Genomic DNA, 57,671 nt, shown 5'->3' on the forward strand with positions numbered 1-57,671 from the left:
GAGATCCCGGAAGGCGAAGCCTGAGGAAGCTCACCACATGCCCACGGAAAGCGATCCGTTTTCTAAAGCCACCATATCCCCATACATAAGTCTCGAAACTGAGCCTTCCACTAAAGGGAGCTTTAGTGGAATAAGACAATGGAACAACAAAAAAACGCTCGATTTTTAAATCCAAGCGTTTTTTTATTAGGTGCTACACAAACTTTGTTTCAGTGTAATAATTCAGCACGTTTTTTATTTCCTTCACAGTACAGGAACTTTCTACTGGGATGGAAAATTCTTTATAGTAGTTACATACATTATTCAGATAGATGGGGGAGTTTCTTTTTCAAATAGTTCATACTGATTTCCAGGCTTTCCAATGGAGTACGTCGACTCTCGTCCTGTTCAACGATCCACCATTGCACCTCTGCTTCTTCACCTTTTGCCAATACGGCATCCACATCGACTCCACCAGTACCCAATTCAGCAAAAAACCTTTCGGAATCTTTTGTCATGTCTTTAAGATGAACAAGGGGGGTGCGCCCTTTATAACGGTCGATCCATTTTAATGGGCTTTCGCCTGCCTTCTTGAGCCAGTAGATGTCGAACTCCGTTTTCAGGGTGTTTTTTTCTGTATCATCAAATATTGTTTCAAGCGCCGTTCTTCCATCAGAAAGTCTTTCTAATTCAAAGTCATGGTTATGATAGCACAATGTTATCCCTTCCAAGCTGCACATCTCCCCGGCTTGTTTTAACAAGGAGATAAGCTCCTTATAATTTTCTTCACTCTCAGGTTCAAAATAGGGACATACAATAAACTTGCTTCCCAGCGTCTTTTGCACCTCTATGACTTGGGTGAGGTTATTTTTGATCTGTTCAAGCGGAACATGACTAGAGGCAGCTTTTAAGTTCAGTTCATCAATCAAATCCTTCATTTCTTTAGCTGTGTAATCGCCAAGCCCGGCAAATTCAACACCTTCAAACCCGAGATCAGCTACTTTCCTTAATGTTCCTTCGAAATCTTTTTCGGTTTCATCTCGTAAAGTATACAATTGCACGGCTACTGGTATTGTTTTCATAGAAACCCTCTTTTCTGAAATATAAGATCATGTGTATTCTTTTTGATCATACAAAACATACTAGTAAAATCCAAATTTTCTGCCAAAATTCTTATTATTCAATAGTTCAATGAAAAAATTAAGCGCAATTTAAAAACGCTATTTGTGAAAACGTTTGCCTTGAATCCCTTGTTACGCTTGAGAAGGGCTTATTTTTCCTTATTATTACAAATGGAATCCACTAATATTTATGAAGAAAATGATGTTGTTTTTTAAAAAAGCACATGGTATAGTTTGTTTAATGAACTTGTGCAAACGTATTCACTAAACCGCTATCAATACTGGCAGTAATAAAGTTGAAGCGCATTCACGCTTCTTGTGCACTTTTGCTACATATCTTGATGCAAACGAGTGCGCATGAAATTTCATTTCTAAAGTGAGTGATGATCAATCTAGTAAACTAGCAGGCGGTAAGACATATTTTTTTAGTGGGTAGTGGAAGCGCATTCATTACAAACGAATTATTGATAGGGGAGTGTAGTACATGCAGAAGAAAAAGTTTTATACAGGAGTTGCTTCAGCGTTATTAGCTTCAACTGTTTTAGCAGGCTGTTCCTTTTCATCAGGCTCAGGTGATTCAGATTCAGGTGGATCAGAGGATCAAGTGACAGTAGATATTTTCCAATTCAAAGTAGAGTTCAAGGATCAATTTGAGGAACTGACGGAAATGTATGAAGAAGAAAATCCAGATGTAAATATCAATGTTAAAACCGTTGGTGGAGGTAATGATTACGGACAGGCCCTGAAAACATCATTTTCATCCGGTGAAGAACCTGACATCTTCAACGTTGGGGGACCAGCTGATGTAGATGAGTACGAAGAATTTTTGACTGACCTTTCTGATACAGAAGCTGCAGACGCAGCACTGGAGGGAACGCTTTCAGCAGTTGATCGCGATGGCGAGATCTTAGGACTTCCTTTTAATCAGGAAGGCTACGGGCTTCTATATAATAAACAAGTTTTTGAAGATGCAGGGATTGACCCTGAATCAATTACAACTATGGACGACTTAGAAGAAGCTGTCCAAACGATCGATGAACAAAAGGATGATCTTGGGATCGAAGCTCCTTTCGCTTTACCAGCTAAAGAGCAGTGGGTACTTGGAAACCACTTAGCCAATACATTCCTTGCTACAGAATTTGATAACAACCTAAATACTGCTTATGAAGCGGACACGGTAGAGTTTGAACAGGGAGATCAAATGAAGCGTTTCTTAGATCTTCAGGCGGATTACTCTGTAGGACCAGTGCTGAGTCTTGATTATTCACAACAAGTGGAAGAGCATTTCTCCCTTGGTAATGTAGCCATGATTCAGCAAGGAAACTGGGTTTATAATACGATTGAATCCATGGACCCTGAATTCGCTGAAAGTAACGTAGGGCTTCTGCCGATTCCGGTTGAAGGACAAGAAGGAAAGCTTCCAGTAGGAGTTTCAAATAACTGGGCTGTAAACAATGAGTCTGAAGAAGAAGTAATCCAAGCTAGTAAAGATTTCTTGGACTGGATGTACACTTCTGAAGATGGTAAGAAATTTGTAACGGAAGAATTCAAGTTTATCCCAGCTTACGAAGGTTATGAAGATCAAAATATAGCTGACCCGATTTCTCAAGAAGTATACGAATATGCATCTGCTGAAGAAACACTTGGATGGGTATTCATGGGAGCACCGACTTCCTGGACTGAGGATTCCCTTGGATCTGCCATGCAGGAATACCTTGGCGGCGATATTGAGTGGGAAGAAGTAGAAGAAAAAGCAATCTCCGGTTGGGAAAGCTCAAGACAGTAATGATTTTATGGTCGCCAAGGGTATGGAGTCATACCCTTGGTGTGACCATTATGAATATCTTTTCTATTAGGGTGTTTAGACATATAGACAGCCTAATAGATGAGATGTTCAACTTCACCATATTTCTGAAATCGTTCTCATAAAATAACTCGCCAAAACTTTTTCATAAAGTTCGCGTGATCCGCATTGGAGGAAAACAATATGAAAAATAAAAGCCTTGCCTTTTGGCTCTTCCTAACTCCGGTAATACTGGGTCTTGGAATTGTCGTCGTTATCCCTTTCATTTATGGGTTTATCTATTCATTTACTGATTGGAATGGTATCCGAGCAACCGCATTTATTGGCTTGGAAAACTACATAAGCTTGTTTCAGGAAGACGAGTTCATGAATTCGATTTGGTTTACTACTAAATTTGCTTTCGTTGCTGTTATTTTATTGAACATCTTCGGCTTAGGATTAGCCTTGATTGTAACAAGAAATCTAAAAAGCAGCAGTCTTCTTAGAACAGTCTTCTTCATGCCAAACTTAATTGGTGGCTTAATCCTAGGTTTCATTTGGCAGTTCATATTCATCAGCGTGTTTGGAGATATCGGTAATTTAACAGGAATTGAAGGGTTTAATGGCTGGTTATCTACAGCTAACACAGGTTTCTGGGGAATCGTCATTCTTACTTGCTGGCAGATGGCTGGTTACATCATGATCATCTATATTGCTTATTTGGAAAACATCCCTAAAGATCTTATCGAAGCGGCAAAAATTGACGGGGCAAGTGCATTCCAGCGTTTTAAAAATATTACGTTCCCTCTTGTTGCACCAGCTTTCACAATTAGTATGTTTTTAACGCTTTCGATGGCTTTCAAGATTTATGATCAGAACTTGTCTCTTACAAATGGCGGACCAGCAAACCAGACTCAAATGGTTGCAATGGAAATCGTAAACACGGCGTTTTCTGATAACGATATGGCTTACGCTCAGGCAAAAGCTGTTATCTTCTTCTTAATTGTATCTGTTGTGGCACTGACTCAAGTGTATTACAACAAGAAGCGGGAGGTTGAGATGTAATGAAAAAGAACAATGAAAAGAGAAATTTAATCTCAATCGAAGTACTAGGTCTCATTCTTGGCCTATTGTGGATCTCTCCTTTTTATTTAATGCTTGTCAATGCTTTCAAAACAAAGCGTGATATTTTCAGCGGGGTACTAGGTCTTCCTGAAGAATGGATTACTGAGAACTTCGTTGAAGCTTTCATCGATCTTGAGTTTTTGAAGTCATTATTCAACTCTACATTGGTTACGGGGTTAAGTGTAGCGATCATCATCCTTTTCTCATCCATGGCGGGATATGCGCTTGCACGAAACAAAAGTAAGCTGAGCGGGTTTATGTTCTTTACATTTGTCGCTGCTATGCTTATTCCATTCCAGTCGGTGATGATTCCGCTTGTCGCATTATTCGGGCAGGTAGATATGCTGAATGCCGGCGGTTTGATCTTTATGTATTTAGGTTTCGGGTGCAGCTTGTCGATCTTCTTGTACCACGGCGCGATGACTGGTGTTTCTAAATCAATGGACGAGGCGGCTATTATCGATGGGGCAAACCGCTTCCAATTATTCTGGTTCATTATCTTCCCATTATTAAAGCCAATTTCCGTTACGGTTGGAATCCTGAATGTCATCTGGATTTGGAATGACTACTTATTACCTTCACTTGTTTTAAGTGAATCAAATGCAACGATTCCATTGAAAATGTTCTTCTTCTTTGGGCAGTATACTAAACAGTGGCATTTGGCCCTGGCTGGTTTGACGATTGCGATCATCCCAGTAATTATTGGATACTTCTTCGCACAGAAACAGATTATACAAGGTGTATCTGAGGGCGCAGTAAAATAAAAAACTTTCAAGGAGTGGATGAACGTGTCTGTCACTATTAAAGATGTCGCTAAAAAAGCTAATGTGGCACCATCCACTGTGTCCCGGGTATTATCTGATAGTCCAAGGATAAGTGAAACTACTAAAAAACGAGTAAGGAAAATAATGGAGGAGATGGGCTACCATTTAAATATAAATGGACGAGTGCTTGTCCGCCAATCGACGCAGACTATTGGAATTGTTATGAAAGACTCTGCTACCCATTCATTTGAGAACCCGTTTTTTTCAGAAATACTTAAGGGGATCAGTGAGGCCTGTCACACGAGGGATTATAATTTGAACCTGACGACAGGTGAATCTGAGGAAACCATATTTCAAGATGTGGTCAAAATGGTCCAGGGAAAACGTGTAGACGGAATTATTGTTCTATACTCTAAAAAAGATGATAAAGTAGTTCCTTATTTAATGGAACATGATTTTCCATTTGTCGTCGTAGGGAAACCTCTATTCGGGGCCAATAAATTCATGTATGTTGATAATGACAATGTTGAAGCTGCCCGAGAAGCCACGAATTATTTAATTGAATATGGTCACAAAGACTTGGGCTTTATCGGAGGGGATCTTAAGTTTGAAGTTGCTAAGGATCGCCTTCAGGGTTTTAAGCTGGCGGCCGAACAACACGGCATTGACATTCAACCTGAATCAGTGCAAAGCATTGACTTAAGTGATTCTGTGGAGAATGGAAAAGAAGTGGTAAAAAAAATGATGAATTCCCCGAGACGACCTACAGGGCTAGTGATCACAGACGATTATAATGGATTGACAGTAATGGCAGCACTTCAAGAAATACAAATTAAGGTGCCGGATGATGTAAGCATTATTGGATTTAATAATACGATGATTGCAAAATTAGCTAATCCACCATTAACTACTGTGGACACAAATCCTTATCAACTTGGGTACGAAGCTTCAGATGGTTTAATTAATATTTTGCATACACCGGAAATGGTCAAGAGAGGTGTAATTATCCCGACGAGCATAGTCGAAAGGGATTCTTGCAAACCTTACAGCCCCGGTATAAAAGAATTGGATGCTAATTAAATGGAGGAGTGATTATTGATGAATATAACAGTATGGAATGAATTCAGACACGAAAAAGAAAATAAGGTAGTTTCCGATATTTACCCAGAAGGAATCCATAGCGCGATTGCTGGCTTTCTTGAAGGTGAAGAAAACGTTGTACGTACGGCAACTTTAGATGAAGAAGAGCATGGTCTTACGGATGAAGTTCTTGAAGATACGGACGTGTTAGTATGGTGGGGCCACAAAGCTCACGAAGAGGTCACAGAGGAAGTGGCTGAAAAAGTAAAACAGCGTGTACTTGATGGAATGGGGCTAGTTGTCCTTCACTCTGCCCATTTTTCTAAAGTTTTCAAAAAATTGATGGGTACGACTTGTGATTTGAAGTGGCGCGAAGCGGATGACAAAGAACGTATTTGGATAGTAGATCCTACACATCCGATCACAGAAGGTCTAGGGGAATACATTGATATTGAAAAAGAAGAAATGTATGGGGAGCATTTTGATATTCCTGCACCGGACGAGCTTGTATTTGTAAGTTGGTTTGAAGGTGGCGAGGTTTTCCGAAGTGGAGCTACATTCAAACGAGGACGCGGAAAGATTTTCTATTTCCGCCCCGGACATGAAACGTACCCGACCTATTATCATGAAGATGTACAAAAAGTGATCCGTAATGGAGTTAAATGGGTGAATAACGGCGGGACACCTAAGAATGTATACGGGAACGCACAACCGCTTGAACACATTTCTGAAAAATAATTTCTGAGGGAGGAACAGGTAATGTCTAACTTAAGAGTTGCCATCATTGGCTGCGGGAGTATAGCGCAAAATCGTCATTTATTGGAGTATGAAGAAAACAAATATGTGGATATCGTTGCGGTGTGTGACATCGTTGAAGAGCGAGCAATGGTAACGGCTGAAGCTTTTGGAGCCAAATCCTATACAGATTATGAAGAGCTTTTCAGTAAGGAAGAAGTAGATGCTGTAAGTGTGTGTCTACCAAATTACTTGCATGCTCCTGTATCCATCGCTGCTTTAGAAGCAGGGGCTCATGTACTTTGTGAGAAACCAATGGCTACGTCACGTGAGGAAGCTGATCAAATGATTGAAACAGCAGAACGAAATGGTAAAAAATTAATGATCGCTCATAATCAGCGTTTTGTAGCTTCTCACGAAAAAGCTCGTAAATTGATTGCTGCCGGTGAGTTAGGGAAAATATACAGCTTCCGTACCACTTTTGGACATGGCGGTCCTGAAGGCTGGAGCGCTGATGGTGAGAATAGCTGGTTTTTCAAGAAAGATCAAGCTTTCATAGGTGCAATGGGGGACCTTGGTGTACATAAGGCTGATCTTCTCCGACATGTACTTGGAGAAGAGTTTGTAGATGTAGCAGGTTTTATTGAAAATAATGCTAAATCTGAAATTACTGTAGATGATAATGCGGTTTGTATCTTGCGTTCAGAAAGTGGAATCGTAGGAACCCTTACCGCAAGCTGGGCGTATAACGCTGGTGAAGACAATTCCACAGTGATCTATGGGGAAAAGGGCATGCTTCGTCTTGAGGATGATCCGTCCTACTCTTTAATCGCTCAGTACACTTCAGGAGAAACAGTTAAATACGAATTAGGTCAAATTCAATCGAATGATGAAGGCGGCCAGACCAACACGGGAGTTATCGATCATTTTGTAGAAGCAATCGTGGAGGATAAAAAGCCTTTGATCGATGGAGAAGAAGGGAAGCGTTCTCTCGAAGTGATTTTAGCAGCTCTAGAATCTGGCGAGACACGTAAAATTACACAGTTAGCGAAGTGATTAGATGTCAAAGTTTAAAATGGGAATCATCGGAGTTGGAGGGATTGCACAGGAACGTCACATTCCGGCATTTGCAGGGATGGTTGACCAGGTTGAACTGACAGCCGTACAGGACGTGAACATGGATCGTGCTCACCTGGTAGCCGAAAACTTCGATATTCCAAAAGTGTTTGAAGATTATAATCAACTATTCTTAGAAGTCGATGCAGTAACCATTTGCACGCCCAATAAGTTTCATTCGGAAATAGCTATTGCCGCACTGGAAGCCGGTGTGCACGTTCTTTGTGAAAAACCAATGGCTATTACCACAGAAGAAGGAGAAGCGATGATAGCAGCGGCTGAAAAAAATGACCGCTTGTTATCCATCGCTTATCACTACCGATATACCCCTGAAGCTAAACTTGCGAAGGAAGCGATTGCCCAGGGCGAGATTGGAGACCCGCTGGTCAGCCGTATTCAAGCGATGCGCAGACGAAAAGTGCCAGGCTGGGGTGTCTTTACTAACAAAGATTTGCAAGGAGGCGGAAGTCTAATCGATTTCGGCTGCCATTTGCTTGATTTAGCTTTATGGCTTCTCGATGATCCTGAACCGGTAGAAGTAATCGGTAAGACGTATGATCGGCTGAGCAAAACTCCTGGTCAGGTAAACGATTGGGGGGCATTTGATCATGAAACCTTCGATGTCGATGACCATGTGACCAGCTATATCACGTTTAAGAATGGGTTGTCCATGCAGTTTGAGTGTTCTTGGGCCGCTAACGTGAAAGAAGACCAGACCACTCTTAGCATTTCAGGGGTGGATGGCGGAATGGACGTTTACCCGTTCCAGCTTTATCAAACGAAGTATGGAGCGGTTTGGAACAGTCAACCTAACATTCCTGAGGACAAACTTGGAGCAGGATTTAACCAAGCGAAAAATTTTGTCGAAGCATGCTTAGGTAATGCAGATCTTGTCGTCAAGCCGGAACAGGCGTTAAAGGTGACAAAGCTGATGGAAGCCATATATAAAAGCAGTGAAACAGGTACAAGTATTAAATTATCATAAACAAGAACGGAGGAATTACTTATGAAATTAGGAGTATTTACGGTATTGTTTTCCGATCTTTCATTCGAAGATATGCTCGATAAAGCAAAGGAATCAGGATTAAAAGCTGTTGAGATTGGAACAGGAGGCTATCCTGGAAATGCACACTGTAACGTGGATGAACTTTTAGAAAGTGAAGAGAAGCGAAAAGAATACTTGGATAAGGTTCATCAAAGAGGGTTGACGATCAGTGCATTCAGCTGTCACGGCAACCCTATCTCTCCTGATGAGAAATTCGCAGAGGAATCCCACGAAGCATTCGTTAAGTCGGTCAAATTAGCCAACCTGCTTGATGTGCCGGTCGTTAATACGTTCTCAGGGACACCCGGAGGTTCAAAAACGGATACGTCGCCTAATTGGCCTGTCACACCATGGCCTGCTGAATACTCCGATATACTTGAATGGCAATGGAATGAAAAATTGATTCCTTATTGGAAAGAACAAGGAGATTTTGCAGCAGAGTACGGAGTAAAAATAGGACTCGAACTTCATGCTGGATTCCTTGTGCATACACCTTACACTATGCTTAAGCTCCGCGAAGCTACAAATGATGCTGTTGGAGCGAACCTTGATCCGAGTCACTTATGGTGGCAGGGCATTGACCCGGTAGCAGCCATTAAAATCCTTGGAAAAGCAGATGCTATCCATCACTTTCATGCTAAAGACACGTACATCGATCAGGAGAACGTCAACATGTATGGCTTAACTGACATGCAGCCTTATTCTGAAGTGAAAACTAGAGCGTGGAGCTTCCGTTCTGTTGGGTATGGACATGGGATCCAGGAATGGTCTAATATTGTAAGTGCCCTTCGAACTTATGGATATGATTATGTCATCAGCATTGAGCACGAAGACCCGATTATGTCGATTAGCGAGGGTTTTAACCAAGCCGTTAAGAACTTGAAAGCAGTTAACATCGAAGAACCGCCTGCAGATATGTGGTGGGCCTAACAGTTGAGAAGAAGGAGTGATTTCTATGGCGAATAGATCAGGCTTTATGGGTGGATTCTATGTAGTTAGTGAGTGGATTACGAGGTTCACCCTCGGGAATATGCAATGGGCCTTGTTCAATTTGCCGGTAGGTCTCCTTCTTCTCAGTTTATTATACATAGAAACCAACGAAATGATCGCTTATTTATTAGTTCCATTAGCATGTATCGCTCCCTTTGTGTTTTTTCCAGCTACAACTGCGTTATTCGCTAAAGCACGGGAGTGGGTGAGAAAAGAAGAAGAGGGGTTAATCGAATATTCATATTTGAAACATTATAAAGATAATTACGTGCAGAGTATGTTTGGGGGAATAATATTTGTAGTCCTCTGGGGCGTTCTTGCTGCAGATGTTTATTATTTCTCAAGCCGTAACACTTTCTTGATGAATGCATTTCTAGTGATGGGAATTTTACTGTTCGTATTTACTATTAATTTCTTTAATGTCCTTGTACATTATGATATAAAGCTGCGTGCCTCATTCAAGCAAGCTTTCTTGATGACTATAGGCAGTCCTTTGCTGTTCTTGACTATAGTTATCAGCTCTGGAATTATTCTGTATATCAGTCTTTATATATTTCCACTATTGATACCATTGTTCACAGGCTCTCTTGTAGCTTTTTTAGCCTTCTCAGCATTTTATCGATTGCATTTGAAAGTAGCTTCGAAAACATAAGGAAAAAACACGACTTCACGACAAGTCGTGTTTTTTTGCTTATTCTAATCCTATTATTTGGTATATTAAAAGGGAGAGGAGGTTGTGAGCTATGAAACCCTATGATCAGCGTCAGCTATTCAGAAAACAAGAAGAAAACGGAACTACTTCAGGTATGTGCGACAATTATTTGCAGGCGAATATGATAACACTACCGAAAGAATTTGCGTTTGATTTTCTATTATTCTGCCAGAGGAATCCAAAGCCTTGTCCGGTAGTAGATGTACTAGAGGCCGGAGTAACAAAGCCAAAAGTCGCTGATGCGGATATTCGCACGGACCTTCCCAAATATCGGATTTATCGCAATGGTGAATTTAAGGAAGAAGTGGATGACATCCAAGATTATTGGCGTGAAGATCTTGTGACTTTTTCGATCGGGTGCAGCTTTACGTTTGAAAAAGCATTGCTTGAAGTTGGGATAGAGCTTCTTCACCAACAGCAAAAGCGTGTCGTCCCTATGTATAAAACGAACATTCCATGCGAGAAAGCAGGAAATTTCGAAGGTAATATGGTGGTCAGTATGAGGGCTTTAAAACAAGATGAAATTGAACGCGCTTCTCAAATTACTGAACACTTTCAAACTTCCCATGGAGGTCCCGTGCACATAGGGCATCCTGAAGAGATTGGAATCTATGATATACACAATCCAGATTATGGAGAAAGTATTTCATTTAATGACGAAGAACGTGTGCCTGTATTTTGGGCCTGTGGTGTGACGCCCCAAAATGTTTGTCTGCATGCAAGACCCGAAATTATGATATCCCATGCCCCTGGACATATGCTCATCACAGACCAGTTAGAAGAAAGAAAAAGGGGATGAACAACAAGAAGTAAATGAAGGTAAATCTTCCTTTATTTCCTTCTTTTTAAAAGGCTATGTTAAAGGTTGTTGTTGGTATTGATAAGTGATTTATTCCACAATATGGAAGGGTAGTTCGAGACATTGGGTGAGTGAGTTCAGGGGCGGCGGGGAAAGGGAGTGATTTCCCGGAGCTCTGCCCGCTGTTAAACATAACGGAAACAGTCCAAACATCTCGAAATACTGAATATATTGATTTAGATGACCTTATAGAGGAAGCCGGCCTTGCTATGTATCAAAATAAAATTAAAAGCAGTGTGTAACCTCCGACAGCATAACTTTATATGTCCAACAACCCTTTTCGTTTTGAGATGGGTTATTTTTTTTGATATGAGCTGATTATGTTATTAATTTTAGTTCTATATAACCATTAATAATACTTATTTTAATTAATTAAAGTAGATGAATTTATTGATAAATCATAAGATAGAACGATAAAAAAGTGGGATTTGACTATGTTTGTACAGATGTCGATTCATATTTTCTTTTATTAGAAATTTAGAGAAACGTAGAATAATCGATTATTCAAGAGTATTATTTGGCTGGAAGTGTTTAATACTTAATTCATGTATAAATATGCGTGTTTTTTACTAAAAATAGATTTATTCAGAATATTTACAAGATTAGTAAACTTTGAGATAATAAATTTTGAACTTAAAAGGGGGAGAAAGTAGATGAAAAGTAACAAATTGATTTGGATTTTATTAAGCGTTCTTCTATCTATTTTATTAGTGGGATGTGGAACAAGTGATAACTCTGAAGATGGTGAATCGGGTGATTCAGGCGATTCAGGTGATTCTGGCGGGGAAACATACACGGTAGCAACAGATAACAATTTCGTGCCGTTTGAATTTCTAGATGAAGAAACAGGAGAAATGACTGGGTTCGATATGGACTTGATCCGTGCGATCGCAGAAGAAGCAGGATTTGAAGTAGAAATCGAGTCTATGAAATTTGATGGTGTGGTTACAGGAATGCAGCAAGGAAAATACGATATCGGTATAGCTGGGATGACTATCACGGACGAACGTGCTGAAACTATCGATTTCTCTGATCCATACTATGATGCAGGTTTGATGCTGGCTGTGCATGCAGATAATACAGATATCGAGTCTGAAGACGACTTAGCAGGTAAAGTGGTAGCTACTCGTTCAGGTACCACTAGTGAAACATACTTACAGGACAACCATCCTGATGCAGAAGTAGAAACATTTCCAGGCATCGTGGAAGCCTACATGGACTTAGAAGCTGGGCGTGTAGATGCTGTAATGTACGATGTACCTAACGTTCAATACTATGTGGCAAATGATGCGGAGAATTTAAAAACCGTAGGTGACGTACTGCAAGGGGAACAGTATGGGATTGCTTTTCCTAAAGATTCTGAACTTGTAGAAGACGTCAACGAAGCACTTGAAACATTAATCGATAACGGCGGATACGATGATATTTACGAAGAGTGGTTTGGTGAGCGTAAGTATGATACTGAATCCTCTGAATAAATCATTATAACCAGGGGCGTAGCAAGTCTAGGCTTGTTGCGCTCTTTTCTTTCTAATTACTAACACATGCAGAATACAAAAGAGTAAGTCATAAGGAGAGTAATTTACATATGGATGCTTTCATGGAAAGTCACTACATGCGAGTTATGCCCTTTTTGCTGGAGGGTGTAGTTTATACGCTCCTTATTACAGGAGTAGGTTTATTGTTTGGATTTATATTAGGGGCGATCTTCGGATTGGGCCGCTTATCAAAAAGTAAAATCATATATGGTATATCTTCTATTTATGTGGAAGTACTCAGGGGAACACCAATTTTAGCACAGATATTATTCATATATTTTGGACTGCCAGACGTTTTAGGATTTAATATTGATAAAGTTACTGCGTCAATTATTGCAATCGCATTGAACGCAGGAGCCTATATAGCAGAAATTGTCCGTGGAGCGGTCTATTCTATTGACAAAGGCCAAAGCGAAGCCGGACGATCGATAGGTCTGACAAAAAACCAAACTATGCGATATATCATTTGGCCGCAGGCTTTTAAACGAATGATTCCGCCGCTAGGGAACCAATTTGTCATCAGCTTGAAGGACACATCTCTTTTCTCAGTTATAGCAGTTGGTGAATTGCTTTATATGGGACAGCAATACTACGGATTGACGTTCGCTGCATTTGAAGCGTTGACTATGGTATGTCTTATGTACTTGGCTATTACTGTACCGACATCGCTTTACTTAAGAAAAGTAGAAAGGAGATTGGATGTCTAATGATTAGTGTAAGAGACTTGCATAAATCCTTTGGAAAGAACGAGGTACTAAAAGGCATCAGCTTAGAAGTCAACCCGCAAGAAGTCGTATGTGTCATAGGACCTTCAGGATCTGGAAAAAGCACATTGCTTCGTTGTTTGAATTTATTAGAAGAAGTGACGGGTGGAGAGGTTTACATCGAAGGAGAGAACTTAACCGATCCCAATGTCAATATTAACGAAGTGCGTTCAAGAGTCGGAATGGTATTTCAGCACTTTAACCTTTTTCCACATATGACTGTATTGGACAATATAACGTTGGGACCGAAGAAAATTAAGGGGATAAGTAAAGAGGAAGCGGAGAAAGCAGCTGGACCGCTCCTTGAGAAGGTAGGTTTATCCGACAAAGCGAACGTATATCCCGAAAGCTTGTCCGGTGGGCAGAAGCAGCGTGTAGCGATTGCAAGGTCACTTGCTATGAACCCGAAAATCATGCTCTTTGACGAGCCGACTTCAGCTCTTGACCCTGAGCTAGTGGGCGATGTATTGGAGGTTATGAAGAATTTAGCTAAAGAAGGTATGACCATGGTGGTGGTTACCCATGAAATGGGATTCGCCCGTGAAATGGGTGATCGAGTCATATTTATGGATGAAGGAGTAATCATGGAAGAGAACGAGCCATCTAAATTATTCGGGGATCCTGATAATCCAAGAACGAAAGAATTTTTAAGTAAAGTACTTTAACCTATTCCTCCAGCGGGTGATACCCGCGGGGGATTTTTAATGACATTAATAGTCAATCTATGACAAAAAATTTAAAATACCTTACAAAACAAGTCTTAAGTATTCTATAATGAACATATATAGAATGAAGGGGTGTACGAATGGAAAGAAGAGTGAGAAAACATAAGAAGAGCAAAAAATGGCTTTGGATTACACTCACAGTTGTTTTGCTCCTGGGGGTAGGAATTACAGCCTACTTATTTTCAATTTATAATAATGTGAAATCAACTGTAGATAATGATATCCACGAAACAGTTACTGGAATAGATCATGAAGCAACGAAGAAAAAAGTAGAATCAAAAGAATCAATCAATGTCCTATTACTAGGGGTAGATGAGCGGGAAAATGATAGAGGGCGATCTGATACGATGATTGTAATGACGCTCGATCCTGAAAATGAACGATCACAAATGGTGAGTATACCACGTGATACTAGAACTAAAATTGTAGGTGAGGGTTTTGATGATAAAATCAACCATGCTTACGCTTTTGGTGGCAGCAATATGGCTGTTGATACAGTAGAGAACTTCCTTGATATCGAATTGGATTATTACTTGCGGATGAATATGGAAGGTTTAGGACAATTAGTAGATGCTGTCGGTGGTATAACAGTGGATAATGATTTTGCCTTCGATTATTCGGGGGAATCATTTTCTGAAGGAGAAATCAATTTGAATGGGGAAGAAGCACTGGCCTGGGTTAGGATGCGGTACGATGACCCTCAGGGAGACGCAGGAAGGAATGAACGCCAGCGCCAAGTGATTCAAGGAGTTTTGGACCAGGGGGCAAACATAAATGCTGTGAATAAGATCGGTGATATTATGGATGTTCTTGGAGGTAACGTCGCTACAAATATGCAGTTTGAGGATATGCGTGATCTTGCGACTAATTATCGCGGTGCCCGTAAAGATATATCTACCTACCAAATCACAGGAAGCGGCACGAGAATTGATGATATTTATTACTTGCAAGTGCCAGAGTCTGAAGTGCAAAAGGCTAATGAAATGATTCAAGACTATAATTCATAAAAGCAAATCTTGAATCTCTATAAAAAACCATCTAATTTTAAAAATTGGATGGTTTTTTGTTGTTTTATCAAATATTGGGGTATAGATTACTATCATTACCTGTAATTCAATATAGTTATTTCCGGGGAAATATTTTGTCTCTTCGTGAAGCCTCCAGTTAAAGACCATGTCACAGATTGTCGCCCAATCTAATTCAAAGGGGAATTGACATGAAGATTTTAGTAGCGTTTCTAATGCTATTGTTAATGAATGGCTGTGGAGTTGAGTATTCGGATATAGATATGGTTCATAAGACTTTAGATGAAGAAATAGAGGATTCGACGATCCGCTTTGTAGACGGGGAATGGATCATGAGTCATGATTTAGAAATTAAAATTGTAGAGGCGTTAGGGGAAAGTCCTCATGAAGCAAATGAAGAGGCACTTTACAATGTGCTGTCAAAAGACGACAGACTCAGAGATCAGTATTTGACTGAATTATACGAAGTATTGGATCACAAGGTGAAAATCGGTGTTATAACGATTGATGAAGCAAATGCTCAAAAAGAAACGATGGAGTTTATATTTGATGAAAAACAGCCGTGACATTCGCCACGGCTGTTTCACTTTTATTATTCAAATAATGAAGGGATTCCATCAATAAGAGTATAGACTCCCATATAAGACATCGAAATGACGACGATAATACCAAATATAGTCATCCAAATCGGGTGTTTATATGTCCCGACAATTTTAGATTTATGAGCTGCGATAAGCATAACTCCAAGAGCGATAGGAAGAATAAGACCGTTTACTGAACCTACGAGAACGAGGATGCTGACCGGCTGGCCGACAAACGCAAATACAAGAGTGGAAATGGCAATAAAGCTGATTGTTAAATATCTGTGGTTTCTCTCTAATGTAGGGCTGAAAGTTCGTATGAAGGAAACCGAAGTATAAGCTGCCCCTACTACAGAGGTTACTGCAGCAGCCCACATGACCACACCGAACATTTTATACCCGATATTTCCTGCTGCTAATTGAAATACTGAAGCTGGAGGGTTCCCTTCATCTAATGCAAAGCCTTGTGACACGACCCCTAGCACGGCTAAGAATAAAAAAACTCTCATTATTGAAGCGACTCCAATGGCATAAACGGAGCTTCTAGTTACTTCTGGTAAGGCTGATTTTCCTTTCAAACCCGCTTCAATTAAACGGTGTCCGCCAGCGAAGGTAATGTATCCACCTACAGTTCCTCCCACTAAAGTAACGATGGCTAGAAAATCAATGGTGTCAGGCACGAATGTTTTAGTGACCGCTTCTCCTACTGGAGGCTGAGCAGTAAACATGACATAGATAGTAAGTCCGATCATGACGAATCCGAGAATCTGTGTGAAACGGTCCATGACACGACCCGCTTCTTTTACTAAAAAGATTCCAATAGCTAAGATACCGCTTAATACTGCTCCGAGTTGAGGAGAAATACCAAACAGTACATTTGTACCAAGTCCTGCCCCGGCGATATTTCCTATATTAAAAGCAAGTCCTCCGGCTACTATAAGAGCAGCCAAAAAGTAGCCCAAGCCTGGCAGGACATCATTTGCAATGTCCTGGGCTCTTTTCTCACTGACAGCGATGATGCGCCAAATGTTTGTTTGCGCTCCGATGTCGATAATGATGGACATGAGGATGACGAATCCAAAACTTGCCAACAGCTGCTCAGTAAATACCGTTGTTTGGGTTAGAAAACCAGGCCCGATAGCTGAGGTCGCCATCAGCATAGCAGCACCTATTAATATACTTCGATTCGATTTTTTCACAGATGTTCTCCTTCCTATGTTGTTATAGTATATCTTTGATTTTTTTCACTTCAATTCCCGCTTCATTTAAAGTGGATGAAATGTTTTTGGCGAAATCAAGGGCATGAACGCCATCACCATGGATACAAATGGTTTCAGCCAAAATGGATAGGTCTTCTCCCTGTACTGTTTTTACTTTATTTTCTTTTATCATTCGTACAACCTGCTGTATCGCTTCATTAGAATCAGTGATGAGAGCATTGGATTCTGTACGTGCCGTCAAAGATCCATCATATTGATAAGTCCTGTCGGAGAAGACTTCATTGGCTGTCTTTAACCCGACTTTCTTGCCGGCGTTCACAAGTTCACTCCCGGAAAGCCCGAATAAAATAAGTTCGGAATCGACATCGTAGACAGCTTCAGCAATTCCTTCTGCTAAAGATGCATCTTTAGCAGCCATATTAAAGAGAGCGCCATGTGGTTTTACATGCTGAAGCTGGCCGCCTTCTGCTTTAACAAAACCACTTAATGCCCCGATTTGGTAAACGACAAGGTCATATGCTTCTTTTGGAGAAATACTCATATTTCTGCGGCCAAAACCGACAAGATCCTGTAAGCCGGGATGGACACCAATTCCGACTCCTTTTTCTATCGCTGATTTTACCGTTTTTCTCATAGTGGCTGGGTCGCCTGCATGAAATCCGCAGGCGATATTAGCTGAAGTGACGAAATCTAGTATTTCTTCATCTCTTCCAATCTCATAAGCACCAAAGCTTTCTCCCATGTCGCAGTTGATATCCACTGAAAAACTCATGAAAATGCCTCCTTTATTTTTAATGAAATAGAACGCTTCAATAATTGAATGGAGTGTTCTTGCTCTAAATAAGCTTGCTGCGCTTCTTCGAGAGAAACTTCTTTAAAAGAAAGCTGCTCTCCTGGTTTGGTTTGACATAGAACAGGCAGGTCTACACTTGCGACTTGTCCTATCTTTGGGTAGCCACCGGTCGTTTGTCGGTCAGCTAATAATATAATTGGATTACCATCCGGTGGAACCTGAATAGACCCGAATGCTACGGCTTCAGAAATCAGTTCCTTTTTGGCTTTCAAGAAAAGCGATGCACCTTCCATTCGATAGCCCATCCGATCGGATTGAGAGGAGATTTTAAAAGATTCAGAATATAGGGCTTTCTGGCTTTCTTCTTTAAACCATTCAAACTGAGGTCCTTTAATCAATGAAATGACTGGACGTGAGGTATAGTTTGGAATCATGTCTGAAGCAATGGTCCAATCTGTTTCTTTAAAAAGTAGATCTTCTCTACGTCCCTGTGAATGTGAATTATCTGCAGAGGATCTCTTTAAAGGAATGACATCATCTGGTTGCAGCGGCCTCCCTTTATATCCTCCGATTTGGGCGCGTATGTAAGTGGAGCGGCTTTCCATTACTTTAGGAATATCCAAACCGCCTGCAATAGCGATATAAGCACGGCAGCCGGTCTTAGGCTTACCGAACTTTAAGACAGCTCCTGACTTTACAAAGATCGTCTTCCACATCCCGACCTTTTCCCCATTGATGTCGGGTGACAAGTCACCTCCGCAAATGGAAATCACCGTATCTTGATTGAATTCGATCACGGGTCCGAGCAGTGTTGCTTCTAGGAGTGCTTCTTCTTCCTCGTTGCCGACTAGCAGGTTAGCCAGACGATGAGCGTACGTGTCCATGCTTCCACTTACAATGACTCCATACTTCTGATAACCTGTCCTGCCAAGATCCTGAATCGTTGTCAACAGTCCGTCTTTCAGAATTTTAATCATCTGAATGCTCCTCCCAGTTTACATACTCTTCTTCACTGATTTGCTTGAATTTTATTTTATCTCCAGCTCGGAGGAGACTAGGGGTGTCCGCTTCGGGTGTGAAGAGCTTCTTAGGCGTTCTACCGATCAGCTGCCAGCCTCCAGGGGTTTCTATCGGATACACTCCTGTTTGCATTCCTGCAATCCCTACTGAACGTTCTGGAATCGTTAATCGAGGGGAATCTCTGCGGGGAGCAGCAATTTTTTTCGACATTCCCCCTATAAAAGGAAATCCTGGTGCGAATCCAATCATATAGACGGAATAATCTCCAGAGCTATGAATGTCTATGACTTCGTCTATACTAAGTGAATTGTGTTCAGCAACAAATTCAAGGTCTGGGCCAAAGTCTCCTCCGTAGCAAACTGGAATTTCGATAGTCCTCGGCTCACCGGCCGTCTCTGTAGTGATGCTGGACATGAGGTTCTCTATTTCCATTTCTGCAGCTTGATGGGGCAGTACGTCTTCTTGGGCTAACATTGTCGGACTGTAGAAAATGGTCACTGTCGTAAAGGCAGGGATATATTCGATCATCCAGTCAGGCTGCTGTTCGTCCAGCTGCTTAGATAGAATTTGCACCTTACGCTGGGCTTCTTCATTGATCTCTTTACTTATTGTCAACACAATGGCCTGGTCACCTAATGGGGATATAGTATAGTCCAACTTTTCACCTCATTTCGTATTTTATTTTTAAAAGTATTCAGAATTATACATTAAATTATAAAGTATCATAATTATAGTAACAAATGCATTATCTTACAAGTTTAGGTCTTAATTTAAGCGTTTTATACGTATTGTATACACGTTGGGGCTGCGGATGATCTTTGAAATCACAATACATTTATGTTAGATATTAATGGTGTATATTTTATTGAATAGTTAATGAAGTAGGAGGTTCTTATGGCTTCAAGACGAATTAATAAAAGAAAAAAGAAGAAAAAGACTTGGTTTCTCGTCATTATTTCTGTTGTTTTATTATTAGCAGGAAGCGGGGCAGCCTATCTCTACTCTGTTTTTAATAATGTAAAAACGACAGTAGACGACGAGATTCATGAAGAAGTAAGTGGTATAGATAATGATGAGACGAAAGAGAAAGTTAAGGAAGAAGAGCCAATTAACGTTTTATTACTAGGTGTGGATGAACGGGAAAATGATTCTGGACGAGCTGACACTATGATTGTATTGTCTCTTGATCCGGCAAATGATCGCATGCAAATGGTCAGTATTCCAAGGGATAGTCGCACGGAGATTGCAGGCGAGGGAATGACGGACAAAATAAACCATTCCTATGCCTACGGCGGCAGTGATATGTCAGTGAATACGGTAGAAGATTTTCTTGAGATCGATTTGGATTATTATGTTCGTATGAATATGGAAGGCCTTTCTCAAATGGTTGATGCTGTTGGGGGGATTGAGGTTACGAACGATCAAGCCTTCTCTCAGGGCGGCGAAAATTTTGACGAAGGAGAACTTAAGCTGAATGGAGAAGAGGCACTTGCTTATGTACGCATGAGAAAGGACGATCCAGAAGGTGATGCCGGACGTAATGATAGACAGCGTGATGTTATCCAGGGCACGATCAATCAAGGCGCAAGTATTAACGTAGCCAATAAAATCGATGACATTATGAATGTCCTTGGTGATAACGCGGCTACTAATATGAATTTTGATGATATGAAAAACTTGGCCACCAATTATCGGAGTGCCCGTCATGATATGGAAACTTATCAGATGAAAGGGGAAGATACGTATATAAATGATATATACTATCTGAATGTTCCTGAAACTGAACTTGAAAATACACGAGAAAAAATCAACGAATATGCTCCCAGCTGATGAATAATAAGCTGCCTCAAATTAAAGGATAATTTCAAATGAGGCAGCTTTCTTCTTGGGTTTAGGAAAGGAATTTTATGTTATATTATGATAAAGAAGTATCCAGGGAGGGATTTGAAAGTGGATAAACAAGATAAGCCAGTGCTAGGTTTTATCGGAACAGGAGTCATGGGGAAGAGTATGGCCCACCGATTACTTAATGCAGGTTACCCCGTACATATTTACACACGAACACGTGAAAAAGCTGAAGAGCTTTTGGAAAATGGCGCGACGTGGAAGTCAAGTGTGGCTGAAATAGCCACAAGCTCTGATGTGATTCTTACTATGGTAGGTTATCCAGAAGACGTAGAGGAAGTCTATTTTGGAGACGGTGGTTTGCTGCATAATGTACGACCTCAATCAATCTTGATCGACATGACGACTTCTTCACCCGATTTAGCAAAGCGTATTGCTGCAGAAGCTCAAACTAACCACTCGTGCGCGATGGATGCACCTGTTTCTGGAGGTGACATCGGGGCAAAAAAGGGAACGCTTTCGATCATGGCCGGGGGAGAAAAGCAGACGTTCGAAAAAATGCTTCCTATCGTTGAAACTCTAGGAAGCAATTATGTGCTGCAAGGTCCTGCGGGTGCAGGCCAATTTACAAAGATGAGTAATCAAATAGCTATTGCATCCACGATGGTCGGGGTTACAGAAGCGCTCGTATATGCTGAAAAGTCCGGCTTGGATCCAGATACCGTACTGAAAAGTATAAGCGGAGGAGCGGCTGGAAGCTGGTCTTTGGATCATTTGATTCCTCGTGTTATCAAGCGCGATTTCTCACCAGGTTTTTTTATTAAGCATTTTATAAAGGATATGAAAATTGCAATAGACTCTGCAGAGAACATGGAACTTGATCTGCCTGGATTGAAACTGGCCAAACATATGTATGACCAAGTTTCAGAAGCTGGTGAAGAGAATAGTGGTACGCATGCGCTGTATAAGTTCTATCAATGAAGCCAATCAAATGAAAAGCTGTCTCCTAAACAGGGACAGCTTTTCGTTTATAGCTTTAAGATTCAGCCGCTATATCATCTTCTCCTACCCATACCTTATAATCGTTCAAGTCTGCACGCACTTGTTTAATCACTAGATTAAGAATATAGACGTCGTCTATAAGACCAGCCACAGGTATGAAATCAGGTATAGCATCGAAAGGCATAATAAGATACAACAAACCTCCGATTATGGCAATAATGGAACCGACAGGAGCATTCCTGTAATCACCGCGAATCCAGTCCCTTACCATATTGAACATCAGTTGAAGTTCATGCCAAACTTCAGAAAGTGGCCCCTTATTATTAGAAGACTTATTCCTAGCCTGATCTATGACTTCTTTTGTTTTCTGTGGGTTTGTAATGATCTTGCCAGCTCTACCCTTCAGCTTTTCGAAGATTCGGCGAGCCTTTCCTTTTTTCGATTTCTTCAATGGTAATGCCTCCTTAGTATAAACAGTGTTTTTCCTCTTTACCTTAATATCGTATATAATAAACTAATAGACTATTATTTGAGAGGAGAGTGGTTATGGCTAAAGTGGGAAGAAATGATCCTTGTCCGTGTGGCAGCGGGAAGAAGTATAAAAAATGTCATGGACAGACAAACGTAATCGAGTTTCCTTCAAAGAGATTAGAAGAAGAATTAGATCAGTACTTCTTGCAATTCCAGGATTTCATGTATGAAGAGTATCCGCATGTATTCCCTCGTTCAAAGCCGACTACTGAGGAAAAAGAAGTAGAGCAGTTCATACGACTGTTATATAAAGGTTTATTCGAAGTTCAAAAGGGCGGGGCTACGATTTTCCAGCAGTTCCTGGACAAAAGAGAAGGAACTATTCTAAGGTCTTTAACAGCAAGAACCCTTAGGTCATGGGAGCAGACAAAAGCCAGTATATTCAAAATGATTAACATAGATGAGAACGGACTGATTGAGGTAGAGGATCTGCTTTTTGGAGGTACTTATAAAGTTGATAGAAAAAGAATTCCATTAAAAGAAGAAGACTTTAATGTTGCTCCATACTATACAGGTATTCTATTGAATTGGGGATCTTTCTATAAATTCGCACCTATGGCTGTCCCTATTGAAGTAACTCAGTACAAAAAGATTCGTGAAACGTTAGAGAATTCTTTCAAAGTACAATCTAGCTATTCAACTTTAAGCTTGTACTTCCATAATACCTTCTTAGAGCATCTGCCCCAGTGGATTTTCAAAGAGGAAGAGGAGATAAACGATTCCTCTGAGAAGGAAGTCCTCACCATACTAGAGACAACTATGGAGTCTTCCCTTACGAATCATGATTCCTATCGGCAGTTGATTGACATGTGGGTGAAGTACTACCAGGACAAGGCTCCGGTTATTAGAAAACCGGCTGTATTTTCAGCTGCTCTGGAGTATTTCTATAAGGATTCTTCTCATTTCAATATAGCAAAAGAAGTTTCTCAAAAACATATCGCCGAAAAATATGGGGTCAGTACTAATAGTATTTCGAAGAGATACAGTGAATTTGAATATTTTTATTCCGAGAATAAAAGTCTATTCCAATAAAACAAAAAAAGGCCGTCCCAGCTATTCTGGAACGGCCTTTTTCATCAGCTTCTAATCAGATGGTGAGGATCTAATACAAATTTCTTAGCAGCTCCTTCGTCAAACTCTTTATATCCCTTAGGCGCGTCCTCGAGGCTGATCACAGTGGCGTTTACTGCTTTCGCAATGTTAGCTTTTCCTTTAAGGATGGAGTGCATTAATCCCCTGTGGTAACGCATAACGGGGGTTTGTCCCGTTACGAAGGTTTGAGCTTTAGCCCAGCCGAGTCCAAAGTCGAGCTTTAACGCGCCTCTTCGGGCATCTTCGTCGGACGCTCCTGGATCTTCAGTCACGTATAATCCCGGAATACCGAGACCACCGCCTGCTTTTGTTACATCCATTATGGAGTTAAGTACGACAGCCGGGGCTTCTTCATGACTATGGCCGTGTGCCTCGAATCCGACACAATCTACTGCACAATCTACAACTGGGACACCGAGAATTTGATCAATTTGTTCAGAAATATTATCATGTTCGCTGATGTTAATGGTTTCACACCCAAAACTTTTTGCTTGAGCCAGACGTTCCCCAATCAAATCTCCCACAATAACAACAGAGGCTCCAAGAAGCTGAGCAGAATGAGCAGCTGCTAAGCCTACTGGTCCGGCTCCCGCTATATAGACGGTAGAGCCGATTTTTACTCCTGCCGTATAAGCCCCGTGGAAGCCTGTCGGAAAAATATCAGAAAGCATGGTCAAGTCGAGCATTTTTTCCATTGCTTCATCCTTATCAGGGAACTTTAAAACTTGAAAGTCTGCATAGGGGACCATGACATATTCTGCTTGACCACCGACCCAGCCCCCCATATCCACATACCCATAAGCCGATCCTGGACGATCGGGGTTCACGTTTAAACAAATATGTGTTTTCCCCTCAATACAGTTCACACATCTTCCGCAGGCAATGTTAAAAGGAACAGAAACTAAATCGCCTATTTTGACAAATTCTACATCACGACCTGTCTCTATCACCTCACCGGTAATTTCATGCCCTAGCACTAAGCCCTCGGGAGCTGTCGTCCTGCCGCGTACCATGTGCTGGTCACTTCCACAGATATTAGTGGATACGACCTTTAATATTACCCCGTGTTCACACTTTCTTCCTACGTTTGCGGGGTTGACCCCAGGCCCGTCCCGTAATACTAATTCTGGAAAGTCAATATCTTTTACAGTGACATCACCATTTCCCGTGTAAGCAACAGCACGGTTATTTGTGGTCATACATTCTCCTCCTTAATATTCATGGGTTCAAAGTAGATTGAATTGACAGACAGCGGGGTCATAAGACATACAGCTTTTTGAATGAAAGAGTAGTTAGAAATGGAGTGAATATAGAGGAATGTGTTTTTTACAATATAATACAAATTAAGCTGTATTCACTGAATACCCTTTCAAAAAAATCTCAAACTTGAGATTTAATGGATGTTTAATAACTAAATGGTCATCAATATGTATTTTAAAAGAAGAGTAAGGCCTTCTAATATCCTGGGTCTACAGGGCTGCAGGAGGAAAAAATTTTTCTATTTCGCTAAAGGCAGTGTTTTCTCTTTAGCAATTTCCCAGGGAATGGTTCTGCACCAAATCCACCACTTGCTATAATAAAAAATCACCCACAAAAGTTGTGAGTGATAATAAGTAGTTTTATTTTTTAGTATTCCTCATAATCAGACTGACGATAAAGACAAATACTATTGCTCCTAAAAGTGCAGGGAATATGGCTATCCCAGCTGCTTCAGGGCCAATGTGTCCGAGAAGTTCCCCGCCGATCCAGGCGCCGGCAATGCCTGCAATAATATTACCGATAATACCGAATGGAACGCCACGACCTAACAATACTTGAGCGAGCCATCCGACTATTCCGCCTACAATTAAATAGAGTAAAACTCCCATTATTCTAACCTCCTTGGTTGCTGAATACTTTTTACAATCGGTAGAGAACAAAAAGAGAGATTTACATGTGTAATTCAGTGTATGATAAAGGAGTCATAGTTAGTACAATCAATTGATATGGAGATCATAAAACAGAGTCATTAAAAGCCGTTAATTCACAAAAAATTCACAATTAAACTGTCTACAGTATTCTACAATTTCTGTTATAATGTTCATTATAGTAGAACCTCAATTTCAATAAGGGGGTACAGACTTGAGTAAAATTCAAGAATTAGAAGACCAGATCGAACAGCTTCGTATAAAAATGTACAATTCATATGCGGACAATCCTTACGGTACTCAGGTTTTGAAGTTCTCTCGAGAACTTGACCATTTACTCAACCAATTAAATAAAGAGTCGAATATATCATTGAATGACTAAACACTTGTTTCCTTTTTTTTCTGGTCTCAGGTGTTTTTTACGCTCATGTAAATGATTCCGATTTTTAATCGTCCTCGCAAACAATGAAAAGCTCGCACTTGCAAAAGTGCGAGCTTTTTATGATCCGAAATTAGTGATCATCTTATGCGTTTTTTCAATTTCTTCTTGTGACATTTCAATCAAGTACATTCCAGAGCTCGTTTTACTGCTTCCCGACATTTGGTAAGTAGATGTTTCTTTCTGTGCACCTCGGTAATTAGTGGCGAGCCGCCTCATATCACTGAACTCCATGTTCGTGCTTACATTGTTCCCAAGCACTTCCATGATGTCCCCCACTTGGTTCACAATATTAAGACTTGCTCCTTTGTTAATTACACCCTGGATGACCTGGCGCTGCCTTTCATTACGCCCGGCATCCCCTTGAGGATCTTCCTTTCTCATTCTTACAAAAGCGAGAGCTTCTTCTCCTGAAAGCTGGACTTTTCCTTCAGGAAATTGATAGCCGTCGTACTGAAAGGCACGCGTGTTATTGACGGTAATTCCACCCACAGAATCAACAAGCTGGGAGAGGCCTTCCATATTGACTCTTGCATAATAATCGATTTCAATATCTAAAAAGTTCTCTATAGTATCTACAGTCATATTACTTCCTCCGTAGGCATAGGAGTGATTCATCCTTGTTACCCGTCCGTCTCCGATAATTTCAGCCTCAGTATCGCGGGGAATGCTGACCATCTGCATTTTTTCATTATTCGGATCCAGCGTCATGACAATCATAGTGTCGGAGCGGCCTTGATCATTTTCCCTTTCATCCACTCCAAGGAGAAGTATGTTCAAAGGATCCTTGTTATTTAATTTTTCCTTCGCCGCTTCACTATCAATGGCGTCTATTTCTTCGTGAAGCTCGGAATTGACTGTTGAACGAACATCATTAAATACATAAAGGCCATAAGCGCCAATAGATAATATGATTACTCCTAAACCTACGAGCAATATCTTCCACCATCGGCCTCTTCTTCTCTTTGAACGCTTTCTGTCCTTCCGCCCCATACTTCCACCTCAATTAAGAAAATTAACTATAATTTACTTAATTATACTTGGATAGGTGTAAAATGTAAAAGTTATTTCCTGAAAATTCTATAAAAAACAGAGATATGTTAAAATATAATCTAGTTTTATAGAAAGCCAGGTGGAGATTATGAGAGAAGTAATTCTTTTATTAGCTGAGGTTGTGAATATGTTCCATGAAATTATATGGGAAATATCTGATAGGTTAGGTTTGGGGTTGACCGATAAAGAGCTTCATTTTTGGGTAATAGGCATCCTTGGTGTAATTGGCTTATTATTTGTGGACTTGATTTTTCATGCGATTTCTAAATGGAGCATTACAGCTATTTCGTTTCTTTTCACTTTTGCTATGGTACTTGTATTCGTTTTTGCAGTAGAAATCCAACAGAGGATTACAGGAGCTGGGAATATGGAATTCGCTGACGCTGCCTATAGTATACTTGGTTTCTTTGCGTTTTGTGCGGCTTACTTAGTAATAAAAGGAATATTCCGCTGGACTAGTAAATCTTAAGTATATTTGTTGCTGGCTGAGGATTTTATGTGAATATAAAAAACGCTGTCGATTAAAAGAAAAACAGCGTTTATTTTAATAGGCGCCCATTAGCATCCACATAAACAGAGGTTACAATCGTACGATTGAACGGGTGGTTATTTAACGTTTTCCCTTCTACATCAACAGTTATATTATAAACACCTTCACCCAGCGCTGAAAGCTTTATTGAAGGGGGATTGTTCACATCGCCCCACTCAACTTGCCTGGATATTTGGCTTCCATTCTCATAATATTCCGTTCTAATAGTCGACTTTATTTCTTTAAATTCTACTATTCCTGTTGCAAATGAGGCGAGACTTACTTCCAAATCATTCTCTAAGTCAAGCTGAATCTCGTTACTTAGGGGGCTGTCGAACTGGACGGTTAACAAATAGTTTTCTCTTTCAGAACTAGCCTTTACTCTCCATTCACCCTCTTTAGGATTCTCTATTTCCAGGAATTGATAGTAACTTCCTTTGAGAAGAGTAGAGGCATCCTCTGCAGTGTTCATTAATAAAGTCTCTTTACCATCAGGAGCTGTAATGATGATGGTACTAGTTCGTCGATCACTCATCCAATTTACTCCAAGTTGAGCGACTCCATCTTCTACATGAAATACTTCTTCAGTTTCACCCCGATAACTCCCCCCACGCAGAAAGGTATCAGCTGGTAGTAATGCATTTTCTTCAAAGGTATGAATCTCGTCACTTATCCGCTCATCAAATTTATATAAATATTCATCTATTATTTCAAAAATGAAACTGCCTTGCTGAATTTCAAAATGGTTCCAATCTCCTGCGCTTAATTCCTTTGAATAACGGAGTCTTGAGCTTTCTACGGTCACAGCTCCATCGTTTTGACCGTAACTTCTTAAGTACAGTCCACCCCAGTATAATGGGGTGCCAAAGGTGCCCCATCCTGTACCTGCCAACGTGTATATAGGAGTATTCAACACATGAGGATGATCATCCGTTTCTTCTCGGAAATATTTCATATACCCTGTCTGCAGCGAGTAGGTGGCTTCATTTTTACTGCCGATAATCCCTGCGAGCCAGCCAGCCCAAGTGCTATACGCTAAATCAGCTAATTGAGCGCCTTGATAAGGAGAAGAAAGAGCAATCAAGCGGTGAACATACCTGTATGCTCCAAAATGGACAAGTGCAGTTTGAGTGTCAATGCCCCCTTTGCTATGGGCGACCACGACCAGCTTTTCTTCAAAGTGCTGATGAATTTCTTCAAGCTTGCGGGTAAGGAGCTCTCCATTATCCCACATATCTTTAGCCGGATACAGGTCGATAAAAGCCGTTTTAATACCAAGTGCATAAGCAATGGCGTACATATCATTTTCCTCCCACCAAATGGAAGAAGAACTATTTAACCCGTGTATAAAAACTACGGGAGATTTCTTTTCATTTTCAATGGGCGGGAGCGAACCTTCATACCATTGGCCAGGGGTACCTGGAGATGTGTTTTTTCCAAACGGATCTGTCTGAAAATGGGAAGCTTTCAATTATACAGCCCCTTTCTCATGGAATGGAATATGTTCTCTATTCATTATCTCTTGTTTGAAAATAATGTAAAGAAGCATAAGAAGTAAAGGTTCATTCGTACTAGAATTTAAGTTACAGATCTTAATGATTGAAGGATATCAAAAGTAATAGATGACTTTTCCTAAGTAAGTTATTATATTCTATGAAAGGATAGAGGAAGACTTGATTTCGAGACATTGGGTGAGTGGATCAGGGCGGTGGGGGATGACTCGCTTTCCATGGGAGCGCGGTGAGCTTCCTCGGACGTCCCGTCCTTCGGGATCTCACCAAACACTCTCTTCCCCCAGGAGTCTCCCCATTCCCCGCAGCCCCCACCATAGAGCTGCTTCTCTAAATCGCCTGGATAAGAGCTTTCTTAATAATAGTGGGAGCGTTAAACTCCAGTGCTTTAGTTATAGTATTACTACTTTTAAAACTTCCTGCACTTCAAGGTAGTTTCAAGCATCTTCGCATACAAAAGTCTCGCTGGTTATCCCTCAAAAGCAGTTACTTTTTATGTGAAGGACAGCATAAGATGGTTCCGTTATCCTCACAACAGCCAGAAGGTCCGGGAAATTGCGAGACTCCTAGGGGAGAACAGTACATGGTGAGATCCCGCAGAGCGTTAGCCCGAGGAAGATCACCATACGCCCGTGGAAAGCGCGTGATTTCCCGGACCTTCAAGCATTATTTTTGTGGCGGAAACAGCACAGACGTCTCGAAACTGAGTCTTCCACTAAAGGGAGTTTATATGTAATAAGTTTACACGTAGTTTTAATTGAGCAGATGAATAAAATAATAGGGGCATTCTCAAGAATGAGAGTGTCCCTATTATTTTTGAGAAAAAAACTCCTCTAGAATGAGTACACAAGCACCAATTGCTGATGCCTGCTCACCAAGCTTAGAAGGTACAATCAAGGTTTCTCTCCCTTGGTCAGTTAGACCTCGAGACATAATTGTTTCTTCAATCCCCTTCATTAGAAATTGGCCGGCTTTCGAGACTCCGCCGCCAATAATGATTTTTTTGGGGTTCAAAGTGTGAATCAGGTTGGTAAGTCCAACGCCCAAATATCGACCCGTCTGGTGGAGGAGTTCAATACTGAATACATCTCCCTGCTTAGCAGCCTCATAAACAATTGCCCCGTCAACTCGTTCCAATTGGTCATCGACGAGTTCCCGAATTAATGAGGATTTTCCTAACTTCAATTCCTTAGCTGCTCGTTCAGCAATGGCTGGTCCGCCTGCTAATGCCTGAAGGCACCCATAATTCCCGCAAGTACATTTAGGCCCGGATAAATCAATGGTTACATGTCCAATTTCACCCGCTAAACTATTTTCTCCATGAAAAAGCCGCCCATTAATCATCACCCCTGCACCTATTCCGTGACCAACATTGACTCCTACAAGGTTATCGGCTTCGTTTCCATTTCCGAACCAGGATTCTCCGAGAGTCATCGTTCGGGCATCATTTTCAACTTTAACAATCATGTTGAATTCCTTTTCCAACTTCTCCTTAATAGGAATGTTATGAAGTCCGAAAGAAGGGGCAAACAGAGAAATCCCATTGGTCGTATCGACGATACCATGCATACCTATGCCAATTCCTATAAATTTGTCAGGCGGTAAATTTCCGCATTCAATAGTTTGATGTATGCCTTGTTGTAATGTATTTATAATTTCTTCGCTTGTAGGGTTTTCTTTTATTTCAAGTTCTGCTGAATCTTTTAATTGTCCAAATAAATTCGTTACTACCAAATTCATCTTATAACGGCCTACATCAATTCCTATTATATAAAAATGGTCGGCATTAATTTCTAGTAAAGTAGGCTTTCTTCCGCCTTTTGAGGCTCCTTGAGTGGTCTCGATCACGAATTCAGCTTCAATCAGTTCTTTGACGATATTGCTGACGGTAGGAGGAGTCAGACGCGTATATTTAGCGATATCTGCTCGAGATAAAGGCCCTTGTTCACGGATCATATTCAGGATTATCGATCGATTCATCGACTTCATCAATTTGAAGCTGCCTCGGGTGTATTTTTTGTTCATTCATACTCCTCCAATATACTAACTTTATCCTCCATCATACCATAATAGTTAATTAAATAAATTTATAAAGAAGAAGAAAGTTAAATGCCTCATAATTTTAAATGATCACGGAGCAGTGCAGAATTTGTTGAGCTATGGTAAGTGATGTGTTGTTCCATTTCATTAAAATAAAGTCTTTCTTTTCATGGATAACTATGCTACATTTACATTAGTTAATTAAATAATTTTATTAAGTTTTCTTCAAGTTACTTTAGATCACTCGTAATGAAGAAAAAGATAGTATAGAAAGGGGCAGAGGGAAATGGATATGGATCAATTGAAACAAACCTTTCAGGAGTTCATGGATCAAGGGGAAGAACCGAAATCTTTTTTTGCGCCAGGCCGTGTTAATTTGATTGGAGAACATACGGACTATAATGGCGGCAATGTATTTCCGTGTGCTTTAAGTGTGGGCACATACGCTTTAGCTAGAAAGAGGAACGACACAAAGCTTCGTTTGTACTCTCTCAATTTTCCAGACCTTGGGGTGATTGAAGCTGATCTCCATCAATTGAAATATGATAAGTCTCGTGATTGGGCGAATTATCCAATAGGTGTAACAGAAGTGTTTCAAAAGGAGGGCTTTTCCTTAGAAACAGGCTTTGATGTAGTTTACTACGGCAATATACCTAATGGAGCTGGTCTTTCGTCTTCTGCCTCGATTGAAATCTTGACAGCTGTCTTTTTAAAATCGCTGTTTAATCTCCCAGTTGATATGATAACGATGGTTCAATTAGCCCAAAAAGCGGAAAATGAATTTGTCGGTGTGAATTGCGGAATTATGGATCAATTCGCAATAGCAGCAGGCAAGAAAGATCATGCGGTCATCCTTGATTGCGATTCTCTTGACTACAAGCACGTACCTTTAAAGATGTCTGGCCTGCGTTTAGTTATTGCAAATACCAACAAACGAAGAGGACTGGCTGACTCCAAGTATAATGAACGTCGTCAAGAGTGTGAGAAAGCTCTTTCCTTATTACAGAAGGAAATGGATATCCAAGCTCTTGGCGATGTAACGAATGAACAATTCGAAATGCACAGTCATTTGATTGAAGATCCTGTCATAAGAAGAAGGGCTAAACACGCTGTCTATGAAAATAATAGAACGCTTTCCGCAGTTGATCTTCTTGAAAAAGGTGATATGAAAGCTTTCGGCCAATTAATGAATGAGTCACACATCTCTTTGCGTGATGATTATGAAGTGACGGGGACGGAGCTGGATGCTCTTGTAGAAGCAGCCTGGCGAGAAGGTGCTATCGGGTCAAGGATGACAGGCGCTGGATTCGGAGGGTGTACAATCAGTATTGTAAAAGAAGATGAAATACAGACTTTCACGGAGAGAGTTGGTAAAGCATATAGGGAAGTTACTGATATAGAGGCTGATTTTTACACTGTAGAAGTTGGTGACGGTGCTAAAAAAATGAAAGAAGAGGAGGACATCCGATGAGTATTTTAGTTTGTGGCGGTGCTGGCTTTATAGGCAGTCACGCCGTCGTTAAGCTGATCGAGCAGGAGAAGGATGTGGTTGTCGTTGATAACCTTCAGACCGGTCATAGCCAGTCAGTTTTTAAAGAAGCAGCCTTTTATGAGGGAGACTTACGAAACGAAACATTCTTGAATGAAGTGTTTGAAAAAGAATCGATCGATGCCGTTATTCACTTTGCTGCAGACTCTCTTGTAGGTGAAAGTGTGGAGGACCCTCTGAAGTATTACGATAATAATATGGGGGGAGCCATTTCTTTATTGCGGACGATGGCCAACCATGAGGTGAAAAAAATTGTTTTCTCTTCGACAGCAGCCGCCTATGGAGAGCCTGAGCAAATTCCTATTCAAGAAAGCGATTTGACGAACCCGACCAATCCTTACGGGGAAACTAAACTAGCTGTAGAAAAAATGTTGAAATGGGCTGAGCAGGCCCACGGTATTCAACATGTTATCCTGCGTTACTTTAATGTGGCAGGTGCAGACCCGAAAAGCCGAATCGGCGAAGATCATCGCCCTGAAACTCATTTGATTCCACTCATTTTGCAAGTTCCCCTTGGGAAAAGAGAGAAGATCATGATCTTTGGAGACGATTACGATACAAAAGACGGGACGTGCGTCCGAGACTATATCCATGTAAACGACCTTGTAGATGCTCACCTATTAGCTATCGATCGTTTAGAGGGAGATTCCGGAAGCGGCATTTACAATTTAGGGAACGGCCAGGGGTTTACAGTGAAGGAAGTAATCGAAGCCGCAAGAAAAGTTACAAAGCACAAAATCCCCGCTGAAGTAGCTCCAAGAAGAGCAGGAGATCCAGCCCAGCTTGTCGCTTCTTCTGAAAAAGCAGCTCAGGAACTTGGTTGGGCTCCTCGCTATCCAGATATAGAAACAATCATCACTCACGCTTGGGACTGGTTCAAGAATCACCCTGAAGGCTATCATGAATAAAAAGGGGGAGTTGAAGGTGACTGTTTATAACAATATTGAACGATTGATCAACTATGGTTTACAAAAGAAGTTGATTTCTGTGTGGGATATAGATTACGTAAGAAACTCATTGTTTCATTTATTTTCCTTAGATGGTGAAGCTGCTGGAAGTGAATTTGATGAAATTCCAGAAACACCAGTAGAAATACTTGAGCAGCTACTTATGTACGCCCATGAGAGCGGCAAGATAGATGGGGATTCCGTGACAGAACGTGATTTATTCGATCCGAAAGTCATGGATATCCTCACCCCAAAACCATCGGAAGTAATCAAGAACTTTTACCAGACTTATGAACAAAAAGGGGCAGAAGCTGCCACCAAATACTTTTATCAGTTTTCCAAAGATGTGCATTATATCCGTACTGATCGGATTGCCAAAAATATGCACTGGTATAGTCCTACCGAGTATGGAAACCTTGAAATCACTATTAATCTTTCAAAACCGGAGAAAGATCCGAAAGCTATTGCTGCTTCTAAAAAAGCTCAGAGGTCGAGCTATCCTGATTGTTTATTGTGTAAAGAGAACGTCGGCTACGCTGGGCGTTTGGACCATCCAGCTCGGGATAATCACCGCATCATTCCAATGGATTTAACTGAAGAACAATGGTATTTACAGTATTCTCCTTATGTTTACTATGAAGAGCACGCAATTGTTCTTTCAAGAGAGCACCGTCCAATGAAAATTTCAAGGGCAGGTTTCGAACGTCTTCTTGAGTTTACCGAACAGCTTCCTCACTATTTCGTTGGATCGAATGCGGATCTTCCGATCGTGGGTGGATCGATTTTGAGTCACGATCATTTTCAAGGGGGAAAACACGACTTTCCGATGGCAAAGGCCCCTGTGGAAGAAACCTTCAATATCAATCAATTTGAAGATGTTAAAGTGGGTATCGTGAAATGGCCGATGTCTGTGCTGAGACTTCGGGGTGGAGACAGAAACAGGCTGGCTGAACTTGGTGAACATATATTGAAATCTTGGAAACAGTATAGTGATGAATCAGTGGATATTTATCATTCTACGAACGGGAATCCGCATAATACCATTACTCCCATTGCCAGAGTAAGAGATGGAGAATTTGAGCTGGATCTCGTTCTTCGCAATAATCGGACTGACGAAGAGCATCCACTTGGAATTTTCCATCCTCATGAGGAAGTTCATCATATAAAGAAAGAAAATATCGGACTAATTGAAGTGATGGGACTGGCCGTTCTGCCAGGACGACTGGTAGAGGAAATGCAAGCTCTCGCTGATTACACTTTAACCGGTGAGTTGAATAAAGCAGAGAAAGACGAACGGACAGCTAAGCATGTGCAGTGGGCAAGGGAAGTCTTGAAAAAACATAAAAATTTATCAGACGCTACCATTCATGAAGTATTTAAAGAAGAGATAGGAAAAACGTTTTCGACTGTACTTGAGCATGCTGGAGTTTTCAAGCGTGATCAAAAAGGCGCTCAAGCGTTTAGAACATTTATTGAACATCTGTGAGTTGAGGAGGAGTGTACATGGCTTATCTAGGAGTGGATTATTATCCTGAACACTGGCCAGAGTCTATGCTTGAAGAAGATATTCAAGGGATTAAAGGGTTGGGTGCAAATATTGTAAGAATAGGTGAATTCGCCTGGCATTTGATGGAGGCGGAAGAAGGAGAGTTCGACTTTTCTTACTTTGAAAAGGTTATTGCCGAACTTAAGAAAAATGGATTGAGTGTGATGTTCGGGACGCCGACAGCCACATTCCCGGCCTGGTTAGCAGCCAAGCACCCTTCCATTTTATCAGAGGAACAAGACGGACAAGTTCGGGTTTTTGGAGGACGGAGACAATATTGTTTCAATTCTGATATATACCGCGAGTACGCTGGGAAAATAACTCGGAAGCTTGTACGGCACTTCAGCGAAGAGTCTTCAATCATCTCCTGGCAGGTGGACAACGAATTTGGGCATGAAGGAAGTGACCAGTGTTATTGCAGCAAATGTCAGGAAAAATTTCAGTCATTTTTAGAGAACAAATACGACTCGATTGAATCTTTAAACGAAACGTGGGGAACGATTTTTTGGGGGCAGACGTATAACAGATTTGAAGAAATCCCTATCCCAAAAGTCACCGTAACTACTCATAATCCTAGTTTGAAGCTGGAATGGGCCCGTTTCCGTTCACATTCCGTAAATACTTTCACTCATGAAATGACGTCAATAGTTCGGGAGGAGAAAGGGAAACATCAGGAAGTGACGACCAACGTATCAGGTGGTTTTTTCGATAAATCTTTTGATCATGCGGAAAATGTCAAAGAGATGGACTTCGTTTCTTATGACAACTATCCAGTCTGGGGCGGACTTGAAGAACCAATTTCCCCAGAAGCTATTGCCATGACCCATGACTTCAATCGCGGTCTGCTTCAAAAGAATTATTGGATAGTAGAAGAACTGATGGGAGCTCAAGGTCACGATGTAATTGGTTATCTCCCAAGACCAGGACAGGCGAAAATGTGGTCTTATCAAGCGTTTGCGCATGGATGCTCCGATATGCTTTATTTCAGGTGGAGGGGTATGACAAAAGGAGCGGAACAGTTCTGCTATGGAATCGTTGATCATGACAATGTATATGGGCGCAAGTATAAAGAGGTGCAGGCTCTTTTCGAGGAAATTACTAATCATGAGGCCTTGCTCGAATCACCTATTCAATCTGATGTAGCTGTTTTGTATGATTACGACAATATTTGGTCGTGGAAAGCACAAATTCAAAGCAAGGATTTCGATTTCAACGATGAATTATTAAGGTTGTATCGTCCATTTTATCAATTGAATACGAGGATTGATGTTATACCTTCAGACCGTGATTTTGCTAATTATAAAATTGTTCTGGTCCCAGTTATGCAGGTTCTCGATAACAGCTTAGCTAAGAGGTTGAAGGACTTTACTGATCGAGGCGGAACCGTCATATTTTCCTACAGAGCTGGACTTAAAGACAAAAGTAACAATATTCGTTTAGGGGAACCGCTCCCCGGACCTGTCAGATCTTTGATAGGAGCACGTATTGAAGAAATTGAATCGCTCACAAGTTCTCACCAGTTGAACTTAAGAGGTAAGGGAGATTTTTCAAATATCCACGCAGAGATTTCAGTCTGGAGGGATTTGCTTGTTTCCGAAGGGGCTGAGGTATTATACGAGTACACAGATTTCTTTTATAATCAATATGCTGCAGTAACTAAAAATGCTTTCGGGAGCGGAACTGTTTATTATATTGGAGGAGGTATAAGCGAAGAACCACTTCTTGTTCTCGCAAGACAGCTTGTAGAATCTAATCAGATTAAGTACATTGACTCTCCTGAAAAAGTAGAAGTTTACCAAAGGGAACTAGGTGAAGAAGTGTATTCTTTTATTATGAATCATAGTGAAGAAGCACAGAATTTCGAAGGAGAAAAGTTGCAGCCTTTCGAGAGTAAAATTATAAAGAATTAATGGCAAGTATACTGCCTGCTCCGTTCCTGAATAGGGAGCGGAGTTTTTTTATTTAACTGTGGATGAAATTGTAGAGGGAATTTAATATTTTATAGAAAAGAAGTGTTTTCATTAGAAGGAGCAGTTATAAACCAAAGAAGTTGTTAACAGAGTGTTAGTCACTTTGACGAATAAAAGTTCGATGGAAGTGTATTTAAAAGTGTATGATGATTTATCAGGTGCTTAAAGAGTGATGACAACTGAATCTTTTTAAACAATGGTGGTCGTGGATGAAAAAGGCAGACCTAAGCCTGTACCCAGAGTTAAAAATGAAATTGAAGACGAAAAGCGATTATTTGATACAGCTCCTGCTCGCAAAGTGCACCGAAAAAGCAAAGCCAGGATACGGTAAAATGATAAAGCTGTCCCTGTTCAGTTGGGGGACAGCTTTAATAAGAACGTATTCGTGGACTTAGCAGCTTTCATCTGTACAGGAAGCTCCTCTTTCAGAAGTTAGTGATTGGAAGCTTGAAACCGATTTTTCTTCTTCAATCACTTTTTGTAAACTTTGGATGAATACTTCAGTCGGTTGAGCTCCAGATATCGCATATTTTCGATTAATCACAAAGAAAGGGACTCCCTGAACTCCAATTTCAAAGGCTTCGGATTCTTCAGAACGCACTTCTTGACTGTAATCTCCGCTTTCCAGAATTTCAAGTACACTCTCTTCACTTAAACCACTTTGAGATGCGACTTTCACTAACTCTTCACGGTCACCGATATCGATGCCATAAGTGAAAACTGCTTGAAACAGCTGTTCAGTCAGTTCTTTTTCCACTCCTTTTTGCTCTGCCAGCTTTGCAATCCTGTGAGCATCGAAGGTATTAGTGGGAATCATTTTGTCGAATTGAAAATTAAGACCGACTTCGGCTGCTTGCTGGGTCATATTTTTCGTCATTTCTTCCGCTTCCTGTAAACTTCGTCCATATTTAGAAGCAAGCTTTTCATTAATTGACATGCCTGTATTTTTTTTAGCTTCAGGATCTAATTCAAAACTTTTATAGGTAATCTCAGCTTTCTCTTTTAACGATAGCTGCTCAAATGCTTGTTCTAGCTTCCGCTTACCAATATAACAGAATGGACATACATAGTCAGACCAAACTTCAATCTTCATTTATATCACCTCACCATTATTTTAATCTTAACCATTATTAAAAGCTATTATTATGTTTTGTTACTAATGACTCAGATTATAGTGCTACATCATTAGGCGAGGGTGCGCCAAAAGGAGTGTTTTTTGAAAATTTACAAATTTAAAATTTTAATTTAGTAATTTTCTTTTATACTTTTATAGTAATTACTAAATATTACTAGGAGGAGTTAAATGTACAAAAAGAAAACGATCATCAAAAGCATGGTGGCTGTTTTAGCTTTAAGCCCACTTACCACGGGAGTTTCCCCAGCGAATGCTCAAGCTGAGACGGTTGAAGCGGAAGAATTGTTCTTTTCAGAATACATAGAAGGCAGCAGTTATAACAAAGCTGTAGAAATTTACAATGGAACAGATGACGCTATTGATTTATCTGACTATGAAATAGAAATCTATTCTAATGGTTCTATGGAAGCAACCGGTTCGTTTGCAATGGAAGGCACCATTGAAAGTGGTGATGTGTTTGTAGCAGCTAACAGCCAGGCAGATCAGGTTATTCTGGACATAGCAGATGCTACCAATAACTCAGCTATCAATTTCAATGGCGACGATCCTTTAGTTTTGAAAAAGAATGATGAGATCATAGATTCAATTGGTCAAATCGGCAGTGAGGCTTCCTTTGGAAGTGACGTAACGCTCGTTAGAAATCAAAATGTCCAAAGTGGGGATACAAATCCTGAAGACGCATTTTCTGCGGATGAAGAGTGGGATTCATACGCACCTAATACATTTGATTACCTTGGCAGCTATGATATGCCGGAGACAGAACCTGTAGAACTTCAGACAATTGAAGAAGCCAGAGGAGCTGAGGCAGGTGCCACTGTCAAAGTAGAGGGTATCGTTACAGCTTCTTATGAAACAGGCGGACAGACCAATCTGTATATTCAAGATGAATCAGCGGGGATTATCATAAGAGTACCAGGGAACCCAGCTGAGGTTGGAGATCGCATCACGGCTGCAGGAGAATTTTCCGATTATTATGGTATGCAGCAAATATTATCTTCTTCAGGGAATATTGAGATAACAGATGAGGGAGCAGGAGTGCCCGAACCTGAGCTTGTCACATCAGAGCATTTTGCTGCTGATAGAGGTGAAGGCATCGAAGCGGAGTACGTAAAAGTAGAAGATGTAAAAGTCTTATCAAAAAACAGCTATGGTGATTTTACTGTCGAAGATGAAAGCGGTGAATTCGTCATAACTCCCGAGGATGAAAGTTTACTAGAAATAGGGGAGACGTATGAACGGATCTCCGGTGTCGTCAATTTCAGCTTTGATGAGTACAAGCTTGTGCCAAGAGATGCACAGGATGTTGTCGAAGTTATATTTGCTGTGACGGCGCAGCCAGGCTCAGGTTCTATAGTGTCCGGTAATGAAGTAGAGCTGAATACGGCTGAACCGAATGCAGTTATTCATTATACAACTGATGGCTCAGTGCCGAATGAAAACAGTCAGCAATACAGCGAACCCATCATAATAAATGAAGATACGACTATAAAGGCAGCAGCTGTGCGGGAAAATGGAGATATAAGCCCTGTTTCCACTTTCGAGTACAATGTGTTGACCCCAGTAGATGAAGTTGACATTCATGATATTCAAGGTGCTGCCCACACCTCTCCATATGAAGGAGAAGTTGTAGAAGGAGTGCCCGGTGTAGTTACAAAACTAGATGGTACCAGCGGTTTCTATATGCAATCTACTAATCCTGATGATGATATCGCTACTTCTGAAGGAATTTACGTCTATGACCGTTCGGGAGAAGCGCAAGTAGGTGATGCAGTAGATGTTGATGGTGAAGTTACAGAGTGGAGGGAAGAAGGTTACAGCGATGCCGATGATTTGCTGACAACTCAAATCACAGCTTCGGATGTACAAGTGAAAGAATCTGACCAAGAACTTCCTGATCCTGTCGTAATCGGTAAAGACCGAGAACAGCCAACGGAAATTATAGAAAATGATCAAATGGAATCTTTTGATCCAGAGGAAGATGGACTGGATTTTTATGAAAGCTTGGAAGGGATGCTTATTAGCGTAGAAGACGGGACAGTTTCTGGACCGATTAATTATGATGAGCTTTCAGTTTACACTCAAACGAGTGAGAACCAAAAGAAAACACAGGCAGAAGGTCTGTTGATTTCCCCGGAAGACTATAATCCCGAGCGAATTTTATTCGATGTCGACGGTCTCGGTCTGGATGCGGTCACTGGTGATCGACTGGAGGGCACTGCAACAGGAGTAGTCAGCTATGATTATAGTAACTACAAAATTCGCCCAACGTCAGAATTTCCTGAGCTTATTGATGGAGACACTGAACCTCAAGTGACAGAACTGGAAGGAACTGAAGATGAGTTATCTGTAGGAACGTATAATATGGAGAATTTTTCAGCCGAAACAGATGCAGAAAAAGCGGAACGTATAGGAGAACAGATTGCTATTAACATGAATGCACCTGATATCATAGGCCTTGTGGAAGTACAAGATAATAACGGACCAACCGATGATGGTACAGTAGAAGCTGATCAAAGTTATGAAGCTATTATCGATTCCATTGAAGCAGCAGGTGGACCTACTTATGAATATACAGATATCGCACCTGAAGATAAAGTAGATGGTGGTCAGCCAGGGGGGAACATACGCGTAGGTTATATCTATAACCCGGAACGTGTATCGCTTACTGACAAACCAAAAGGTGATGCGGCAACCGCGGTTGAAGTAACAGAAGATGGATTATCGCATAATCCTGGCCGTATTGATCCTTTAAATGAGGCTTTTGAAGATTCAAGAAAATCTTTAGCAGCAGAGTTTGAATTTAACGGTGAAACGTTTATTTTAATCAACAACCACTTTAACTCCAAAGGGGGAGACGATGCTTTATTTGGAGCTAGTCAACCAGTCGAACTGGGAAGCGAGTCTCAGAGAATCCAGCAAGCCGAAGTTTTGAATGATTTTGTACAAGAGGCTGAAAGCACAGTAGAAGATGCAAATGTTGTCGTCATGGGAGATCTGAATGATTTCGAATTCTCCAATCCTCTACAGGCGTTAAAAGGAGATGAGCTTGCTAACTTGATAGAGAACCTTCCGCAGGAGGAGCGCTACTCTTATATTTATCAAGGCAATTCCCAAACGTTGGATCATATTTTGGTAAGTGATTATTTGGAAGAAAAATCCCAAATAGACGCTGTGCATATAAACGCCGATTTTTCTGAGGAAAATGGACGTGCCAGTGACCATGATCCGATTGTTGCTCAAATCAGTTTGAGTTCTGACCAGCAGGATGAAGATGAAGAACACCCGGGAAAAGATAAAGACAAAGATCACAAAGGTAAAGGTAAAAAAGGGAAAGGGAAAGGCCATGATAAAGGAAAGGGTCACGATAACGGAAAAGGTCACAATAAACATAAGTAAAGCAAACCCCCACTGGATTGCAGCCAGTGGGGGTTTATTAGATTAGAGAAATATTCGTTTGCCAATCACTTCTTGTGATCAATCGCTGCTCGAGAACGATCAAGAGACTCAATTACATCATCATAATAGTTAGAAACGTAAGTCATAAATAATACATCAATAACATGAAGCTGAGCCAGACGGGAGGATGTTGCGGCGCTCCGTATCATTGCTTCCTCGGTGGCCGATGTATACAATGGTATATCAGCAAGCTGCGATATCGTAGAAATGCCGTATTTTGTAATGCTGATGGTTCGTAATTTATTTTTTTTGGCTAATTTAAGAAATTGAATCGTCTCTTTCGTTTCACCAGAAAAGGATATGACAAGTGCAACATCATTTTTGCCGGCGTTTGATAAGGATGTATATGACAAATGTGGGTCCTGCAAATAAAAAGCATACCTTCCCGCTCTCAGAAATTTCTGTTGTGCGTCGTAAGCTACTAAACCAGATGCACCAACACCAAAAATGTGAAGAGACGAAGCGTGATATATATCCTGTACAGCTTGATCTACATCGTCTCTACGCAGCATTTCTTCCGTTTCACGCAGCATTTGTATTCCGTTGTGCGTCATTTGCTCTATGATATGATGAGATGATTCGCCTTTATCAATGTCCCGGTATTCAACGGAGGAAGGCTTTTGCACGTCACCGGCAATTCTCATTTTTAATTCTTGAAAACCTTTCAAGTCAAGGGATTTACATAAACGTATGACAGCTGCTGTGCTCGTCTGACTTTTGTCTGCCAATTGTTTAACTGTCATTGTAATAGCAGATTCAGGGGAGGAAAGGATGTATGCTGCAATCTTTTTTTCGGATGTGGGGAGGGTTGCTTCTACACTTTTGAGCATTGCTAATCCTCCGGATATATAGGCCATGATTCTCTCCTCCTTTAAAATATGAAATTCTCTACTTTAATTATATGCTATAATGAAATTAAATTTCAATTATATTCGTAATTTTATGAAATATATGTGGGGAGGGTAATAGATGATCATTGGAATAGACGCGGGAGGAACTTCTACAATAGGGGCACTTATGGACGAAAGAGGGGACATTCAGGCAACCTTTAAGTCTGGCTTTGGTAACCCGCTAATTGATTTAGAAAGAGCACTCTTACATATTGAGGAAGTTATGAAGGCATGCAGGGAAGCGTCTAATCAAAAAATTTCCCGAGTTATCATTGGAATGGCGGGTTATTCCACATTGAAACATAAACTGAAGCTTCCCTCTCACTGGGAAAATGACCATCCTGTTCATATACTGAGCGATGCAGAGCTGGCTTTTGAAGCGGGGATACCTGACGGAGAAGGGATTCTTACAATTGCTGGAACAGGGTCTATTCATATAGGGAAACATAACGATAAATTGTATACTGCTGGCGGATGGGGGCATTTACTAGGGGACGAAGGAGGTGGCTACCATATTGGCAAGCAAGCGATTAGGCACGTATTGACGGATTTAGAGTATAGTAGAGTGCAAGGTTCATTCACGGAGAAACTCTTATCGCACTTAAATCTGCAAGACTCTAACGGAATTAAGGAATGGTTTTACACAAGTGATAAAAGTGAAGTTGCAAAGCTTTCTAGATTCGTTGCCTATTTAAACAGAGAAAAAAATAAAACAGCCTCTAATTTAATGATTAAAAGCGCCGAATCTTTAGCTGAGCAGGTCAACCGGCTGTATAAAAATATTGGACTGACGGACAAATCAAAACTTGTAGTTTCAGGCAGCCTGCTTATACAAAATGATAGTTATTTAAAATATTTTAAACAAGCTCTTAAACCGGCTTTTTCCAGTGTTGAAAAGCTCGGGGCACCTCCGTATTCAGGGGCTTATTCTCTCCATTTAAAAATGAATTCCTAAGCGGAATGCTTCTATTGTTTCAGCTAGCTTCAGCTGGACAATAGAAGCATTTTTTTAAATCATTGACAATTGTCAGTTTTTCCATAATAATGGCAAACATAAAGTCTTTAAATTCTAATTATTCGGAATTTTTTATTTTTTTATTAATAAATGATAACGCTTTCAAAAAGGTGGTTTTTTTAATGTTAATTGTTGCTGCATTTTCTTTTATTACAATTTTTTCAGTCGTTTTTGCTTTAAGGAAGAAAAGACCGATCTTTCTTACCCTTCCCGTATTGTCACTGTTGAGCTTTGCATTTATAAAGATCCTTATGGTCCCGATGCCGTTTTGGGATACTATAAAATTTATTTTCGACTTGCGGGGCTAAAGGATTAAATACTGAAGGGAGGTGAGACAGAGTGAGAAAAGTTGAACGTAAAAAAGCAGACGCTTACTTCAAATATCGGACCATGATGATTACAATTTACCTGGCCATAGGTTTTCTTGTGTCGTATGTCGTTGTCTTTTTTGCTCAGGAGCTTTCGTCTTTTACAGTGATGGGAATTCCATTCAGTTATTACATGGGAGCTCAAGGCGCTGTGCTAACTTTCATTATTTTATTATTCATTAATGCAATTGTCAGTGACAAGATTGATAAGAAGTTCGGTTTTAATCCAGAGTATGTAGATACAAATGATGATTAATAAGATTGTTGAATACAAAGGAGAGTGATTGACTTTGGATACGCAATTTCTAGTTTCGCTTGCACTAATTGGGGCGACCTTTGCTTTGTACATAGGTATAGCTATTTTTAACACGGCGAAGCAGACTTCTGACTTCTATGTGGCAAGCCGAGGAGTTCCCCCCGTATTTAATGGAATGGCTATTGGAGCAGACTGGATGAGTGCTGCTTCATTCATTGGTTTGGCAGGCACCGTTATGGTTCTTGGCTATGATGGACTGGCTTACATTATGGGGTGGACAGGCGGGTATTTGCTCCTTACCTTCCTGCTGGCTCCTCAATTAAGGAAATACGGAAGATATACGGTCCCTGAATTCATAGGAGATCGGTATCGGAGCAATACGGCCAGATTAATCGCTGCCGTTGCAACCATTATTATCAGTTTCACATATTCCGTTGGGCAGTTATCAGGGTCTGGCGTCGTTATCGGCCGTTTACTTGAGGTTGACACGGCCATTGGTACTTTAATTGGCGTAGTACTCATAGCGTTTTATTCCGCTATGGGGGGCATGAAGGGGATAACTTGGACTCAGGTAGCCCAGTACCTTGTGTTGATCATCGCTTATTTGATACCTGTCATTTTCATGTCACTGCAGCTTACTCAGAATCCCGCCCCATGGATATCTTATGGTGAAATCATTGGAGAGATGAGAGAGCTCGATCGTGAACTAGGTATTTCTGAATATGTGGTTCCATTTACGGAAGCTACGAAATGGCAATTCTTAGCGCTAATGTTCACACTTATGGCAGGAACTGCAGGTCTGCCGCATGTTATCGTTCGCTTTTATACAGTTGCTACAATGAAAGCGGCGCGCTGGAGTGGTGCTTGGGCTCTGCTTTTTATTGGATTGCTTTATCTTTCAGCCCCTGTATATGCCGCGTTCTCTCGCTTTATTTTAATGACACAAGTCGCAAATACTCAACTGGATAATTTGCCTGCATGGACAGAGCCATGGATTAACACGGGACAGTTATCAGTAGCTGATACTAATGGAGACGGGATGCTTCAATGGCAGGAGCTTACCATTAGTAATGATATAGTTGTCATGGCTACTCCTGAAATCGCAAATTTAGGAGTGTTTGTTATCGGACTGATGGCAGCAGGAGCTATGGCTGCCGCTCTTTCTACAGCTGGGGGATTGATGATTGCGATTTCAGCTGCTTTATCACACGATATCTATTACCGTTCAATTAATCCCAAAGCTTCGGAGAGTAAACGTCTCTATGTAGGCCGTCTTTCTATTGTGCTTGCTACCGTTGCCGCAGGACTACTAGCTTTGAATCCTCCGGGAGCAATTACTCAAATTGTGGCCTGGGCGTTTGCTCTAGCTTCTGGATCATTCTTTCCCGCACTGCTATTGGGTGTTTGGTGGAAGAGGGCGAATGGACCGGGGGTCATTGCAGGAATGGTTACTGGGTTAACTGTTACTCTGAGTTATATCTTTGCAGCGAAGTATTTAGGATTTACGATTTTAGGTATTATCGATACGGGAGCTGGAGTCTTTGGTGCTGCATCGGCAATCATTGCTAATATTGTAGTCTCCTTGAATACTGCCCCTCCTTCTCAAGAAACACTAGATGAAGTGACTGATTTGCGCTACCCTGAGCAAATCAAATATAAAGATGGTGAAGTCTGGTTAAAAGAATAGCCCTGAAAAGCTCATTGCCATATGGTGATGGGCTTTCTTTAGGAAAAGCAGACCTTGATTTATAAAAACCTAGCTGTGATCCCTGCTAATTTGGTAGACTTAGAGAATCGGTATTATTACGTAGAAAGGTCAGGGGCATATGGCTATATTTTTTCAAGTAGTTCTTCCAGTAATTTTAGTATTTATTGCAGGTTTCATTCTTCAAAAATTCATGAAGCTCGAGATCAAATCAATCTCTACAGTCGTTTTATACATCATGCTTCCATGTCTCGTATTCGATACGTTTTTTCACGCGGAGTTTGATAATGAATATATCATGATGATAGTTTTTTCAGTCATTTTACTTTTTATAATTTTACTCATTAATAAAATTACATCTAAAGTAGCTAAGTATAATTCTTCGACAGAAAGTGGTTTGATTCTATCGACAGCTTTCATGAATGCTGGAAATTATGGAGCGCCTATCGTGCTTTTTGCATTTGGAGAACAAGGCTTCGTCTATTCCGTATCCTTTATGGTCATTCAGCAGATTGTAATGAACTTCTTTGGCGTCTATTATGCAGCTAAGGGGACAGCTGGTGTCAAGCTTGCTTTGACCACAGTTATGAAGATGCCGCCTACATATGCGGTGCTCATCGCGCTGACGGCAAAATTTGCATCTTTTACTATATCTGAGAACGTAATGGCAAGCATCACCCTCGTAGGGGACGCAACGATCCCGAGTGTCATGATCTTACTTGGCATGCAGCTCGCTAATATAACCATCAAAAACCTGGACTGGAGGAAGGTTTCATATGCCGCCAGTTTACGTTTAATCGGCTCTCCTATGATTGCCTGGGCGCTGACGTCGCTGTTACCTATGAGCGATTTGATGGCGAGTGTGCTCATCGTTTCAGCAGCTATGCCTTCAGCTGCTACGACGACAATGTATGCGGTGCAGTTCGATTCTAAGCCCGATTTGGTCTCCAGTATCACCTTGATTACGACTATATTAAGTGTTATATCTATCCCTATTCTATTGAATATTCTCACATAGAAAAACGAGCGATCAGATTCTAGACCTGATCGCTCGTTTTTTTATTCTTTATTTTCTTTTTTGTTTTAACATACATAAATAAGTTTCCTATGATCATAGCGATCGCTAAAGATGCCCCCACTGATGTTATTTCTAACGGGGTGAAATAACCCGCAACTAAAAAAATGATGAAAAACAAAGCAAACATTAAATAAAACAAGACGCTCTTCCTCTCACTAATTAAGGCTTCTATCCGTAAGAATAACATATGCTTTGCTGAAAAAGCATCCCATTATCCTTCCTGAGGGTATACAAAGAAGCGATAAACAGTGACCTCCTCTTCTTCCATCATTTCAAAGGATTGTATATCAGCATTAGAGATCGCCTGGCCGTCAATCTGTTTAAATGAAATCTGCTGGATAATTTCTTTATCCTCGATCAATGGAATCGGGTGGGGGTTAATGATTTCGATCATCCATTCGTAAGATAGCCGCTCCACGAAGGCGTGGGTATACGAGGTGGGGGTGTTATCGAGCCAAATATGAGCTAAAGGGATGGAGTCGCTTGCATTACGTTCCATCTGATTACCCCTCCTTTATGGGTTGTTATTTAATACCCTGTCTCCCATGGATTAAACGTTTGATACTTACTGCAACACGTATCTTCTTAGTTTATTCTTCAATGATTTTCTTGTTCTTTTCACTGTCGACTCACTCTTATTAGTGATTTCAGATATTTCAATGATTGTATACTCTTCAAGCGTCAATTCGACGACAGTTTGTTCAAGAGACGTAAGGCGGCAATGGGAATAAATATCATGAAGCAGAATGATATCAAGAGAGGGGTCAATTGAGAGCTCTCGTTCGATGTAAAGGGGTGAAGCGCGTTGATCATTTCTTAAGTATGACTTAAAGAAATAGAGGAGTTTATGAGTGAAGTACGTTGAAAATTTGCAACGGTACGGGTCATAACGAGCTATACATTGGACATAAATGAAATAGGCTTCCTGAATTAAATCTTCATAAGGAAGAGGAACATTCAAGCGATTTAGTGTGTAATAAACAAGGTCCCGATAACTTTCAAAAGATGAAGGTGACTCATTCACGAATAAGCTCAATTCTAATTGAATATTCAACTGTTTTTTGCGCGCATTTATATTATTACTTAATTTTGTAAAAAAAGAAATGAATTTCTGAAAATTACATAAATTATTTTAAATTTCAATTTTAAATGGTTAATTTACTATGAAAAATTAATTTTTTAAACAATTTGACACCAAAAAGAGGGTTTTCAACGATTATAACTATGGAAGGATAAATTTGGAATAGTTGGGGGATCACCTTATGTCTAATGAACATTTGAATTTTGAACGCGTAGTTAAGGAAAATGAACGCTTGATCTATTATCATATTCACAGTTTAAGAATTAATGATTCAGAAGGGACATATTTCTCGGAAGGATTGGTGGCACTCTGGAAAGCTTATGAGTCATACGACAAAGAGTTAGGGAAGTTCTCGACTTTCTTAAGTTGGAAAATACGCAATGCTCTTATTGATCGAATCCGCAAAGAATCCACTCAACAAAAGCACCAGTTAAATTATCTACAGCAAACCTCCGCAACCACCAGCCTGTTAACTGAAGATTACATAGAGGATCATCATTTATGGGAGCAAGTAAAGTCCTTACTTACACAAAACCAATGGAAATGGGTCTATTATTTCATCATCCATGATTTATCCGTAGAACAAATTGCAAGTTTGGAAAAGGTTTCTAAAGACTCAGTCAAAAATTGGGGGAGGCATGCGCGAAGAATTCTTCGTGAACGTTTATCTATGTAATAAAGAGGCTCAGTCACAGTTCAGTGGTGATTAAGGGGATGGACCATATATCATATAAGGGGAATTTCTGCAGGAGAACGGTAAGACAGCCAAACCTGGCTATCGACTTATCCAGGTCTAGCCAGTCTTGAGATTTACGTGAGAGTATAGGGGAAGTGTGTTTCCAGCATCCTGTCAACAACATTTTGTACCAGTTAAATAAAAAACGTTCTAAGCTTTGTTAGAACGTTTACTAGTTATTTTTCTATGGTGATGTTAATTTTACTTAACCCAAGAGCTTTGGCAGCTTGGATCATGCGGGCAGCTTCAAATTCTGCATCATGGATGGAAATATTATTTCTTGAGATGTTTAATGTAGTGCCGCCGAATAAGGGCATTTGATCCAATTCTTCTGCAGTAGGCGAAGGAACGGAGGATGGAACTTCAGCCACAATATCATATTGGCTGCGATTGACGCGTCCTCGGATTTTTCTTCCATGATAAACAACACTTGCATACGGGCAGCCAGTATCTTTAGAAATTTCGCGGTAGTTTTTGTCAGTTTCTTCAATCAACCTTTTTACTTCAGTTAAATCATAATCATATTGTTTACTCTTTTTACTCATAATCTTAACTCCTTTATTAATCATTACTTATATTCTATACAACAATCGATTTTTTTTATAGTATTAGTTCTCCCCATAATTAAACAATTCCTTTGATTATTCGATATTCTGTAAGATTAATAGTCGAAGAATGAAAAAATGAACCAGTGAAATGAGCTCACTGGTTCATAGCCGCTGTATTAGTAGACGTAACGCCATGTAAGTCGGCGTGAAGAATTTTTACTTGGTAGTCGGGTAAATCATCCATTAACGAGTCCATTTGTTTAGCAGAAGCGTCTTTAAAAAGTCCGATCATTGTTGGGCCTGCTCCACTAATATAATGACCTAGAGATCCATGATCATTGAGTACTCTGGATACGTGAGGGAAATCAGGAATTAAACCGCTGCGATAGGGCTGGTGCCACTTGTCTTTTTTCATCATTCTTCCAACGAGATCCCAATCTTTTTCCGCTAGTGCGGCAACAAGAACGTTCGCCATTCCGCTCGCATGTACCGCACCTTTATAATCCATTTGAGTTGGGAGTATAGCGCGAGCTTCTTCTGTTTCCACGTGATAATCAGGGATGACAGCTATCCACGTCAATGGTTCCAACCCTTTGGAGAAACGAACGGATTCAAGTTCTGTACCATCATAGCTTGAAACAGTGATGCCACCGCAAATGGCAGGGGCGACATTATCAGGATGTCCTTCAATATCACAAGCAATCTTTAACTTTTCCTGATCACTAAGTTCCAGTTTAAGAATCTGATTGGCGAGCTCAATTCCGCCGACTACTGCGGTCGAAGAACTTCCTAGTCCTCTTGCGATAGGTACATCGTTTGTCATTGTAATTTGATGAGGAGGCAATTCTTCAATACCGAATCGGCTAGCAGTAAACAAAGCTGATTTGTAAATTAAATTACTTTTACCTTTAGGAATGAAAGGTACGTCTTTCTCTTGTAAGACGAACGACCATTCTTCTGCACGTTCACATTCCAGGATTACATATTGAGTCAGCGCCATACCGATTGAATCGAATCCTGGCCCCAGATTTGCTGAGGTGGCTGGGACACGAATGGTCAAGCAGTTCATGAGCTAACACCAGCTGCTTCCTTAAATTGCTGAAGATCATTTTCAATAACAGTAGGTTTGATGGCACTTTTCTCAATAGCAGTCACAGGATCTTTAAGTCCGTTGCCTGTCAATACGTGGACAACCTTGGAGCCTTTAGGAATTGTTCCGTCCTTAACTTTTTTTATAGTGCCGGCGAGCGATGCGCATGAAGCAGGTTCAGCAAAAACTCCTTCTGTACTCGCCAGCCACTGATAAGCTTCAACGATTTCTTCATCAGTTACTTCGTTGATTTGACCTTTAGATTCTTCAGCTGCTTTTAGAGCGGGCTGCCAGCTTGCCGGGTTGCCGATTCGGATTGCTGTAGCTAATGTTTCCGGGTTTTCAATGATTTCGTTACGAACGATGGCAGCAGAACCACTTGCTTCAAAGCCAAGCATTTTTGGAAGTTTCGTGCCATGAGCTTCGTGATACTCTTTGAAACCTTTCCAGTAAGCTGTAATGTTTCCGGCATTCCCTACTGGGATCGCTAAGAAGTCAGGAGCATCACCTAGTACATCACATACTTCAAAAGCTGCCGTCTTTTGTCCCTCTATTCTATAAGGATTAACAGAATTGACGAGTGTAATCGGTTCTTTTTCAGCAATTTCACGAACGATGTTTAACGCCTGATCGAAGTTACCTTTAATGGAGAAAATTTCGGCTCCATACATCACGGCCTGTGCAAGTTTTCCTTCCGCAATCTTACCATCTGGAATAACTACGATACATCGCAACCCTGCACGAGCGGCAAAAGCTGCAGCAGAAGCGGAAGTGTTACCTGTAGAAGCACAAATTACAGCCTTTGACCCTGCTTCAATGGCTTTAGCCATAGCCAGCACCATTCCTCGGTCTTTGAATGAGCCGGTGGGGTTGGCTCCTTCGATTTTGACATAAGCTTCGATTCCTAGTTCTTTGGAAATGGTTGGGATCGGCAAAAGCGGTGTATTTCCTTCATGTAAAGTCAGTGAAGGAGTTTCTGGTGTTACCGGCAATAAATCAGGATATTTATCTAATAAACCTTTCCACATCGTCAATTTCCTCCTTCTACACGGAAAACACTGTCTACTGAACGAATGGAGGATAGTGACTCCAGATCTTTATAGGCTTTTTGGAAATCCTCTTCACTTACCTGATGAGTAATCATCATAAGCTCACGTTCGTCATCTTTATCTGCTTCACGCTGAATAATTTGGTCGAATGAAATACCGTACTCTGCAAAGATTTTCGTCAAATCCATTAACATGCCTGGTTGATCATGGACGTGCAGCCGTAAATATTTTTTAGTCATTTGGTCTTTTTTAGCTTTCACTTGTTTTGGAAATTGTGGCTGAACGTAGGCTGATCCTGAAGTTCCCAGTCGCAAGCTTTTGATAACAGCGATCAAATCTGAAACTACGGCCGTTGCAGTAGGAAGTTTCCCGGCCCCAGGACCGTAGAACATCGTTTCTCCGACAGCGTCTCCATACACATAAACAGCATTGAACTCGTCGTTTACAGAAGATAAAGGGTGCTCACTTGGAAGTAATGTAGGCTCTACGCTGACAGATACACCACTTAAGTCATTTTCAGCAACACCAATCAGTTTTACAGAATAGCCAAGAAGCTCAGCATACTCGATATCCGCTAATGATAATCCACGGATGCCCTTGACTTCGACATCTTCTAAATTGAAAGGCATGGAAAAGCCTAGAATGGACAGTATTGTCATCTTTCTTGCTGCATCTAGCCCGTCTACATCAGCTGTGGGATCAGCTTCAGCAAATCCAAGATCCTGTGCTTCTTTTAACACGGAGTCAAAATCGACGCCTTCTTTAGACATCTTCGTCAAAATGTAATTCGTCGTTCCGTTCACAATCCCCATCATTTTACGAATTCTATCAGAAGAAAGCCCGTCCAATATAGAGCGTACAATAGGTACTCCGCCAGCTACACTTGCCTCATAAAACAAGTCACAACGGTTTCTTTGGCTTGCTTCAAATAGCTTCTCGCCATGCTGCGCTACTAGATCTTTGTTAGCTGTAACGATGTGTTTGCCGTTTTCAATGGCTTCCATCAATATTTGTAAAGTGTGATCGATTCCACCCATGACTTCTACAATGACATCGATTTCTGGATCCTGCGTGATATCCTCATAACGATCTGTAAGTTGCGCTGAGGAATTTTTTAGATCACGGGGTTTATTCATATCATTCACAAGGACTGTTTTAATAATGACGTTACTCCCGGTTTTATGTTGAATACTTTCTTTGTGGTCTTCAAGAATCTCAATAACACCCGTTCCAACGGTGCCTAATCCTAGTAAACCAACAGTAATTGTATCTTTCATCGTTCACACTCCTTGTCCACTTGATATATACATATTTTTGTTTGTAATGGACATTGTAACGGAAAGCCATACGATGTACAAGGTAAATACGAGAGATTTATACCTATAGTTATATTATTTTAAATATGAAGTTTATTGAAGGTTATTGTTGTTCATTTTTCTGGGAGTTGCTGGACCCTTACCCGTCTGGAGAAAAGTACAGGAGATTGCCTGACCTTAGTGATAAAATGACATGATTCTAATAAATTGAAAATCTTATTTTATTTTTGAAAATGTTTCGATTAAATTCAACAAAAAAATGCAATAAATGCCATAATAACTCCTTATTCGACATAAAAAACCGACTTTTTTCTATCTTTACGGTTTAATAGCACATTGACTAATCTGAAAACTTACTATATAAGTAAAAGTAGTAAGTATAAATACCTAATTCCAAAGGAGGTTAGAACGTGAAAAAGTTTTTTGAATCACGCAAGGTGTATGAAAGTTTAATTACAGAAATCATAGGAGAAATGGGGATTGGAAAAGAGGATGTTTTTCTCAAAGAAGGTATGATCGCCATACATAATTTTTTAGAAGTACAAAATGAAAACCTAAGGACAGAATATCAGTTAATCAATGCCATTAAGAATCATTTCCGTACATTATTCCCTAATAACGAAACGTGTGAGTAACGTAAAAGCTGCTGTTTTTCCAGCAGCTTTTTATTATTGTAAATGGAAGATATTCACTCAATAAATTACGTAAAAGACTTTATTTTTACAGAGAAATAAGGGATAATAGTGTAAAATACTGAAAATTCAGATTAACAGGAGGTGGGCGTAATGTTAAATATAAAAATGCTTAAACCATATTACGTGAAAGAAGATAATCGTTTTATTCGTATCGTTCTTGCCTACCAGTATTTTTCCTTGTTCATTGATGACGAATTATACCAGTTTATCCCTATGGAGTCGCGTGAGATTATTATTGATCGGAAAAGTAAGCGTGTTCATAATGTGTTTGATATATTTGTATTCCAGAGAGGGAAGCGCATCGTATATATTTCTGTTGCAGATCTGCTGAAACTGCCGGAGTTCCTAACTCATCTTCATTCCATTACTTCTCCGTATGAAGCGGAAATTATTGACGAAGTAAAAGAGAGTGAAGACCAAATTGACAGTATCGTATCCTATTTAGAGAAACAGAATTTAAGAAGGTTAATAGATAAGGCTATTGATTGTTCTGATAAGAAGACATTTGTGGAATTGACGCAGACTTGGAACGATATGTATTCTCAAGAAAACCCTTTATGACATAGAACAAGCCTATGAATATGAAGCTAATTGCCAAAATGAATTTGGTGATTAGCTTTTTTTTGTCTCAGTATAGTCTTTATTTTTCAGGAGTAATAAATGCATCGTATTGTTCTTTATTAAGAAAAAAATTCTTTCAATTTCTGAGTCATTCCGATATAATTTAAATAAATATTCTTTATTAAGAACATTCAGGTGTAGTATAAAGAAAGGGGAATTTAAATGGCGACAATAGGTGAAAGAATACGTGTACTCCGGTTAGGTAGAGATTTGTCAGTGAATCAATTTGCCAACTTATCAGGTGTTTCGAAGTCTTACATTAGTAATATTGAGAGAGGCGTGCAAAAGAATCCTTCTTTGAGTGTAATGAGAAAGTTAGCTGCCACGTTAGATGTTCCATTAGAAGACTTGCTTACCCAGGAAAACGATCAACCAAGAGCAAATAATCAATAAAACGGGCAAATTTAAAGTAAGAGGTGATGCTATTAATGAGGGGGAAAGTTTATTTTACAAGATTAGCCGCCCAACCTAATTACAGAACTGGGCCACTTCCACCTATGTTATTTCATGAAGGGGTGACATTTAATTTACAAACAGTGGTCCAGCAGTTCTCTCAGCTTCTTATCAAGCCTTATTATGAGATAAGAAGTGAAGATGGGATGGTGTACGCAAGACATACTTCTAATAGGACATTCGAAGATGTAATGAAGGGGATTTATGGAGACGAATCCCCTCTTTCTTATTTACAGGCAGTCATTTGTTTTTATGAGTTGAATAAATACAGTCCTTCTTTCAAAGAAAAGTGGAGTTATATAAGAATTCTCGATGATGCTTTCGTAAAGTATTTGCGAGTACTGGGAGCTTGGCCTTTCGAAGATTTTATTAGAAGTCTCAACCCTATCTTCTTTTATGATTCTTTGCAGCACCCGGTTATTATAATATATACAATCCAAGGAAATAGTGAGTTAACCATCACGAAGCATATTCACAGATTTGATTATGACAGCTATTGTCTAAAAGAATATAGTAGGGCAATTGCCAGGAGATGCTCTTATGACCGATCATGGGAAAGACTTTCATAAAAAGCGGCTGAAAGATATCATGTTTAGCCGCTTTTTGTGGTGAAACCATTTATATACATATTCGATTTATTTTTACAATTTATTTTTAGAGTAAATCCAAATTTACTAGTGAATTGTTAAAAAAATATGAATTATTTACAAAACTATAGAAGAAAATGGATGTATAATAGTCGTAGTAATAAAGGATAAGGGTAAGAGGATAGACTTACATACTGATAAGTAGAAGCTATCCTCATTTCAAGCGGGGAGGTTCACCATTGATGGAGACGTTTCCTGATGTAAAGACATTGGATGTTGAATGGGTGGAGTTAATCGAAGAAGCAAGAAACCTGGGACTGTCAGTAGAAGAAATTAGAGAATTTTTACAATCTGAAAAAATATAGTATATAAGCATCAGCTGACAGCTGATGCTATTTTTTTTAAATTCGATTATATTTAATATATAGGAGGGGGATTGGATGAGATCGACTCACTATGAACTAGTTCAACTGCTGAAAGATTGTTCAATTACTTTTCGTGTCCCTATCTTCATGTTTAACCATAACGAAAAAATGATCCACCACTTTCCCGATACAGTTCATAAACCACCAAAGATCTTTCAGAAAAAATTGTACAGTTGCTTAAGGGAAAGCAAACATTTTCCTTTTCAGCTTCAATTGTTTGAAGATATCTATTTTCAATATTTTTTTATTTATCCCATTCAAAATAACTTAGGCCAGTTTACGTTTATAAGCATGGGACCTTACTTATTACAAGAAGTTGAGAAACTGAAAATCAGAAAAATGCTGATCCTTAACGGAATGGATTTTTCATATGAGGATGAGACGGTGAAATATTTTTCCACTCTTACTATAGTAAATAGGCAGAAACTAGAGTCAACAGAGCGCCTGTTAACATCATTACTTCCTGGGAGAACTGAAAGTCATTCAATTGGACAAATTCCCTCAGAAGAAATCCTTGACTATAGAAACTTTAAAAGTAACCATTTGAACGCAAAATACTCTCAGCACTTGCTGGAGCTAAATGAAAATTTCAATCGCTACTTCAAAGAAGGAAATATAAAAGCCCTGCATGAATATCAACAATTACGTAAATCCGCTTTATTTCCATTAGGTAATGGAGATGAGCTTCGTTCTGCAAAAAATAATATCATTACATTGGTTTCTAAGTTGACCAGGATAGCCATTGAAGAAGGCATCGCAAAGGGGGAAGCTTTCTCTTTACATGACTTTTATATAAACTATCTTGAATCAAAAGAAACCCTTACTGAACTGATAAAATTAGAATCAACGATTGTGCAATCTTATTTAAAGGTTATGAAACAACGAAACCAATCCAGCCATATTTCTCCTCTAGTGCAACGTGCTAAAAGCTTCATTTATAATCATTTAACAGAAGAAATCAATTTGAAAAGTATAGCAGATGAATTAAAAGTGAACCCCAATTATCTATCCAGTGTTTTTAATAAGGATACCGGAACCTCGATTACAAAGTATATAAACGAACAACGGATGAAAGAGGCAAAAGAATTGTTAAGTAACACCCCTTATACTTTAATGGAAATCAGTATTTTGCTCGGGTATAACAGTCAAAGTTATTTTACGAGGGTTTTTAAAAAGCAGGAAGGAATCAGTCCAAAAGAATTTCGTCAAAAGCTGCAAACATATTCATAGTATTTAAACTGGCTCGACCTGCAGTTAAGGTCGAGTTTTTAATTGAGGGTGCTGTTAAATTTTCGTGTTGATATTTGTATAAGCTCACTTACCTTGAAGTATTGGTTTCGAGATATAGTGGAATTAGGGGGCTGTAGGAGAAGTGATTGGATGTTTACTTATCGTACAGAAATGAAGGAAGTCTCAACAGCCGCTAAGGGTGAGGTTGGATAGCACCCACGGAATTTATGAAATAACTTATGCGCTGCGCTTATATGGGCGTAAAAGAGTGGATCAATCGAATGTACCTGAACAAGTTCGGTTAGTGGAACACTTAAGATATATTGCTAGTATTTTCAAAACTATCAATATAGTGAATAGAAAAAATATATAGATAATTGACGAAATATGTTAATATATACATAGATTATGAATTGTGAGGAAAATAATGAGAAAAATTGTCTACTGGATTCCTTCTATTCTATGGATGGGAATCATTTTTTATTCTTCGTCAACACCTTATGAAGAACAGAACGTCCAGCCATTACTTGGGGAATATTTTAATTTGCAATGGCTAGCCCCTTATTTGGAGGGGATTTCCTTTACGTATGACCAGAATATGGTTAGTATCGCCACACACGGGGTAGAGGGTTTTATCGAGTTCTTTATTAGAAAGGGAGCACATGTTGGAGTTTTTCTTGTGTTGACTCTCCTTTTAAATTTAGGCCTTGCTCAACACAAGGTGAAGCATCCCATGATGGCAGCGTGGCTTTTAACTGTTTTCTATGCAATAGCTGATGAACTCCATCAAGGCATTACACCTAATCGTACGCCTTACATAGGAGATGTGATTTTAGATGCTATCGGTGGCTTGGCAGGGCTCTCACTTATCTACTTCATAAGAAAAAGAAGCCGTAAGAAATCAATGGAATTTAAATAATAGATAAAGAAATGAAGAAAAGGTGGTCACAATGACGAAAGCTGAAGATTTGAAAGAATTACTACAGAATATTCTTCGACAA

General features: G+C 40.2%; 57 protein-coding genes. 37 read left to right on the forward strand and 20 right to left on the reverse strand.

What is annotated here, in order from left to right; all coding sequences use genetic code 11:
* Positions 1-299 precede the first annotated feature (299 nt).
* A complete protein-coding gene (locus O2Q26_RS09755; protein WP_289215729.1) occupies positions 300-1,061 on the reverse strand; it encodes a sugar phosphate isomerase/epimerase family protein in 762 nt (253 codons plus the stop codon).
* 523 nt (positions 1,062-1,584) lie between these two features.
* Here O2Q26_RS09755 and O2Q26_RS09760 point away from each other — a divergent pair.
* The 15 genes from O2Q26_RS09760 (at position 1,585) to O2Q26_RS09830 (ending at position 15,927) form a co-directional block, all read left to right on the forward strand.
* The gene (locus tag O2Q26_RS09760; protein ID WP_289215730.1) at positions 1,585-2,886 is read left to right on the forward strand and encodes an ABC transporter substrate-binding protein; all 1,302 of its coding nucleotides are present in this window, start codon (positions 1,585-1,587) and stop codon (positions 2,884-2,886) included.
* 201 nt (positions 2,887-3,087) lie between these two features.
* Positions 3,088-3,948 carry a carbohydrate ABC transporter permease gene (locus O2Q26_RS09765; RefSeq protein WP_253935500.1) on the forward strand — a complete coding sequence of 287 codons (861 nt, stop codon included), beginning with the start codon at positions 3,088-3,090 and terminating at the stop codon, positions 3,946-3,948.
* The gene (locus tag O2Q26_RS09770) at positions 3,948-4,772 is read left to right on the forward strand and encodes a carbohydrate ABC transporter permease (protein WP_289215731.1); all 825 of its coding nucleotides are present in this window, start codon (positions 3,948-3,950) and stop codon (positions 4,770-4,772) included. The genes O2Q26_RS09765 and O2Q26_RS09770 overlap by 1 nt, the downstream gene beginning before the upstream one ends.
* A 24-nt stretch (positions 4,773-4,796) precedes the next feature.
* Complete coding sequence (locus tag O2Q26_RS09775; protein ID WP_289215732.1) at positions 4,797-5,852, forward strand: LacI family DNA-binding transcriptional regulator; 1,056 nt, start codon at positions 4,797-4,799, stop codon at positions 5,850-5,852.
* An 18-nt stretch (positions 5,853-5,870) separates the two neighbouring features.
* Positions 5,871-6,590 carry a ThuA domain-containing protein gene (locus O2Q26_RS09780; RefSeq protein ID WP_289215733.1) on the forward strand — a complete coding sequence of 240 codons (720 nt, stop codon included), beginning with the start codon at positions 5,871-5,873 and terminating at the stop codon, positions 6,588-6,590.
* 21 nt (positions 6,591-6,611) lie between these two features.
* Complete coding sequence (locus O2Q26_RS09785) at positions 6,612-7,643, forward strand: Gfo/Idh/MocA family protein (RefSeq protein WP_289215734.1); 1,032 nt, start codon at positions 6,612-6,614, stop codon at positions 7,641-7,643.
* Positions 7,644-7,647: 4 nt separating this feature from the next.
* Entirely contained in the window at positions 7,648-8,688 is a 1,041-nt protein-coding gene (locus tag O2Q26_RS09790) for a Gfo/Idh/MocA family protein (protein ID WP_289215735.1), read from the forward strand.
* 21 nt (positions 8,689-8,709) lie between these two features.
* Complete coding sequence (locus tag O2Q26_RS09795; RefSeq protein ID WP_289215736.1) at positions 8,710-9,678, forward strand: sugar phosphate isomerase/epimerase family protein; 969 nt, start codon at positions 8,710-8,712, stop codon at positions 9,676-9,678.
* Positions 9,679-9,703: 25 nt separating this feature from the next.
* A complete protein-coding gene (locus tag O2Q26_RS09800) occupies positions 9,704-10,390 on the forward strand; it encodes a YesL family protein (protein ID WP_289215737.1) in 687 nt (228 codons plus the stop codon).
* Between the two features lie 91 nt (positions 10,391-10,481).
* Positions 10,482-11,249 carry a putative hydro-lyase gene (locus O2Q26_RS09805; protein WP_289215738.1) on the forward strand — a complete coding sequence of 256 codons (768 nt, stop codon included), beginning with the start codon at positions 10,482-10,484 and terminating at the stop codon, positions 11,247-11,249.
* Between the two features lie 713 nt (positions 11,250-11,962).
* Positions 11,963-12,787, forward strand: a complete 825-nt coding sequence (locus tag O2Q26_RS09810) for a glutamine ABC transporter substrate-binding protein (RefSeq protein ID WP_289215739.1) — start codon at positions 11,963-11,965, stop codon at positions 12,785-12,787.
* 110 nt (positions 12,788-12,897) lie between these two features.
* Positions 12,898-13,554, forward strand: coding sequence for an amino acid ABC transporter permease (locus O2Q26_RS09815; RefSeq protein WP_289215740.1), 657 nt, complete (start codon positions 12,898-12,900; stop codon positions 13,552-13,554).
* On the forward strand, positions 13,554-14,276 hold the full coding sequence (locus O2Q26_RS09820) for an amino acid ABC transporter ATP-binding protein (protein WP_289215741.1): 723 nt from the start codon (positions 13,554-13,556) through the stop codon (positions 14,274-14,276). Before O2Q26_RS09815 ends, O2Q26_RS09820 begins: the two co-directional genes overlap by 1 nt.
* Before the next feature lie 140 nt (positions 14,277-14,416).
* Positions 14,417-15,343, forward strand: a complete 927-nt coding sequence (locus O2Q26_RS09825) for an LCP family glycopolymer transferase (RefSeq protein WP_289215742.1) — start codon at positions 14,417-14,419, stop codon at positions 15,341-15,343.
* A 209-nt stretch (positions 15,344-15,552) separates the two neighbouring features.
* On the forward strand, positions 15,553-15,927 hold the full coding sequence (locus O2Q26_RS09830) for a hypothetical protein (RefSeq protein ID WP_289215743.1): 375 nt from the start codon (positions 15,553-15,555) through the stop codon (positions 15,925-15,927).
* A 26-nt stretch (positions 15,928-15,953) separates the two neighbouring features.
* Here O2Q26_RS09830 and O2Q26_RS09835 read toward each other — a convergent pair whose 3' ends face one another.
* The 4 genes from O2Q26_RS09835 to pxpB all read right to left on the reverse strand — a co-directional run bounded on the left by O2Q26_RS09835 (position 15,954) and on the right by pxpB (position 19,632).
* Positions 15,954-17,096, reverse strand: a complete 1,143-nt coding sequence (locus tag O2Q26_RS09835; protein WP_289216022.1) for an NRAMP family divalent metal transporter — start codon at positions 17,094-17,096, stop codon at positions 15,954-15,956.
* Positions 17,097-17,163: 67 nt separating this feature from the next.
* On the reverse strand, positions 17,164-17,934 hold the full coding sequence (locus O2Q26_RS09840) for a LamB/YcsF family protein (protein WP_289215744.1): 771 nt from the start codon (positions 17,932-17,934) through the stop codon (positions 17,164-17,166).
* Entirely contained in the window at positions 17,931-18,932 is a 1,002-nt protein-coding gene (locus O2Q26_RS09845; protein WP_289215745.1) for a 5-oxoprolinase subunit C family protein, read from the reverse strand. The genes O2Q26_RS09840 and O2Q26_RS09845 overlap by 4 nt, the downstream gene beginning before the upstream one ends.
* Entirely contained in the window at positions 18,925-19,632 is a 708-nt protein-coding gene (gene pxpB / locus O2Q26_RS09850; RefSeq protein ID WP_289215746.1) for a 5-oxoprolinase subunit PxpB, read from the reverse strand. Before pxpB ends, O2Q26_RS09845 begins: the two co-directional genes overlap by 8 nt.
* Positions 19,633-19,869: 237 nt before the next feature.
* Here pxpB and O2Q26_RS09855 point away from each other — a divergent pair, with 237 nt between their 5' ends.
* Together O2Q26_RS09855 and O2Q26_RS09860 are read left to right on the forward strand one after the other, a co-directional pair.
* A complete protein-coding gene (locus O2Q26_RS09855) occupies positions 19,870-20,805 on the forward strand; it encodes an LCP family glycopolymer transferase (RefSeq protein WP_289215747.1) in 936 nt (311 codons plus the stop codon).
* A gap of 120 nt (positions 20,806-20,925) precedes the next feature.
* Positions 20,926-21,801 carry an NAD(P)-dependent oxidoreductase gene (locus tag O2Q26_RS09860; protein WP_289215748.1) on the forward strand — a complete coding sequence of 292 codons (876 nt, stop codon included), beginning with the start codon at positions 20,926-20,928 and terminating at the stop codon, positions 21,799-21,801.
* 55 nt (positions 21,802-21,856) lie between these two features.
* Here O2Q26_RS09860 and O2Q26_RS09865 read toward each other — a convergent pair whose 3' ends face one another.
* Positions 21,857-22,273: a YkvA family protein gene (locus O2Q26_RS09865; RefSeq protein ID WP_289215749.1), complete on the reverse strand. Its 417-nt coding sequence runs from the start codon at positions 22,271-22,273 to the stop codon at positions 21,857-21,859.
* A 95-nt stretch (positions 22,274-22,368) separates the two neighbouring features.
* Here O2Q26_RS09865 and O2Q26_RS09870 point away from each other — a divergent pair, with 95 nt between their 5' ends.
* On the forward strand, positions 22,369-23,385 hold the full coding sequence (locus O2Q26_RS09870) for a YecA family protein (RefSeq protein ID WP_289215750.1): 1,017 nt from the start codon (positions 22,369-22,371) through the stop codon (positions 23,383-23,385).
* A gap of 44 nt (positions 23,386-23,429) precedes the next feature.
* Here O2Q26_RS09870 and fdhA read toward each other — a convergent pair whose 3' ends face one another.
* Together fdhA and O2Q26_RS09880 are read right to left on the reverse strand one after the other, a co-directional pair.
* Complete coding sequence (fdhA, locus tag O2Q26_RS09875) at positions 23,430-24,644, reverse strand: formaldehyde dehydrogenase, glutathione-independent (RefSeq protein WP_289215751.1); 1,215 nt, start codon at positions 24,642-24,644, stop codon at positions 23,430-23,432.
* Positions 24,645-25,064: 420 nt separating this feature from the next.
* Positions 25,065-25,313: a GlsB/YeaQ/YmgE family stress response membrane protein gene (locus O2Q26_RS09880; RefSeq protein ID WP_253935482.1), complete on the reverse strand. Its 249-nt coding sequence runs from the start codon at positions 25,311-25,313 to the stop codon at positions 25,065-25,067.
* A gap of 253 nt (positions 25,314-25,566) precedes the next feature.
* Here O2Q26_RS09880 and O2Q26_RS09885 point away from each other — a divergent pair, with 253 nt between their 5' ends.
* Positions 25,567-25,734 carry an aspartyl-phosphate phosphatase Spo0E family protein gene (locus tag O2Q26_RS09885; protein ID WP_289215752.1) on the forward strand — a complete coding sequence of 56 codons (168 nt, stop codon included), beginning with the start codon at positions 25,567-25,569 and terminating at the stop codon, positions 25,732-25,734.
* Between the two features lie 117 nt (positions 25,735-25,851).
* Here O2Q26_RS09885 and O2Q26_RS09890 read toward each other — a convergent pair whose 3' ends face one another.
* On the reverse strand, positions 25,852-26,727 hold the full coding sequence (locus O2Q26_RS09890) for an LCP family glycopolymer transferase (protein ID WP_289215753.1): 876 nt from the start codon (positions 26,725-26,727) through the stop codon (positions 25,852-25,854).
* A 205-nt stretch (positions 26,728-26,932) separates the two neighbouring features.
* Here O2Q26_RS09890 and O2Q26_RS09895 point away from each other — a divergent pair, with 205 nt between their 5' ends.
* On the forward strand, positions 26,933-27,313 hold the full coding sequence (locus O2Q26_RS09895; protein WP_289215754.1) for a hypothetical protein: 381 nt from the start codon (positions 26,933-26,935) through the stop codon (positions 27,311-27,313).
* 70 nt (positions 27,314-27,383) lie between these two features.
* On the opposite strand, the gene O2Q26_RS09900 is transcribed toward O2Q26_RS09895, so the two are convergent.
* The gene (locus O2Q26_RS09900) at positions 27,384-28,844 is read right to left on the reverse strand and encodes an esterase/lipase family protein (protein WP_289215755.1); all 1,461 of its coding nucleotides are present in this window, start codon (positions 28,842-28,844) and stop codon (positions 27,384-27,386) included.
* A gap of 850 nt (positions 28,845-29,694) precedes the next feature.
* Entirely contained in the window at positions 29,695-30,909 is a 1,215-nt protein-coding gene (locus O2Q26_RS09905) for an ROK family transcriptional regulator (protein ID WP_289215756.1), read from the reverse strand.
* Positions 30,910-31,210: 301 nt separating this feature from the next.
* Here O2Q26_RS09905 and O2Q26_RS09910 point away from each other — a divergent pair, with 301 nt between their 5' ends.
* The 4 genes from O2Q26_RS09910 to O2Q26_RS09925 are packed head-to-tail and all read left to right on the forward strand — an operon-like array spanning position 31,211 to position 36,876.
* The gene (locus O2Q26_RS09910) at positions 31,211-32,395 is read left to right on the forward strand and encodes a galactokinase (protein WP_390216761.1); all 1,185 of its coding nucleotides are present in this window, start codon (positions 31,211-31,213) and stop codon (positions 32,393-32,395) included.
* Positions 32,392-33,381 (forward strand): UDP-glucose 4-epimerase GalE, encoded by a 990-nt coding sequence (gene galE, locus O2Q26_RS09915; protein ID WP_289215757.1) that lies wholly within the window; start codon positions 32,392-32,394, stop codon positions 33,379-33,381. The genes O2Q26_RS09910 and galE overlap by 4 nt, the downstream gene beginning before the upstream one ends.
* Positions 33,382-33,397: 16 nt before the next feature.
* Positions 33,398-34,906 (forward strand): UDP-glucose--hexose-1-phosphate uridylyltransferase, encoded by a 1,509-nt coding sequence (gene galT / locus O2Q26_RS09920; protein WP_289215758.1) that lies wholly within the window; start codon positions 33,398-33,400, stop codon positions 34,904-34,906.
* A gap of 17 nt (positions 34,907-34,923) precedes the next feature.
* On the forward strand, positions 34,924-36,876 hold the full coding sequence (locus O2Q26_RS09925; RefSeq protein ID WP_289215759.1) for a beta-galactosidase: 1,953 nt from the start codon (positions 34,924-34,926) through the stop codon (positions 36,874-36,876).
* Positions 36,877-37,327: 451 nt separating this feature from the next.
* On the opposite strand, the gene O2Q26_RS09930 is transcribed toward O2Q26_RS09925, so the two are convergent.
* Positions 37,328-38,029 (reverse strand): DsbA family oxidoreductase, encoded by a 702-nt coding sequence (locus O2Q26_RS09930; RefSeq protein WP_289215760.1) that lies wholly within the window; start codon positions 38,027-38,029, stop codon positions 37,328-37,330.
* Between the two features lie 210 nt (positions 38,030-38,239).
* On the opposite strand from O2Q26_RS09930, the gene O2Q26_RS09935 reads away from it, so the two are divergent.
* On the forward strand, positions 38,240-41,467 hold the full coding sequence (locus O2Q26_RS09935; RefSeq protein WP_289215761.1) for a DUF8508 domain-containing protein: 3,228 nt from the start codon (positions 38,240-38,242) through the stop codon (positions 41,465-41,467).
* Positions 41,468-41,532: 65 nt separating this feature from the next.
* On the opposite strand, the gene O2Q26_RS09940 is transcribed toward O2Q26_RS09935, so the two are convergent.
* Entirely contained in the window at positions 41,533-42,384 is an 852-nt protein-coding gene (locus O2Q26_RS09940; RefSeq protein ID WP_289215762.1) for a MurR/RpiR family transcriptional regulator, read from the reverse strand.
* Positions 42,385-42,496: 112 nt separating this feature from the next.
* On the opposite strand from O2Q26_RS09940, the gene O2Q26_RS09945 reads away from it, so the two are divergent.
* From O2Q26_RS09945 to O2Q26_RS09960, 4 genes are all read left to right on the forward strand, one after another.
* Complete coding sequence (locus tag O2Q26_RS09945) at positions 42,497-43,372, forward strand: N-acetylglucosamine kinase (protein WP_289215763.1); 876 nt, start codon at positions 42,497-42,499, stop codon at positions 43,370-43,372.
* A 399-nt stretch (positions 43,373-43,771) separates the two neighbouring features.
* The gene (locus O2Q26_RS09950; protein ID WP_289215764.1) at positions 43,772-44,056 is read left to right on the forward strand and encodes a DUF4212 domain-containing protein; all 285 of its coding nucleotides are present in this window, start codon (positions 43,772-43,774) and stop codon (positions 44,054-44,056) included.
* Between the two features lie 34 nt (positions 44,057-44,090).
* Positions 44,091-45,743 carry a sodium:solute symporter family protein gene (locus O2Q26_RS09955; protein ID WP_289215765.1) on the forward strand — a complete coding sequence of 551 codons (1,653 nt, stop codon included), beginning with the start codon at positions 44,091-44,093 and terminating at the stop codon, positions 45,741-45,743.
* A gap of 139 nt (positions 45,744-45,882) precedes the next feature.
* Complete coding sequence (locus tag O2Q26_RS09960) at positions 45,883-46,779, forward strand: AEC family transporter (protein WP_289215766.1); 897 nt, start codon at positions 45,883-45,885, stop codon at positions 46,777-46,779.
* A gap of 19 nt (positions 46,780-46,798) precedes the next feature.
* Here O2Q26_RS09960 and O2Q26_RS09965 read toward each other — a convergent pair whose 3' ends face one another.
* The 3 genes from O2Q26_RS09965 to O2Q26_RS09975 form a co-directional block, all read right to left on the reverse strand.
* Complete coding sequence (locus O2Q26_RS09965) at positions 46,799-46,978, reverse strand: hypothetical protein (protein WP_289215767.1); 180 nt, start codon at positions 46,976-46,978, stop codon at positions 46,799-46,801.
* Between the two features lie 72 nt (positions 46,979-47,050).
* Positions 47,051-47,338, reverse strand: a complete 288-nt coding sequence (locus tag O2Q26_RS09970; protein ID WP_289215768.1) for a hypothetical protein — start codon at positions 47,336-47,338, stop codon at positions 47,051-47,053.
* Between the two features lie 66 nt (positions 47,339-47,404).
* Positions 47,405-47,863, reverse strand: coding sequence for a sigma-70 family RNA polymerase sigma factor (locus tag O2Q26_RS09975; protein WP_289215769.1), 459 nt, complete (start codon positions 47,861-47,863; stop codon positions 47,405-47,407).
* Between the two features lie 238 nt (positions 47,864-48,101).
* Between O2Q26_RS09975 and O2Q26_RS09980 the strand changes: the two genes are divergently transcribed.
* Positions 48,102-48,596 (forward strand): sigma-70 family RNA polymerase sigma factor, encoded by a 495-nt coding sequence (locus O2Q26_RS09980; RefSeq protein WP_289215770.1) that lies wholly within the window; start codon positions 48,102-48,104, stop codon positions 48,594-48,596.
* A 236-nt stretch (positions 48,597-48,832) separates the two neighbouring features.
* On the opposite strand, the gene O2Q26_RS09985 is transcribed toward O2Q26_RS09980, so the two are convergent.
* The 4 genes from O2Q26_RS09985 to O2Q26_RS10000 all read right to left on the reverse strand — a co-directional run bounded on the left by O2Q26_RS09985 (position 48,833) and on the right by O2Q26_RS10000 (position 52,620).
* Entirely contained in the window at positions 48,833-49,201 is a 369-nt protein-coding gene (locus O2Q26_RS09985) for a hypothetical protein (RefSeq protein ID WP_289215771.1), read from the reverse strand.
* Between the two features lie 157 nt (positions 49,202-49,358).
* Complete coding sequence (thrB, locus tag O2Q26_RS09990; RefSeq protein WP_289215772.1) at positions 49,359-50,273, reverse strand: homoserine kinase; 915 nt, start codon at positions 50,271-50,273, stop codon at positions 49,359-49,361.
* On the reverse strand, positions 50,270-51,322 hold the full coding sequence (gene thrC / locus O2Q26_RS09995) for a threonine synthase (protein ID WP_289215773.1): 1,053 nt from the start codon (positions 51,320-51,322) through the stop codon (positions 50,270-50,272). Before thrC ends, thrB begins: the two co-directional genes overlap by 4 nt.
* Before the next feature lie 2 nt (positions 51,323-51,324).
* The gene (locus O2Q26_RS10000; protein WP_289215774.1) at positions 51,325-52,620 is read right to left on the reverse strand and encodes a homoserine dehydrogenase; all 1,296 of its coding nucleotides are present in this window, start codon (positions 52,618-52,620) and stop codon (positions 51,325-51,327) included.
* A gap of 449 nt (positions 52,621-53,069) precedes the next feature.
* Here O2Q26_RS10000 and O2Q26_RS10005 point away from each other — a divergent pair, with 449 nt between their 5' ends.
* The 7 genes from O2Q26_RS10005 to O2Q26_RS10035 all read left to right on the forward strand — a co-directional run bounded on the left by O2Q26_RS10005 (position 53,070) and on the right by O2Q26_RS10035 (position 57,589).
* Positions 53,070-53,294 carry a hypothetical protein gene (locus O2Q26_RS10005; RefSeq protein ID WP_289215775.1) on the forward strand — a complete coding sequence of 75 codons (225 nt, stop codon included), beginning with the start codon at positions 53,070-53,072 and terminating at the stop codon, positions 53,292-53,294.
* 150 nt (positions 53,295-53,444) lie between these two features.
* Complete coding sequence (locus tag O2Q26_RS10010) at positions 53,445-53,915, forward strand: hypothetical protein (protein ID WP_289215776.1); 471 nt, start codon at positions 53,445-53,447, stop codon at positions 53,913-53,915.
* A gap of 222 nt (positions 53,916-54,137) precedes the next feature.
* On the forward strand, positions 54,138-54,368 hold the full coding sequence (locus tag O2Q26_RS10015) for a helix-turn-helix domain-containing protein (protein ID WP_289215777.1): 231 nt from the start codon (positions 54,138-54,140) through the stop codon (positions 54,366-54,368).
* Between the two features lie 35 nt (positions 54,369-54,403).
* Positions 54,404-54,997, forward strand: coding sequence for a hypothetical protein (locus tag O2Q26_RS10020; RefSeq protein ID WP_289215778.1), 594 nt, complete (start codon positions 54,404-54,406; stop codon positions 54,995-54,997).
* 260 nt (positions 54,998-55,257) lie between these two features.
* Positions 55,258-55,380: an anti-repressor SinI family protein gene (locus O2Q26_RS10025; RefSeq protein ID WP_289216024.1), complete on the forward strand. Its 123-nt coding sequence runs from the start codon at positions 55,258-55,260 to the stop codon at positions 55,378-55,380.
* Between the two features lie 75 nt (positions 55,381-55,455).
* Positions 55,456-56,670 carry a helix-turn-helix domain-containing protein gene (locus O2Q26_RS10030; protein ID WP_289215779.1) on the forward strand — a complete coding sequence of 405 codons (1,215 nt, stop codon included), beginning with the start codon at positions 55,456-55,458 and terminating at the stop codon, positions 56,668-56,670.
* Positions 56,671-57,097: 427 nt separating this feature from the next.
* Positions 57,098-57,589 (forward strand): VanZ family protein, encoded by a 492-nt coding sequence (locus tag O2Q26_RS10035; RefSeq protein WP_289215780.1) that lies wholly within the window; start codon positions 57,098-57,100, stop codon positions 57,587-57,589.
* Positions 57,590-57,671 lie beyond the last annotated feature (82 nt).

The sequence above is a fragment of the Halobacillus campisalis genome (assembly GCF_030345335.1).
Classification (GTDB): Bacteria; Bacillota; Bacilli; order Bacillales; family Halobacillaceae; genus Halobacillus_A; species Halobacillus_A campisalis.

Excerpts from the sequence above, each read along its gene's own strand:
- O2Q26_RS09755 (WP_289215729.1), bottom strand. The coding sequence starts at position 1,061 with ATGAAAACAATACCAGTAGCCGTGCAATTGTATACTTTACGAGATGAA.
- O2Q26_RS09760 (WP_289215730.1), top strand. The coding sequence starts at position 1,585 with ATGCAGAAGAAAAAGTTTTATACAGGAGTTGCTTCAGCGTTATTAGCT.
- O2Q26_RS09765 (WP_253935500.1), top strand. The coding sequence starts at position 3,088 with ATGAAAAATAAAAGCCTTGCCTTTTGGCTCTTCCTAACTCCGGTAATA.
- O2Q26_RS09770 (WP_289215731.1), top strand. The coding sequence starts at position 3,948 with ATGAAAAAGAACAATGAAAAGAGAAATTTAATCTCAATCGAAGTACTA.
- O2Q26_RS09780 (WP_289215733.1), top strand. The coding sequence starts at position 5,871 with ATGAATATAACAGTATGGAATGAATTCAGACACGAAAAAGAAAATAAG.
- O2Q26_RS09785 (WP_289215734.1), top strand. The coding sequence starts at position 6,612 with ATGTCTAACTTAAGAGTTGCCATCATTGGCTGCGGGAGTATAGCGCAA.
- O2Q26_RS09790 (WP_289215735.1), top strand. The coding sequence starts at position 7,648 with ATGTCAAAGTTTAAAATGGGAATCATCGGAGTTGGAGGGATTGCACAG.
- O2Q26_RS09795 (WP_289215736.1), top strand. The coding sequence starts at position 8,710 with ATGAAATTAGGAGTATTTACGGTATTGTTTTCCGATCTTTCATTCGAA.
- O2Q26_RS09800 (WP_289215737.1), top strand. The coding sequence starts at position 9,704 with ATGGCGAATAGATCAGGCTTTATGGGTGGATTCTATGTAGTTAGTGAG.
- O2Q26_RS09805 (WP_289215738.1), top strand. The coding sequence starts at position 10,482 with ATGAAACCCTATGATCAGCGTCAGCTATTCAGAAAACAAGAAGAAAAC.
- O2Q26_RS09810 (WP_289215739.1), top strand. The coding sequence starts at position 11,963 with ATGAAAAGTAACAAATTGATTTGGATTTTATTAAGCGTTCTTCTATCT.
- O2Q26_RS09815 (WP_289215740.1), top strand. The coding sequence starts at position 12,898 with ATGGATGCTTTCATGGAAAGTCACTACATGCGAGTTATGCCCTTTTTG.
- O2Q26_RS09820 (WP_289215741.1), top strand. The coding sequence starts at position 13,554 with ATGATTAGTGTAAGAGACTTGCATAAATCCTTTGGAAAGAACGAGGTA.
- O2Q26_RS09825 (WP_289215742.1), top strand. The coding sequence starts at position 14,417 with ATGGAAAGAAGAGTGAGAAAACATAAGAAGAGCAAAAAATGGCTTTGG.
- O2Q26_RS09830 (WP_289215743.1), top strand. The coding sequence starts at position 15,553 with ATGAAGATTTTAGTAGCGTTTCTAATGCTATTGTTAATGAATGGCTGT.
- O2Q26_RS09835 (WP_289216022.1), bottom strand. The coding sequence starts at position 17,096 with ATGGCGACCTCAGCTATCGGGCCTGGTTTTCTAACCCAAACAACGGTA.
- O2Q26_RS09840 (WP_289215744.1), bottom strand. The coding sequence starts at position 17,934 with ATGAGTTTTTCAGTGGATATCAACTGCGACATGGGAGAAAGCTTTGGT.
- O2Q26_RS09845 (WP_289215745.1), bottom strand. The coding sequence starts at position 18,932 with ATGATTAAAATTCTGAAAGACGGACTGTTGACAACGATTCAGGATCTT.
- O2Q26_RS09855 (WP_289215747.1), top strand. The coding sequence starts at position 19,870 with ATGGCTTCAAGACGAATTAATAAAAGAAAAAAGAAGAAAAAGACTTGG.
- O2Q26_RS09870 (WP_289215750.1), top strand. The coding sequence starts at position 22,369 with ATGGCTAAAGTGGGAAGAAATGATCCTTGTCCGTGTGGCAGCGGGAAG.
- fdhA (WP_289215751.1), bottom strand. The coding sequence starts at position 24,644 with ATGACCACAAATAACCGTGCTGTTGCTTACACGGGAAATGGTGATGTC.
- O2Q26_RS09880 (WP_253935482.1), bottom strand. The coding sequence starts at position 25,313 with ATGGGAGTTTTACTCTATTTAATTGTAGGCGGAATAGTCGGATGGCTC.
- O2Q26_RS09895 (WP_289215754.1), top strand. The coding sequence starts at position 26,933 with ATGAGAGAAGTAATTCTTTTATTAGCTGAGGTTGTGAATATGTTCCAT.
- O2Q26_RS09905 (WP_289215756.1), bottom strand. The coding sequence starts at position 30,909 with ATGAACAAAAAATACACCCGAGGCAGCTTCAAATTGATGAAGTCGATG.
- O2Q26_RS09910 (WP_390216761.1), top strand. The coding sequence starts at position 31,211 with ATGGATATGGATCAATTGAAACAAACCTTTCAGGAGTTCATGGATCAA.
- galE (WP_289215757.1), top strand. The coding sequence starts at position 32,392 with ATGAGTATTTTAGTTTGTGGCGGTGCTGGCTTTATAGGCAGTCACGCC.
- O2Q26_RS09925 (WP_289215759.1), top strand. The coding sequence starts at position 34,924 with ATGGCTTATCTAGGAGTGGATTATTATCCTGAACACTGGCCAGAGTCT.
- O2Q26_RS09930 (WP_289215760.1), bottom strand. The coding sequence starts at position 38,029 with ATGAAGATTGAAGTTTGGTCTGACTATGTATGTCCATTCTGTTATATT.
- O2Q26_RS09935 (WP_289215761.1), top strand. The coding sequence starts at position 38,240 with ATGTACAAAAAGAAAACGATCATCAAAAGCATGGTGGCTGTTTTAGCT.
- O2Q26_RS09940 (WP_289215762.1), bottom strand. The coding sequence starts at position 42,384 with ATGGCCTATATATCCGGAGGATTAGCAATGCTCAAAAGTGTAGAAGCA.
- O2Q26_RS09945 (WP_289215763.1), top strand. The coding sequence starts at position 42,497 with ATGATCATTGGAATAGACGCGGGAGGAACTTCTACAATAGGGGCACTT.
- O2Q26_RS09960 (WP_289215766.1), top strand. The coding sequence starts at position 45,883 with ATGGCTATATTTTTTCAAGTAGTTCTTCCAGTAATTTTAGTATTTATT.
- O2Q26_RS09970 (WP_289215768.1), bottom strand. The coding sequence starts at position 47,338 with ATGGAACGTAATGCAAGCGACTCCATCCCTTTAGCTCATATTTGGCTC.
- O2Q26_RS09980 (WP_289215770.1), top strand. The coding sequence starts at position 48,102 with ATGTCTAATGAACATTTGAATTTTGAACGCGTAGTTAAGGAAAATGAA.
- O2Q26_RS09985 (WP_289215771.1), bottom strand. The coding sequence starts at position 49,201 with ATGAGTAAAAAGAGTAAACAATATGATTATGATTTAACTGAAGTAAAA.
- thrB (WP_289215772.1), bottom strand. The coding sequence starts at position 50,273 with ATGAACTGCTTGACCATTCGTGTCCCAGCCACCTCAGCAAATCTGGGG.
- thrC (WP_289215773.1), bottom strand. The coding sequence starts at position 51,322 with ATGTGGAAAGGTTTATTAGATAAATATCCTGATTTATTGCCGGTAACA.
- O2Q26_RS10000 (WP_289215774.1), bottom strand. The coding sequence starts at position 52,620 with ATGAAAGATACAATTACTGTTGGTTTACTAGGATTAGGCACCGTTGGA.
- O2Q26_RS10010 (WP_289215776.1), top strand. The coding sequence starts at position 53,445 with ATGTTAAATATAAAAATGCTTAAACCATATTACGTGAAAGAAGATAAT.
- O2Q26_RS10015 (WP_289215777.1), top strand. The coding sequence starts at position 54,138 with ATGGCGACAATAGGTGAAAGAATACGTGTACTCCGGTTAGGTAGAGAT.
- O2Q26_RS10020 (WP_289215778.1), top strand. The coding sequence starts at position 54,404 with ATGAGGGGGAAAGTTTATTTTACAAGATTAGCCGCCCAACCTAATTAC.
- O2Q26_RS10025 (WP_289216024.1), top strand. The coding sequence starts at position 55,258 with ATGGAGACGTTTCCTGATGTAAAGACATTGGATGTTGAATGGGTGGAG.
- O2Q26_RS10030 (WP_289215779.1), top strand. The coding sequence starts at position 55,456 with ATGAGATCGACTCACTATGAACTAGTTCAACTGCTGAAAGATTGTTCA.
- O2Q26_RS10035 (WP_289215780.1), top strand. The coding sequence starts at position 57,098 with ATGAGAAAAATTGTCTACTGGATTCCTTCTATTCTATGGATGGGAATC.